This window comes from Bradyrhizobium sp. GW821-FHT12B03 (assembly GCF_058807535.1).
Genome location: NZ_JBXAQU010000009.1, coordinates 171654 through 228365, shown reverse-complemented (window position 1 = coordinate 228365; position 56712 = coordinate 171654). Strand labels below are relative to the sequence as shown.

Annotated in this window: 52 protein-coding genes, 1 tRNA gene and 2 pseudogenes (2 of these 55 running past the window's edge); 21 read left to right on the top strand and 34 right to left on the bottom strand. The window is 61.9% G+C overall.

The genetic code is table 11. The features are described from left to right. The 3 genes from AC1RUR_RS19550 to AC1RUR_RS19540 form a co-directional block, all read left to right on the top strand. Window positions 1-339: the 3' end of a bifunctional diguanylate cyclase/phosphodiesterase gene (locus tag AC1RUR_RS19550; RefSeq protein WP_492846871.1), read on the top strand. It extends 2784 nt beyond the left edge of the window; only the last 339 of its 3123 coding nucleotides appear in the window; its start codon lies beyond the left edge, outside the window; it ends in the stop codon at window positions 337-339. A gap of 1 nt (window position 340) precedes the next feature. Further along, a complete protein-coding gene (locus AC1RUR_RS19545) occupies window positions 341-1390 on the top strand; it encodes a sensor domain-containing diguanylate cyclase (protein ID WP_492846870.1) in 1050 nt (349 codons plus the stop codon). Between the two features lie 156 nt (window positions 1391-1546). After that, window positions 1547-1623: transfer RNA gene (locus AC1RUR_RS19540), tRNA-Arg, on the top strand. Window positions 1624-1810: 187 nt separating this feature from the next. Here the strand turns inward: AC1RUR_RS19540 and AC1RUR_RS19535 are convergent. The 3 genes from AC1RUR_RS19535 to AC1RUR_RS19525 all read right to left on the bottom strand — a co-directional run bounded on the left by AC1RUR_RS19535 (window position 1811) and on the right by AC1RUR_RS19525 (window position 10264). After that, window positions 1811-8251: an AAA family ATPase gene (locus AC1RUR_RS19535; protein ID WP_492846868.1), complete on the bottom strand. Its 6441-nt coding sequence runs from the start codon at window positions 8249-8251 to the stop codon at window positions 1811-1813. A 160-nt stretch (window positions 8252-8411) separates the two neighbouring features. Next, window positions 8412-8780 (bottom strand): response regulator transcription factor, encoded by a 369-nt coding sequence (locus AC1RUR_RS19530; RefSeq protein WP_492846866.1) that lies wholly within the window; start codon window positions 8778-8780, stop codon window positions 8412-8414. A gap of 119 nt (window positions 8781-8899) precedes the next feature. Then, complete coding sequence (locus AC1RUR_RS19525; protein WP_492846864.1) at window positions 8900-10264, bottom strand: carbohydrate porin; 1365 nt, start codon at window positions 10262-10264, stop codon at window positions 8900-8902. A 278-nt stretch (window positions 10265-10542) separates the two neighbouring features. On the opposite strand from AC1RUR_RS19525, the gene AC1RUR_RS19520 reads away from it, so the two are divergent. Then, the gene (locus tag AC1RUR_RS19520) at window positions 10543-11271 is read left to right on the top strand and encodes a sensor histidine kinase (protein ID WP_492846862.1); all 729 of its coding nucleotides are present in this window, start codon (window positions 10543-10545) and stop codon (window positions 11269-11271) included. Between the two features lie 138 nt (window positions 11272-11409). Then, on the top strand, window positions 11410-12051 hold the full coding sequence (locus tag AC1RUR_RS19515; RefSeq protein WP_492846860.1) for a response regulator transcription factor: 642 nt from the start codon (window positions 11410-11412) through the stop codon (window positions 12049-12051). A 44-nt stretch (window positions 12052-12095) separates the two neighbouring features. On the opposite strand, the gene msrA is transcribed toward AC1RUR_RS19515, so the two are convergent. Genes msrA through AC1RUR_RS19460 form a run of 11 tightly spaced genes read right to left on the bottom strand, consistent with a single transcriptional unit; the run spans window position 12096 to window position 22983 of the window. Beyond that, a complete protein-coding gene (gene msrA, locus AC1RUR_RS19510; protein WP_492846858.1) occupies window positions 12096-12599 on the bottom strand; it encodes a peptide-methionine (S)-S-oxide reductase MsrA in 504 nt (167 codons plus the stop codon). Continuing rightward, window positions 12596-13057 carry a peptide-methionine (R)-S-oxide reductase MsrB gene (msrB, locus tag AC1RUR_RS19505; RefSeq protein WP_492846856.1) on the bottom strand — a complete coding sequence of 154 codons (462 nt, stop codon included), beginning with the start codon at window positions 13055-13057 and terminating at the stop codon, window positions 12596-12598. Before msrB ends, msrA begins: the two co-directional genes overlap by 4 nt. A gap of 18 nt (window positions 13058-13075) precedes the next feature. Next, window positions 13076-14872: a succinate dehydrogenase flavoprotein subunit gene (gene sdhA, locus AC1RUR_RS19500; RefSeq protein ID WP_492846854.1), complete on the bottom strand. Its 1797-nt coding sequence runs from the start codon at window positions 14870-14872 to the stop codon at window positions 13076-13078. A 4-nt stretch (window positions 14873-14876) separates the two neighbouring features. Next, entirely contained in the window at window positions 14877-15977 is a 1101-nt protein-coding gene (locus tag AC1RUR_RS19495) for a mandelate racemase/muconate lactonizing enzyme family protein (protein WP_492846852.1), read from the bottom strand. Window positions 15978-16032: 55 nt separating this feature from the next. Continuing rightward, on the bottom strand, window positions 16033-16461 hold the full coding sequence (locus AC1RUR_RS19490; RefSeq protein WP_492846850.1) for a cupin domain-containing protein: 429 nt from the start codon (window positions 16459-16461) through the stop codon (window positions 16033-16035). A 34-nt stretch (window positions 16462-16495) separates the two neighbouring features. Beyond that, the gene (locus AC1RUR_RS19485) at window positions 16496-16921 is read right to left on the bottom strand and encodes an OsmC family protein (RefSeq protein ID WP_492846848.1); all 426 of its coding nucleotides are present in this window, start codon (window positions 16919-16921) and stop codon (window positions 16496-16498) included. 26 nt (window positions 16922-16947) lie between these two features. Beyond that, window positions 16948-19125 carry a xanthine dehydrogenase family protein molybdopterin-binding subunit gene (locus AC1RUR_RS19480; RefSeq protein WP_492846846.1) on the bottom strand — a complete coding sequence of 726 codons (2178 nt, stop codon included), beginning with the start codon at window positions 19123-19125 and terminating at the stop codon, window positions 16948-16950. Window positions 19126-19127: 2 nt separating this feature from the next. Beyond that, entirely contained in the window at window positions 19128-19598 is a 471-nt protein-coding gene (locus tag AC1RUR_RS19475) for a (2Fe-2S)-binding protein (RefSeq protein WP_492846844.1), read from the bottom strand. A 48-nt stretch (window positions 19599-19646) separates the two neighbouring features. After that, window positions 19647-20495, bottom strand: coding sequence for an enoyl-CoA hydratase/isomerase family protein (locus AC1RUR_RS19470; protein ID WP_492846842.1), 849 nt, complete (start codon window positions 20493-20495; stop codon window positions 19647-19649). Between the two features lie 59 nt (window positions 20496-20554). Next, window positions 20555-21898 carry an epoxide hydrolase family protein gene (locus AC1RUR_RS19465; RefSeq protein WP_492846840.1) on the bottom strand — a complete coding sequence of 448 codons (1344 nt, stop codon included), beginning with the start codon at window positions 21896-21898 and terminating at the stop codon, window positions 20555-20557. A 29-nt stretch (window positions 21899-21927) separates the two neighbouring features. Next, a complete protein-coding gene (locus AC1RUR_RS19460) occupies window positions 21928-22983 on the bottom strand; it encodes an alpha/beta fold hydrolase (protein ID WP_492846838.1) in 1056 nt (351 codons plus the stop codon). Window positions 22984-23268: 285 nt separating this feature from the next. On the opposite strand from AC1RUR_RS19460, the gene AC1RUR_RS19455 reads away from it, so the two are divergent. The 5 genes from AC1RUR_RS19455 to AC1RUR_RS19435 all read left to right on the top strand — a co-directional run bounded on the left by AC1RUR_RS19455 (window position 23269) and on the right by AC1RUR_RS19435 (window position 27300). Next, the gene (locus AC1RUR_RS19455; RefSeq protein WP_492846836.1) at window positions 23269-23973 is read left to right on the top strand and encodes a type 1 glutamine amidotransferase domain-containing protein; all 705 of its coding nucleotides are present in this window, start codon (window positions 23269-23271) and stop codon (window positions 23971-23973) included. A gap of 109 nt (window positions 23974-24082) precedes the next feature. Continuing rightward, complete coding sequence (locus AC1RUR_RS19450; protein ID WP_492846834.1) at window positions 24083-25138, top strand: DUF4331 family protein; 1056 nt, start codon at window positions 24083-24085, stop codon at window positions 25136-25138. Between the two features lie 40 nt (window positions 25139-25178). Beyond that, a complete protein-coding gene (locus AC1RUR_RS19445) occupies window positions 25179-25601 on the top strand; it encodes a GlcG/HbpS family heme-binding protein (protein WP_492846832.1) in 423 nt (140 codons plus the stop codon). Between the two features lie 59 nt (window positions 25602-25660). Next, complete coding sequence (locus AC1RUR_RS19440) at window positions 25661-26236, top strand: VOC family protein (RefSeq protein WP_492846830.1); 576 nt, start codon at window positions 25661-25663, stop codon at window positions 26234-26236. 56 nt (window positions 26237-26292) lie between these two features. Further along, a complete protein-coding gene (locus AC1RUR_RS19435; RefSeq protein WP_492846829.1) occupies window positions 26293-27300 on the top strand; it encodes an alpha/beta fold hydrolase in 1008 nt (335 codons plus the stop codon). A gap of 18 nt (window positions 27301-27318) precedes the next feature. Here the strand turns inward: AC1RUR_RS19435 and AC1RUR_RS19430 are convergent, their stop codons facing one another. Then, complete coding sequence (locus tag AC1RUR_RS19430; RefSeq protein WP_492846827.1) at window positions 27319-28383, bottom strand: site-specific integrase; 1065 nt, start codon at window positions 28381-28383, stop codon at window positions 27319-27321. Between the two features lie 796 nt (window positions 28384-29179). On the opposite strand from AC1RUR_RS19430, the gene AC1RUR_RS19425 reads away from it, so the two are divergent. After that, window positions 29180-31828: a bifunctional diguanylate cyclase/phosphodiesterase gene (locus AC1RUR_RS19425; protein ID WP_492846825.1), complete on the top strand. Its 2649-nt coding sequence runs from the start codon at window positions 29180-29182 to the stop codon at window positions 31826-31828. A gap of 62 nt (window positions 31829-31890) precedes the next feature. Further along, complete coding sequence (locus AC1RUR_RS19420; RefSeq protein WP_492846823.1) at window positions 31891-32814, top strand: amino acid ABC transporter substrate-binding protein; 924 nt, start codon at window positions 31891-31893, stop codon at window positions 32812-32814. 156 nt (window positions 32815-32970) lie between these two features. Here the strand turns inward: AC1RUR_RS19420 and AC1RUR_RS19415 are convergent, their stop codons facing one another. From AC1RUR_RS19415 to AC1RUR_RS19405, 3 genes are all read right to left on the bottom strand, one after another. Further along, window positions 32971-33264 carry a hypothetical protein gene (locus AC1RUR_RS19415; RefSeq protein WP_492846820.1) on the bottom strand — a complete coding sequence of 98 codons (294 nt, stop codon included), beginning with the start codon at window positions 33262-33264 and terminating at the stop codon, window positions 32971-32973. 237 nt (window positions 33265-33501) lie between these two features. Then, on the bottom strand, window positions 33502-34230 hold the full coding sequence (locus AC1RUR_RS19410) for an SDR family oxidoreductase (RefSeq protein WP_492846818.1): 729 nt from the start codon (window positions 34228-34230) through the stop codon (window positions 33502-33504). A gap of 49 nt (window positions 34231-34279) precedes the next feature. Continuing rightward, window positions 34280-34966 (bottom strand): DNA-3-methyladenine glycosylase I, encoded by a 687-nt coding sequence (locus AC1RUR_RS19405; protein WP_492846817.1) that lies wholly within the window; start codon window positions 34964-34966, stop codon window positions 34280-34282. Between the two features lie 204 nt (window positions 34967-35170). Here AC1RUR_RS19405 and AC1RUR_RS19400 point away from each other — a divergent pair, with 204 nt between their 5' ends. After that, window positions 35171-35998, top strand: a complete 828-nt coding sequence (locus tag AC1RUR_RS19400) for a metallophosphoesterase family protein (protein WP_492846815.1) — start codon at window positions 35171-35173, stop codon at window positions 35996-35998. Here AC1RUR_RS19400 and AC1RUR_RS19395 read toward each other — a convergent pair. The 5 genes from AC1RUR_RS19395 to AC1RUR_RS19375 all read right to left on the bottom strand — a co-directional run bounded on the left by AC1RUR_RS19395 (window position 35937) and on the right by AC1RUR_RS19375 (window position 38911). Next, on the bottom strand, window positions 35937-36422 hold the full coding sequence (locus AC1RUR_RS19395; RefSeq protein ID WP_492846813.1) for a Crp/Fnr family transcriptional regulator: 486 nt from the start codon (window positions 36420-36422) through the stop codon (window positions 35937-35939). The genes AC1RUR_RS19400 and AC1RUR_RS19395 overlap by 62 nt on opposite strands. A gap of 82 nt (window positions 36423-36504) precedes the next feature. Then, window positions 36505-37041 carry a GNAT family N-acetyltransferase gene (locus AC1RUR_RS19390; RefSeq protein ID WP_492846811.1) on the bottom strand — a complete coding sequence of 179 codons (537 nt, stop codon included), beginning with the start codon at window positions 37039-37041 and terminating at the stop codon, window positions 36505-36507. A 120-nt stretch (window positions 37042-37161) separates the two neighbouring features. Further along, window positions 37162-37902, bottom strand: coding sequence for a di-trans,poly-cis-decaprenylcistransferase (locus AC1RUR_RS19385; RefSeq protein WP_492846809.1), 741 nt, complete (start codon window positions 37900-37902; stop codon window positions 37162-37164). Between the two features lie 30 nt (window positions 37903-37932). Then, on the bottom strand, window positions 37933-38307 hold the full coding sequence (locus AC1RUR_RS19380) for a transcriptional regulator (protein ID WP_492846807.1): 375 nt from the start codon (window positions 38305-38307) through the stop codon (window positions 37933-37935). Next, entirely contained in the window at window positions 38294-38911 is a 618-nt protein-coding gene (locus AC1RUR_RS19375; protein ID WP_492846805.1) for a hypothetical protein, read from the bottom strand. Before AC1RUR_RS19375 ends, AC1RUR_RS19380 begins: the two co-directional genes overlap by 14 nt. A gap of 196 nt (window positions 38912-39107) precedes the next feature. Between AC1RUR_RS19375 and AC1RUR_RS19370 the strand changes: the two genes are divergently transcribed. Then, complete coding sequence (locus AC1RUR_RS19370) at window positions 39108-40355, top strand: S1C family serine protease (RefSeq protein WP_492846970.1); 1248 nt, start codon at window positions 39108-39110, stop codon at window positions 40353-40355. 195 nt (window positions 40356-40550) lie between these two features. Here the strand turns inward: AC1RUR_RS19370 and AC1RUR_RS19365 are convergent, their stop codons facing one another. The 5 genes and pseudogenes from AC1RUR_RS19365 to AC1RUR_RS19345 form a co-directional block, all read right to left on the bottom strand. Further along, entirely contained in the window at window positions 40551-41288 is a 738-nt protein-coding gene (locus tag AC1RUR_RS19365) for a DUF899 domain-containing protein (protein WP_492846803.1), read from the bottom strand. A 19-nt stretch (window positions 41289-41307) separates the two neighbouring features. Further along, window positions 41308-41640 (bottom strand): annotated as a pseudogene (locus tag AC1RUR_RS19360) (SRPBCC family protein); the annotation flags it as partial. Between the two features lie 11 nt (window positions 41641-41651). Then, the gene (locus AC1RUR_RS19355; protein ID WP_492846801.1) at window positions 41652-42116 is read right to left on the bottom strand and encodes an ArsR/SmtB family transcription factor; all 465 of its coding nucleotides are present in this window, start codon (window positions 42114-42116) and stop codon (window positions 41652-41654) included. 114 nt (window positions 42117-42230) lie between these two features. Next, complete coding sequence (locus AC1RUR_RS19350) at window positions 42231-42509, bottom strand: DUF3551 domain-containing protein (RefSeq protein ID WP_492846799.1); 279 nt, start codon at window positions 42507-42509, stop codon at window positions 42231-42233. A 150-nt stretch (window positions 42510-42659) separates the two neighbouring features. After that, on the bottom strand, window positions 42660-43634 hold the full coding sequence (locus AC1RUR_RS19345) for a Bug family tripartite tricarboxylate transporter substrate binding protein (RefSeq protein ID WP_492846796.1): 975 nt from the start codon (window positions 43632-43634) through the stop codon (window positions 42660-42662). A gap of 142 nt (window positions 43635-43776) precedes the next feature. Between AC1RUR_RS19345 and AC1RUR_RS19340 the strand changes: the two genes are divergently transcribed. Beyond that, window positions 43777-44196, top strand: coding sequence for a VOC family protein (locus tag AC1RUR_RS19340; RefSeq protein WP_492846794.1), 420 nt, complete (start codon window positions 43777-43779; stop codon window positions 44194-44196). A 117-nt stretch (window positions 44197-44313) separates the two neighbouring features. After that, window positions 44314-45894, top strand: a complete 1581-nt coding sequence (locus AC1RUR_RS19335; RefSeq protein ID WP_492846792.1) for an ATP-dependent acyl-CoA ligase — start codon at window positions 44314-44316, stop codon at window positions 45892-45894. Between the two features lie 157 nt (window positions 45895-46051). Here the strand turns inward: AC1RUR_RS19335 and AC1RUR_RS19330 are convergent, their stop codons facing one another. The 3 genes from AC1RUR_RS19330 to AC1RUR_RS19320 all read right to left on the bottom strand — a co-directional run bounded on the left by AC1RUR_RS19330 (window position 46052) and on the right by AC1RUR_RS19320 (window position 50303). Beyond that, entirely contained in the window at window positions 46052-47146 is a 1095-nt protein-coding gene (locus tag AC1RUR_RS19330) for an HD-GYP domain-containing protein (protein ID WP_492846791.1), read from the bottom strand. Window positions 47147-47523: 377 nt separating this feature from the next. Then, complete coding sequence (locus AC1RUR_RS19325; protein ID WP_492846789.1) at window positions 47524-49815, bottom strand: xanthine dehydrogenase family protein molybdopterin-binding subunit; 2292 nt, start codon at window positions 49813-49815, stop codon at window positions 47524-47526. After that, window positions 49812-50303 (bottom strand): (2Fe-2S)-binding protein, encoded by a 492-nt coding sequence (locus tag AC1RUR_RS19320; RefSeq protein WP_492846787.1) that lies wholly within the window; start codon window positions 50301-50303, stop codon window positions 49812-49814. Before AC1RUR_RS19320 ends, AC1RUR_RS19325 begins: the two co-directional genes overlap by 4 nt. Window positions 50304-50800: 497 nt before the next feature. Between AC1RUR_RS19320 and AC1RUR_RS19315 the strand changes: the two genes are divergently transcribed. After that, window positions 50801-51589 (top strand): alpha/beta fold hydrolase, encoded by a 789-nt coding sequence (locus tag AC1RUR_RS19315; RefSeq protein ID WP_492846785.1) that lies wholly within the window; start codon window positions 50801-50803, stop codon window positions 51587-51589. A 225-nt stretch (window positions 51590-51814) separates the two neighbouring features. On the opposite strand, the gene AC1RUR_RS19310 is transcribed toward AC1RUR_RS19315, so the two are convergent. Both AC1RUR_RS19310 and AC1RUR_RS19305 read right to left on the bottom strand, forming a co-directional pair. Further along, window positions 51815-52732: a DUF3800 domain-containing protein gene (locus tag AC1RUR_RS19310; protein WP_492846784.1), complete on the bottom strand. Its 918-nt coding sequence runs from the start codon at window positions 52730-52732 to the stop codon at window positions 51815-51817. Between the two features lie 12 nt (window positions 52733-52744). Then, the gene (locus AC1RUR_RS19305) at window positions 52745-53932 is read right to left on the bottom strand and encodes a hypothetical protein (RefSeq protein WP_492846782.1); all 1188 of its coding nucleotides are present in this window, start codon (window positions 53930-53932) and stop codon (window positions 52745-52747) included. 85 nt (window positions 53933-54017) lie between these two features. Between AC1RUR_RS19305 and AC1RUR_RS19300 the strand changes: the two genes are divergently transcribed. From AC1RUR_RS19300 to AC1RUR_RS19285, 4 genes and pseudogenes are all read left to right on the top strand, one after another. Beyond that, entirely contained in the window at window positions 54018-54737 is a 720-nt protein-coding gene (locus tag AC1RUR_RS19300) for a hypothetical protein (protein ID WP_492846780.1), read from the top strand. Window positions 54738-54752: 15 nt separating this feature from the next. Then, window positions 54753-55265, top strand: a pseudogene (locus AC1RUR_RS19295) (alpha/beta fold hydrolase); the annotation flags it as partial. 24 nt (window positions 55266-55289) lie between these two features. Continuing rightward, complete coding sequence (locus tag AC1RUR_RS19290) at window positions 55290-55631, top strand: hypothetical protein (RefSeq protein WP_492846778.1); 342 nt, start codon at window positions 55290-55292, stop codon at window positions 55629-55631. Window positions 55632-55783: 152 nt separating this feature from the next. After that, a complete protein-coding gene (locus AC1RUR_RS19285; RefSeq protein ID WP_492846776.1) occupies window positions 55784-56455 on the top strand; it encodes a dienelactone hydrolase family protein in 672 nt (223 codons plus the stop codon). 139 nt (window positions 56456-56594) lie between these two features. Here AC1RUR_RS19285 and AC1RUR_RS19280 read toward each other — a convergent pair whose 3' ends face one another. Beyond that, window positions 56595-56712, bottom strand: the 3' end of a protein-coding gene (locus AC1RUR_RS19280) for a polysaccharide biosynthesis/export family protein (RefSeq protein ID WP_492846774.1). Its footprint extends 629 nt past the window's final position; only the last 118 of its 747 coding nucleotides appear in the window; its start codon lies beyond the right edge, outside the window; the stop codon is at window positions 56595-56597.

The following is a 56712-nucleotide window of genomic DNA, read 5'->3' as shown; positions in this document are numbered from 1 at the left end:
CTCGACGATTTCGGCACGGGCTATTCCTCGCTGAGCTATCTGAAGCGCTTCCCGTTCGACAAGATCAAGATCGACCGCTGCTTCGTCGCCGACATCGCGGAGACCAGCGGCGCGCCCGTCATCGTGCAGGCGGTGGTGAACATCGCCGCCGCGAGCCACATGACCACGGTCGCCGAGGGCGTCGAGACCGAAGCGCAGCGCGAGCTGCTGCGCACGCTCGGCTGCACCGAGATGCAGGGCTACCTGTTCAGTGCACCGAAGCCGGCCAGCGAGGTGCGAAAACTGTTCGGCACGGGCGACGCCGCGTCCAAGGCGTTGCCGGTGGCGGCGGTGGCCTGAGATGCCGAAGCCAGGGAAAACGCCAGGCAAGGCCGTCGACGTTGCGGATTCCTATGCCGTGCGGCTGATGCAGCATCTGGTGGTGCCGACCTTCGTGATCGACCCGAAGCGCCGCGTCGTGATCTGGAACAGGGCCTGCGAGCGGCTGACCGGCGTCGCCGCCTCCGAGGTGATCGGCACCAACAAGCACTGGCAGGCGTTCTACGAGACGAAGCGCCCGTGCCTCGCCGATTTGGTCGCGCTCGATCGCCCGGAGGAGCTGCCGGAATATTATTCGGAATATGCGGCGCGCGGCCATAACGGGCTCGGCTTCTCCGCGGAGAACTGGTGCGTGATGCCGAAGCTCGGCAGCCAGCTCTATCTCGCCATCGACGCCGGCCCGATCCACGACGAGGCCGGCCATCTGATCGCGGTAGTGGAGACGCTGCGCGACCTCACCGACCAGAAGCGCGCCGAGACGGCGCTGAAGGAGCTCGCCACCAAGGACGGGCTGACCGGGCTGTCGAACCGCCGCTCCTTCGACCAGATGCTGATGAGCGAATGGGGCCGCGCCCACCGCACGCAGAAGCCGATGGCGCTGCTGTTCGTCGATGTCGATCATTTCAAGCTGTTCAACGACCGGCACGGCCACCAGAGCGGCGACGAATGCCTGCGCGCGGTTGCCGCCGTCGTCAGCCGCCATGCCGTGCGCCCGCTCGACCTTGCCAGCCGCTATGGCGGCGAGGAGTTCGCACTGATCCTGCCGGACATGGATTGCGAGTCCGCCTGCGCCATCGCCGACGAGATCCGCATCGCCGTCCTGGCCTTGCGAATCGCCCATGGCGCGACGGGGGCCGGCGACCACGTCACCCTCAGTGTCGGCGTCGCCAGCCACATCCCCGGCGAGGCTGACGGCACCCCCGATCGGCTGCTGGGCCTGGCCGACCAGGCGCTTTATGCGGCAAAACGGCTTGGCCGCAACCGCGTCATCTGCGCCGAACGGCTGCTCGCCGAATTCGCCGGGCTCGGCCGCGACCCGGTTCCTGCCCCTTTCCGGCGCAAAACGGCCTAACGCCGTCCCGATGCAATCGGTGCGGGGCTCCGGATTCTCGTTTTGACGCGTTTTCCTCGCGCGAACCGGTCCCCCCTTCGCTCGAAAACGCTGCTGCGCGATACGGCGAGAAGCAGTTGCCCGCCCCCCGCCAATCGGCTAAATGAACCTCGACTAGCACCCGTAGCTCAGCTGGATAGAGCGTTGCCCTCCGAAGGCAAAGGTCACACGTTCGAATCGTGTCGGGTGCGCCAGATTGCCTTTTCTTTACAGCGTGATCTGCAAACACTTTCATGCAGGATGCTGCTGCTCAAGTAAGCAGTCCACAGAAGAAATCACGCCAATCTGCTCGACGTGATCGCATTGCAGCAGCTGCTTCATTGCTTGGCATGGACGGGCAAACGAGTGCCGCAAACTTGCGAAATTCGGAGACCTAAATCTCTAGTCGACCGATGTCTGAGCTACAGGCAATTCGACAACGAACCTCGCTCCACCCAAGACAGACTCGTTGTCGGCTCGAATGCGCCCATTGTGCGCCTCGATGATCGAATGAGCGATCGGCAAGCCCAAGCCCATGCCGGTCTCCTTGGTTGTAAAGAAGCTGTCAAACAGGTGCGGCAGGTGATCCTCATCGATGCCATTTCCGCTATCTTCAATGATGCAGCACAACTTCTTCGCATCAAGCTGACGCGTTCGAATAGCGATGCTCTTCTGCGCGACTCCGGAACCCGTCAAAGCCTGGATTGCGTTAATCGTCAGGTTCACGATGACCTGTTGCAACTGGGTCCGATCGCCGACGACCTTGGGAAGGTCGGGCGCCAAATCGAGCGAAATTGACACCCCCCGTCCTTGAAGTTCGTGCTGCAAAAATGCCATGGACTCCGTCACGATCTCAGCGAGCCCAATCAATGATTGTTTGGCGCTCCCTCGACTTGCCATACCACGAATTCGATCAATGATTTCGGCCGCACGTCGCGCGTCACCAAGGACGCGCCTCAAGATGTCCTGGCCCTTTACCAAATTGGGCTCGGGTCGATCTAACCAGCGCAATCCGGTCTCAGCATTCGTAACAATGGAAGCAAGTGGTTGATTGATTTCGTGCGCAATCGACGCAGTTAGCGTTCCCAGACTTTCCACTCTGCTTACATGCGCGAGCTCAGACCGGAGCCTTTCGTGGGCTTGTTCGGCAAGTCGCCGTTGCGTAATGTCCTGAACTGCGCCCACGCACTCCAGACGCCCATCTTCATGCGCGATCGTTCGCCCGAATACCCTTACATACTTGATACGTCCGTCCGGCATTCGAAGCCGAATCTCATATTCAGCGTTGTCTTCACCGGACTGCACCTGCGCAATCTTCTCGGTCAGCATTGGAAGATCGTCCGGATGGACGCGTTCGGTCATGTTCTCTATGGTTACAAATGTAGTGGGATCGAATTCAAAGATGCGGTGAAGTTCATCAGAAAAGATTCGTTCGTCGGTATTGACCTTCCATAAAAATGAGCCTGTCGAACTAAGCCGCTGCCCCTCTCTAAGAAACGTTTCGCTCCGCTTCAGAGCGGCAACTGCTTGCGAACGTTCGATCGCGATGCTCGCGAGGTCTGCAACATGCGCGATGACGTCCTTCTGATGAGGAGACGGCCTGCCTGGTTTCGTTTGGTAGACACAGATTGTGCCGATCACGGCCCCTCCTCGGGAACGGAGCGGCGTGCTCCAAACGGCCCTCAAGCCGTGTTGAAGCACGTGAAGGCGACACGGAGCCTCGAGCCACCGAAAGTCCGATGCGATGTCCTCTGCGACCACCTGGGCATTTTCACTGATGGACTGACCACGCGGCGAAACGTCGGAGTTAACTAACATTCCCTCGATCGGATCGGTGTAACTCGACGGAAGAGAAGGCGCGACGCCGTACTGGAACGCCTTGCCCTCATCATCGATCGGGTAGATGCCGCAGCAGCAATCCGGCGCGGCGCTCTCAAATAATCTGCACAAGGCAACAAGAATGTCGCGCAGCGGGCGCCCCGATGCGATCAATTCGAGCACCTGTTTTTCACCGGCAAGATGAACTTCCGCGCGCTTGCGGTCTTCGATGTCGGTGTTAATGCCGTACCACTTGACGATCTCTCCACCGCCATCCTGGACAGGATTCCAACGAACCAAAAACCAACGATATTCGCCATCCGCACGGCGGAGCCTCCCTTCGGATTCTCCTGCTTTGCCGGATGCCACGGTGGCCTGCCAAGCCTCCCACAGCCCGCTTAGATCATCGGGATGTACGATCGCTTGCCACCCCAACTGTTGCAGTTGGTGCACCGGCAGCCCCGCATAATCGATATAGTGTTGGTTGAAGAACTCGCCAGTCCCATCGCTACGTGCCGACCAGGCCTGCCCTGGAATGGTGTCGATAATCGATCTGAGATCACGCTCGCTTGCCGACAGCGCTCTCTCGGCTTGTGCGAGATCATCGTAAAGTCGAGCATTCTCAAGCGAAATCGCGGCTTGCAACGTCAGTAGTTTCAATACTGCTGCTTGATTTGGTGTGAATGCGCCGGCAGCGAGATTGTTCTCGAGGTAGAGCACTCCTGTGAGCTTGGCCTCGTTGACTAGCGGCAAGCAAAGAACGGACCTTACCTTGCGAGCAAGCACGTCCGATTGGGCGGAATACACTGGATGGCTCGAGATATCATCGAGTATCAGTATCTCGCGGGACCGCAGGACATGTTGAACGATCATTTCGGCAGCCGCTGCCAGCGGCTCGCCTTCTCGACGGATCTTTATGCCTTGGCCGTCGGTGAACGCCTCCGCCTCGTGCCGCAGCCCCGCCCCGTCCAACAAAAGCAACACACCTCGTTCGGCGCCTGCATATTCTATAGCCAATCGCATGAGCGTGTCGATCAGCCTCTCGCGAACCATCTCGCCCGACAATGCCTGCGATACCTTCACCACGGTCGCGAAATCAAGCTGCTCGAGCTGGGTCGTGATCGTCACGGCCGGGCCGGAAGACGGCGAGTCCATACTCAGCAGATCGGGATAAAGAGCCTCCAGCTGATGCACCTTGCCCTCAGCCCCCCAACGTCGATAGCAGGACCGAGCCTCGCGCAGATAAGCGTTCGCCATCGTCTCAAAGCCGCGAGACGAGTGAAAACGTGCAGCAAGTTCGTTAGCGAGCGCCTCGTTGTTTAGAAAACCGTTTGAGCGTGCAGAATTGATTGCCCGTTCATATAAATGTTCAGCGTCACTCTCTCGCCCTTCTATGCGCGCGACTTCTGCGCCTACGAGAGCGGCCCGATTTTCGAACGTCTCAGGGCATTGCCGCGCCCAAGTCGCGATCTGATCGTAATGCGATTTCAGCGCATCGACATGTTGACGTCGATCCTCGGCCCCCAACACGCCAACAACAGCAGCGTGGCTCAACGCAGCATAGAAATGATATTCGGAAACTTCTACACAATCTATGCTTTCATGCAGGCGCTGCAAGGCGACTGGAATCGAAAGTAATCGTTTAGCCCCGATCGACGCATCCAGGGCAGCAGAGTAGTCACCCGCATAAAATCGCGCCTGGAGCTTCCTGATTCGATAGAAGCACTCAGCCACCAACTTTCGTTGATCGCTTGCCAAATGCCGCTCAAACATGGACTCACCAAACTGCTCGGAGTCAAAGGAGCCAAACTTTGACGTCAAACCGCGCAAGTTACGAATATACTCGAGGCGCGGAACCATGAGATCGATTACAAACTCGAACTGGATCGCACTGACAAACTCAAGGCCTGTCTCGGTCTCGCGCTGGACTTCGGCAAGTGGCTGTCCAGAGACCATGAGGAACCGGCTCAAAGCCTCTGTGCTGTACGCCGCGTAGTTGACATCACCAACCCTCTTCGAAGATTCAAACGCGCGTCGAAGCAGATCACGTCCGATCCGAATGTGCTCATTCCAAAATGAAATACTTTCCGCAAATACGCGATAAGTCCTTCCCTGAAAACGCGTTAGGTCCTTCTTCTCCATTAGCTCGAGCCCGAGACGCCCGAATCTCATTCCATCGTCGTGGTTACCAAAGAGCGTATGAGACACCATGCCGTACCACACGTAAGCGAGGCATGATCCGTGGCTATTACCGTACTGCAAACTAAGATTCGCCATACGGCAGACCACAAGGCTGAGAAGATAGCCATCGGCCAACAGCGTTGGCGCTATGGCTTTGGTCAAAACGTCAAGGGTCGCCAGCGCGTCGGCGTCACTCATCAAAGGCAACTCAACGAGTTCTTCGATCGAGCGCCCTCTGAGTCGCGTGCGCACCTCCTCGTATTCGCGCCTTACGCGTTCGATCGCCGGCCTGAACGACCATTCGATCCCTTGCTTCTTGAGGTAATCCAGAACGAGATTGATCGCCCTTTCCGGCGGATAACGAGTGAGGAACAAGTCGATGCGCAGACACTCCAAAGCCGACTGTTCAACCGTACTCTCCGCTCGATCCGATAGGACCGATAGTCGCCGCTCCGCTGCATCCAGATCGCCTGTAAGAAATTCACACTCCGCTCGAAATAGCTCCAACTGAAAAGCGAGATTGCGTCTGGTTTGCCAAGCTTCCTCGCTCAAGAGGGTTGCAGCCGCCGTGAAATATCTCAATGCTGAAGGATACGCCGCAGAGGCTTTTGCGCGCTTGCCGGCCATCATGTTGAGTTCTGCAACTTCCGCCAGTTCGACGCTGGAAGTCACCAGCTGAGTTCCCCGCTCAAACTGAGCAACGATCTCGAAGATCGATTCTTCGCGTTTCTCCCTCGTGACACGTTCTAGGAGGAGCCTTCCGATTTTGAGATGGGCCGCGGCTCGCGCATCTTCCGACATTAACGAGTATACCGCCTCCTGAATGCGATCGTGAGCGAACTTATAGAAACCCTCCGAACGCACAACCAGTTCAGCCAGTCGAGCCTCCCAAAGGCGCGCATGAACCTCCTCTTCAGTCGTCCCGTTTAGCAGCGAAAGAAATTCTATTCCCGCGCTATCGCCCAGGCATGCAAGGTCCTCGAGTATCGGTTGGGTTTCCAACGGGAGGCGACTTAGCCTCCCGACCATGAGCTCCACTACGTTATCCGTATAGCCCTTGTCTTCTATGCGATTTAGATCCCAGAACCAGCGCTCCTTGACGTGATCGAAATCGATAAGTGTCTCGTCACACAGGGCCGTGAGAAACTGAATGACAAAAAATGGATTTCCGGCGGTTTTCTCCCATATCAAGCGCGCTAGCGGTTCCGACCGATCCGCATCACAACGAAATGTATCCTGCACAAGTAGCGAGAGATCGTGTGTCCGAAGGGGGGTAAGGGTGATCTGTGTAGCAGTCCCGCCACCGTTGCGGATGGCCTCTAGTTTGCGGATGAGTGGATGGTCGGGACCCGTTTCGTTGTCGCGATAGGCCCCAATAATAAGCAAATGCCGCACATCCAACTGTGTCAATAAGCTCTCGATCAGGTCGAGCGTAGCGGCATCGAGCCATTGCAGGTCGTCGAGGAACAGTGCCAGTGGATGCTCGCGCCGCGCGAAAACGTTGATGAACCGGCCGATTACGAGTTGAAACCGGGCCCTCGCTTCTTGCGGCGGCAATTCCACGAGCGCAGGCTGTTCGCCGATGATGGCTTTCAGGTCCGGCACGAGATCGGTAATGAGCGATCCATTCGCGCCCAAGGCCTGAACGAGATCTTCGCGCCACTGGCTTAGCTCAGCATCGGATTGACCGAGGAGTTCGCGGATAACGCTCTGGAAGGCCTGCACCACGGTCGCGTAGGGAATATCGCGCTTGTATTGGTCGAACTTGCCCGTTGCAAACAGGCCACGCGGCAGGACCAGAACCTTATGAAGTTCGTTGACAACGGTAGATTTTCCGATGCCGGAATACCCGGCGACCAATACTAGTTCCGGCGTGCCGTTCGCCAAGACTCTATCGAACGCCGCAAGAAGTCGATCGATATCACGGTCGCGCCCATAGAGCTTCTCGGGTATCAGCAACCGCGCACGAATATCGTGTTCGCCAAGGGGGAACGGATCAATGCGGCGGAGCGTCCGCCACTCCGCCAGACAACGTCGAAGGTCTTTTTCCAGTCCGGTTGCCGTTTGGTATCGATCTTCTGCCGCTTTCGCGAGCAGCTTGCCAACGATCGCAGATATCGGGTCTGGAACGCCCGGCACCAAGCTCGCTGGCGACGCGGGTAGTCGAGCGATATGGCAATGGACCCATTCAACTGCATCTGCGGCATTGAAAGGCAAAGTCCCCGTCAGCATTTGATAGAATGTGACGCCCAAGGCATAGAGATCGCTGCGGGAATCGATAGACCGGTTCATCCGGCCCGTTTGCTCGGGGGCCATGTAGGCAAGCGTTCCGGCGATAAATTTGGGGGGCTCGGGCGGTTGTCGTTCGCGTGGGATGCGTGACGCGATCCCGAAGCCCGTGAGTCGGATCTGTCCATTTCGGCTCACGAAAATGTGGGCCGGCTTGATATCCTTGTGAACCAGGCCTCGCTGGTGCATTTTGCCGACGGCCACAGTGATTCCGATAGCGACATGCAGGAAGCTGTCAACTTCCATAGGTGTGTCCAGAAGCTGACTGAGCAGCTCGCCCCCAGGGTCCTCGCGTGTTAGAATAATTTGGCCGCTCTCCTGGACGAGGTCGAGCGGCTGGAGCGCCCACTCGGCGTCAAGGTAGTTAGCCAGTTCATGTTCGCGAGCAAGTCCGTTGCCGGTGCTGGAGCCTAGATGCTCTGAAGCGGCAAGAACAGTAGACGATCTGCTCGGACCGCCGTCGGCAGCCCGGTGCAGGATCCTACGCAGAAGCGTATCGCCTTCCTGCGATAGAACTTGAACTGCACCGCTATCATCGGCTGCGTTAGTCCGCACCGTATCGCTCGCTCGTATTCAGAATTCGATCTTTGCCGTTGGCTAGCGTTTACAGCAAGATTTCACGACAACTCCGTCAACATGGAAATTGCCACAAGACGTGTCCGCAGAACGCTAGATAGATCGAACATCCGGGAACCGCAACGCCTGAATGTAACGCTTAGCCTCTTAAAGCTCCTTCGATACAATTGATCAGGTCGTTTATTTCGAAAGGCTTTCTCAGCAGGCAAGCCGCGCCAGCGGCAGCCGCCTTGGCCGCTAGGTTCGTATCTGAACGTGCCGTTATCAACACCACAGGAATCGTCGAGCCCTCAGCAGCGAGCCGCTGCATCAGATCGAGCCCGCTCATACCCGGCATATGAATGTCGGTCACGACGCAATTGAAGGATCTGCCACTAGTCGAAGCAATATAGTCCTCAGCGGAGGCATATCCGTCAGCTCCATATCCGAGAGAAGACAGCGACTCTACGAGGGCAGCCCGGAATGACTCGTCATCATCGATAACTGCAATTTCGAGATCTCGTGTCACTCAGCATCCTTGCCCCGATTCAACCGGGGAAACGAGGGGAAGATGATGATTGCATCTGCTTGCGGTGCCCAGGAATTATACAAGAGTGTTATAGGCCGGCTTCAGCGCGTTTGGCACGCTCAGAAATTGGCCACCGTCTTCAGGCCAAACACGAGCGCGTTCCTGTTCTGGCTCGTACCGCCGGGATTGATGATGTATTGGATGTTCGGACGAAGCTCCAACCCATTGCTCGGTCGGTATGTGTAGTACGCCTCAAGGGCGTACTCGCCCGCTTGGATCGGTACCGGGCGCAGCCCTGCCAAATTTTGAAGCATTTCCGACCAGGCGACGCGGCTGTTCACATGCGTCGTTCCGATGGCGAGTCCGACATCGTCATCCGGTCGGGACCCGAGCGGGCCGGTGTAAATTAGGCCCACCGCCATCTGAGCGTCGATGAATGACGTACGGCGGTCGACTAGCGTCGCGTTGAAAAAAAGACTCAAACCGCCGCGGGCATTGGTCGCCGAATTGCGCGTGGCCTGTTGGAGGAAATTGACATAGCCGCCATAGCGGCCCCGGCCTTGGGCGAATGGCAAGCCGCTGACCGCCGCCGGCATTCCGTTGACATCGCGGACCACGTCGGGCGCTAAAGAGGTGTCGTACCAGCCGCCAAACTTGTAGCTGCCCTGCAGACCCCCAAAGTTCGGCAGCCAAGCGAGTTCGGCCGGCACAAGAACCCCTGTCGAGCCGGTGAAGATCGCCGGAAGCAGCGCCTGCTGCAAGCCGAGATATCTCGGATTTTGATCAAACGTCGCAAACTGGAAATAGCCAAAGCCTGCTAAGTTGATCTTCCATCGGGACGCCCATTGGCTAATCGGCCAGTTGTAGATGGTGTTGGGGACGATATTGCCGGCTGGCGTCCCACAGAAGGTGAGGTTCTGGAAGTCACACGAGAACGCCGAAAAGTCTTCACTGAACGGCATACGACCGATTTTCCATTCGAGGAGGCCGTTCGCGAATTTCTGATTGTACCAGAAGCGCGTCAGGCGCGCGGTCCGGCCGCGCCCGTAGATCTCCTGATTCTCCTGAAGCGTATCAAGGCCCGCGTCGTCGCTTAGATTACGCCCGTTGCGGTCGGTGATCGTCACCTGGACCGTACCGCCTTCCAACGTAACGAGTCGACCAAGGTCCAACGTTACACCGGCGGCCCATTGGTCTGCATAAGCTGCCTCACGGCGAAGTCCGCCGGTTGCGTTGCCGGCAACTTCGCCGACATAGCCCAATTGAAAATGCACGCCAACGTCTCTAAGCCGAGTCCGCACGCCATCCCAATCACCAAGGAGCCAAGGAATGGAGGCCGCTTTTTGGCTTCCTGGATTGGTCAAGTCCGAGGCAAGCGCGGGAACGCTCAGGATGTAAATCACCGCTGCAAGCGCAGCGAGCAGATCGATCCACTCCCCGATGGCCGTCCCGGTCGAACCGTTGTTGAATTGCAACGTCTTCACCACGCGTCTCCCGCCGACATTCCTCCAGGTCAGCCCGTGACCCCAGGCAGGCTGCTCGGAATGTCCGCGAGAGAGAATCAGACACTGGAGTTGGGCGAGTCATACGGAAGGGTCATTGGCGGTCTCTCTGGCCGCTTCACCGCGACGCTCGCGCCGCGCACGCGATACATGATCATACGATCGGCTGATCAAGACACCGAAACGTGCGATGGCTGCTTGCGGACGAGAGGGGTTTCATCGCGGTGTGGAATTCAAGGCCGAAAGGAGACACCGTGAGAATGATCGAAGGCTTCGCCGTTGCACCGATCCTACAGGATCAAAAGCCGAACGTCCTTGCAGCGCACGAACTACAAACGACGCTCGTGGGCATGATCGGGCACGATCTCCGCCAATCGCTGCACGTCATTCAAGGAACCTACGCGCTGCTGCGTTCGCGCGTGGATGACTTGCCGCAACAGGCATGGCTCGACCGAGGCGAGCGTGCGGTCGCGAGGCTCACGGAACAACTTAATTGCCTGGTGGATGCCTTTTACCTGGCCGAACGCACCAATGCACCGGAGATATCTTTTATCGGACTTGGCCCGCTGTTCTGGCGGTTGCGACACGAGAATGAAGATGCAGCTCTTCAAAGGGGTATCGACCTTCGATCGGTATCAACGAACGCCTCCGTGGCAAGCAACCCGATTCTGCTCGGCTGCATCCTCCGCAATCTCTTGACCAACGCCATCAAGTACACTGAGCCTGGAGGACGCATTCTGATCGGCTGCCGGCGCAAAGGGTCCGAGATCAGGATCGATGTCTATGACACCGGCATCGGCATTCCGGAAAGTCAATTGCCCCGAATCTTCGATACGTTCACGCGCCTTACGCCTGAACGCGGCGCCGGTCTGGGCATCGGGCTCTCTATCGTACGCCGGGCACTCGAAGCGCTCGGACACCGTATCGAAGTCCGATCGGCTGTCGGGGAAGGATCACTGTTCTCGATCTACGCGCCCACCGAGAGCTGAAGTTCGGTTTAACTCACAGTCACGACTAGATTTTTCTCTGGAACCGGGGAGGCCGGCTCACCTATACACAGGTGTGATCCCCGCCCCCGCCTCGTTCATGTTAGACATTCCCGCGAAAATACGGTGTGTGTCTAAGGCATGCGGTCCGCCAACAACGAAAAACCCCTCGTACACGTCGTCGACGACGACGCTTCCATGCGTACTGCATTGGAGGGGCTTTTTGATTCGGTCGGGCTTCAGACAGAAACCTATGCGACGGCGGAGGATTTCCTTTCGACGAAGCTCACCGACAGACCTGGCTGCATCGTCCTGGATATCAGACTGCCGGGTGTCAATGGTCTTGAATTTCAGGGCCGGTTGACTCAGATAGGTGTCGGGATTCCGGTGGTGATGATGACCGGGTTCGGAGACATTCCGATGTCGGTACACGCCATGAAGCACGGCGCCGTGGACTTCCTTCCTAAGCCATTTCGCGATCAGGACATGCTCGATGCCGTCATGGCTGCGATCGAGCGCGATCGACAACGACGCGTCTTCGAAGATGACGTTTCGCAACTTAGAAAGCGTTTCGAGACACTTTCGCCGCGCGAGCAGGAGGTGATGTTGCACGTCACGGCCGGCAAAATGAACAAGCAGGTTGCTGGTGATCTCGGGATCAGCGAGATCACGGTCAAGATCCATCGTGGCGCGGCGATGCACAAGATGGGCGCGCGCACTTACGCCGAGCTGGTTCGAATGGCCGACGCTCTCAATCCAAGCCTTCGGAAGCTCGGCCGGTAGCCCGGCTCCATAGTCGTTTTGAACAGCGGCACTCAGACCATCGACTAAGCTGCGCGCTTTGGCAGTTTCCAGCCTGGGCGCACGAAGTGACAGGTGTATCCATCCGGATAACGCTCCAGATAGTCCTGGTGCTCGGGCTCGGCCTCCCAGAAGTCGCCGACAGGAGTGATCTCCGTAACCACCTTGCCGGGCCAAAGACGCGAAGCTTCGACATCCGCGATCGTGTCTTCGGCGATCTTTCTTTGCTCCTCCGTCGTATAGAAGATCGCGGAGCGATAGCTCGTGCCCAAATCGTTGCCCTGACGATTGATGGTGGTGGGATCATGGATTTGGAAGAAGAACTCCAGCATGGTCCGATAGTCGGTCTTGGCCGGATCAAAGATGATCTCGATCGCTTCGGCGTGGCCTTCGTGATTGCGATAGGTGGCGTTCTTCACCCTTCCGCCCGTGTAGCCGACGCGGGTCGAGATCACGCCCGGCTGTTTTCGGATCAGGTCCTGCATCCCCCAGAAGCAGCCTCCGGCCAGGACAGCACGTTCCGTTGTCATTCGATGTCCTCCACTTGATCGAGGTAGGCTCCATAGCCTTCGGCCTCCATTCGATCGCGCGGGACGAAACGCAAGGACGCCGAATTGATGCAGTAGCGTAACCCGCCGCGATCCTCCGGGCCATCGTCAAAAACATGGCCGAGATGGCTATCGCCATGGGCTGAGCGCACCTCGGTGCGGATCATGCCGTGCGAGACGTCTCGAAGCTCCCGGACGTTGACCGGCTCGATTGGTTTGGTGAAACTAGGCCAGCCACAGCCTGACTCGTACTTGTCCGATGACGCAAACAAGGGCTCGCCGGATACGGTGTCGACGTAGATGCCCGGTGCCTTGTTGTGTAAATACTCGCCCGTGCCAGGGCGTTCAGTGCCGCTTTGCTGGGTTACTCGAAACTGCTCGGGCGTCAGGCCCGCAATGGCTTCCGCCGTCTTGCCGTACGCGCGTGGCTTAGTTTCCATGGCTGTCATCCTTGGAGATTAATACACCCGTTCCTTTGGCGGAATTGTCGCCACCTCATTCGTCAACGGCTGCAAATGCACCGGCCGATAGTCGAGCCTAACGCGGCCGTCATCGTCAAGCCATGAGAGCGTGTGCTTGAGCCAAATCTCGTCATCGCGTTTTGGAAAGTCCTCGCGCGCATGGGCGCCGCGGCTTTCAGTGCGGCCGATTGCCGAGTGCAGGCTCACGTTGGCCTGCGCGAGCATGTTGTCGAGTTCGAGCGCCTCGGTAAGGTCGGTGTTGAACATCATCGAACGGTCGGAAACCGTGAGATCGTCGTGCATCGTCGCGAGCACGTCGTCGAGCTTGACCGCGCCTTCGTCGAGCAACGCTCCGGTGCGGAACACCGCGCAATGCTTCTGCATGGTTCGCTGCATCGCAAGCCGGATGTCACCGGCGAGGGTCTTGCCCTCCGACCAGCGGATGCGGTCAAGCCGCGCGATTGCCCGCTCGGTTGCAGTCTGCGGCGCTGATGGATGGCCTTCGCCAACGCGCAGCATTTCGGTCGCCCGTTGTGCTGCAGCGCGGCCGAACACCACGATGTCGAGCAACGAGTTGGAACCGAGGCGGTTGGCACCATGCACGGACACGCAGGCGGCCTCCCCGATCGCCATCAATCCCGGCACGACGGCGTCCGGATCACCGTTGCGCTTAGTGATGACCTCCCCGTGCAGATTGGTGGGTATCCCGCCCATGTTGTAATGCACCGTCGGCAAGACCGGGATCGGCTGGCGGGTGACGTCGACGCCGGCGAAGATCCGCGCGGTCTCGCTGATGCCGGGCAGGCGCTCATGCAGAATGTCGGCGCCGAGATGCTCCAGATGCAGCTCGATGTAGTCCTTGCGCGGCCCGCAGCCGCGGCCTTCATTGATCTCGATCGTCATGGCGCGACAGACGACGTCGCGCCCGGCAAGGTCCTTGGCGCTCGGCGCATAGCGCTCCATGAAGCGTTCGCCTTCCGAATTGGTGAAGTAACCGCCCTCGCCGCGCGCACCTTCCGTGATCAGGCAGCCTGAACCATAGATACCGCTTGGGTGAAACTGGGTGAACTCCATGTCCTCGAGCGGCAGCCCCGCACGCAGCACCATGGCATTTCCATCGCCAGTGCAAGTGTGCGCAGCGGTACAGGAGAAATAAACACGGCCATAACCGCCGGTCGCCAGCACGGTCCGGTGCGCGCGGAAGCGGTGCAGCGTTCCGTCTTCCAGATTCCAGGCCAGCAGACCTCGACAGGTACCATCGTCGTCCATTAACAGGTCGAGCGCAAAATACTCGACGAAGAACTCGGTGTTGTGCTTCACGCACTGCTGATAGAGCGTGTGCAGGATCGCATGACCAGTACGGTCGGCCGCGGCGCAGGTGCGCTGCGCCATCTGCTTGCCAAAGCCGATGGTCTGCCCGCCGAACGGACGCTGATAGATCGTGCCATCATCCGTGCGGGAGAATGGCACACCGTAATGTTCGAGCTCCAGCACCGCGGGCACCGCTTCGCGGCACATATATTCGATCGCGTCCTGATCGCCGAGCCAGTCGGAGCCCTTTACCGTGTCGTACATATGAAAGCGCCAATTGTCGCCGTCGCCCATGTTGCCAAGGGACGCGGCCATGCCGCCTTGGGCCGCCACCGTGTGGCTGCGGGTCGGAAACACTTTTGTGACGCAGGCCGTTTTCAATCCGGACGCGGCCATGCCGAGCGCCGCGCGAAGGCCGGCGCCGCCGGCACCGACAATGACGACGTCGTAGCTGTGCTCCACGATATCGTAAGCACCGGTCATCGGCCTACTTCCAGCGGTAAATTCGGATCACATCGGCATCCGGGTCAATCCCAAGACCAGGCTCTTGTGGCACGGATATCCGGCCCTGCGTTGGTTGCAGGGCATCGCCGTAAATTGTGGCCTCGAGATCGAACCAACGCCACTCGATCAGGGAATCCGTCGTTCCCAGCGTGGAAGTCGCATGGATCGCCGCTAGCAGGCCTGGGCCGTCATAGAAAGAGTGCGGCATAACGGGAGTATTATGGACCGCCGCAAGCGGAAAGACTTTGCGAAGCTCGCTGATGCCACCCATCTTGGCGACACTCGGCTGGACGAAGTCGACTGCGCCGGCGGTCAGCAGACGCTCGAAATCCATCAAGGTGTAGATGTTTTCACCGGCTGCGATCGGGACGCCGCTCGTCTTTCTCAACGCAGCGAGACCGCCAAAGTTTTCCGGGGGCCAGAGTGGTTCCTCCAGCCATTTCAAGCCGATCCCCTTGAGCTCTTCCGTCATTTGTCGCGCCTCGTGGAGCGTCCACGGACAATTCACGTCGAGTGTCAGGTCGATGTCGGGACCGGCTTCCTCGCGGGCGGCTTGAATGGCTGGAAGCTCTATCTCGTGAAGTTTGAGCGTGCGAAACCCTGCGTCGATCGCCTGCCGAACGGCGGCGCGGACAAACGAAGGTTCCGAATAGCGGACCAGGCTTGCATAGCAGTCGAGCTCGGCCGCTCCGCCCCCGAGCAGTCGGCACAGCGGGGCATTGGCGGCCTTGCCCGCGATATCCCAAAGCGCGATGTCGACCGCCGACATGGCAAAGGCCAGAGCCCCTCCCCGTCCAAACACGTGCAGCTTTCTCTGAACGTCCAGCATCAGCGGATCGATCAGGGTTGCATCCTTGCCGATACAGAGCGGCGCAATCAGTTGATCAACCGCGAGCCGGGCGGAAGCAACTGCGCGAAACCCAAAAGCCTCGCCCCACCCTATCAGCCCCTGATCAGTCGTCACCTTGACGAGCAGCGAGTCGGCCGCCGGCAAGTTGCTGTCGCCCCAGACGGAAGAGGCCGATTTGGTTCCGGCCCTGAACGGAATGCGCAGCGGAATGGTCTCGATGGCAGCGATGATCATGTCACAGACCTCAAGCATGCGGCCCAACGCCCGGCTTATTGGATTTGAGATCGGCCTATGCGTGTTGATGCCGCGGATCGTCGTGCGGATTGTGATATTCAAGGCCGAGCGGGCCGATTGCGGTTACCTGCGTGACGTATTCGCCGGATTTCGCCCAGTGAAAATGCCAGGTCTCGCCAGGCAGAACGATGACGCTTCCCGGCGGATAGGCCTTCACCTTGTCGCCGTCGAATGTTTCGCCAAGCCCGATGTAGAACACGCCGGACAACACGGTGTAGATACGATCTTCCGGATGCTTGTGCGGCATCAGTTTCGTGCCATCCGGCACCTTGACCCTCACCACGTAAGGACCTGCCTGGGTGGGATGGCCGACGACTACCGCCAGACGCGCTCCGGAGGGAAACGCCGGAAATGGCTTCCAGTCGATATCTTCGGGCAAGATCGCCCGAAACACGGACTGGTCGGGCTGATGTGTTCGAGGCATGATCGCTCTCCCTGGATCTGGGCGGCAAACGCGTTCACGCGATCAGCTTCGCGTCGAGCGAGATCGCGGCGTTAAGAACCTTGGATACCGGACAGTTCTTTTCCGCCTCGGCGGCAAGGCGGCTAAAGCCCGCTTCATCAATATTCGGCACCTTGCCGCGCAAGGTGAGCGCGGACTTGCTGATGCGAAATCCCTGCCCCTCCGGCTCCAGAGTGACAGCGGCCTCGGTCGAAAGCTCGGTCGGGCTAAAACCCGCTGCCTGCAAGCCGAAGGCAAGTGACATCGTGAAACAGCCGGCGTGGGCTGCGGCGATCAACTCCTCCGGATTGGTACCCTTCTCATTCTCGAAGCGGGTCTTGAACGAATACGGCGTTTCGGCGAGCACGCCGGAATCGCTGGAGAGATTTCCGTTTCCCGCCCTGCCGGTGCCGTGCCAACGCGCCCTTGCCTTACGGATCATATCTTTCCTCCCGTTCCTCGATGGCCTCACGCCGGTTGCTTCAATTGATTGACGTCGATCGGCATCCTGCGCAGACGTTTTCCGGTTGCCGCGTATATCGCGTTGGCGATAGCGGGAACGATCGCCGACGTACCGGTCTCGCCCATGCCGCCTGGCGGCTCCAAGCTGTTGATGAGATGCACATCAACGGTCGGCGCCTCGTTCATGCGCAGGATCTGATAGGTGTCGAAATTGGTCTGCTCGACACGACCGTTCTTGAGCGTGATCTCGCCGTAGAGTGCTGCCGTCACGCCGTACATGATCCCGCTCTGAAGCTGCGCCTGCACGGTGTTCGGATTGACCACGGTCCCGCAGTCCATCGCGCATGTGACGCGGTGGACGCGAACGGAGCCATCCTTTGCCACCTCGACCTCGGCGACCTGGGCCAAGAGGCTGCCGAAGGCATTTTGCAGCGAAATGCCGCGACCGCGTCCTTTCGGCAGAGGCTGGCTCCAGCCGGCTTTCTCGGCGGCAAGGTCAAGCACCGCCCGGGCGCGCGGATTGTGGTCGAGCAGCGCGCGCCGAAAGGCGACCGCGTCCTGCCTGACGGCGGCCGCCAGCTCGTCGACAAAGCTCTCGGTGACGAAGACGTTGTGCGATGGACCGACGCTGCGCCAGAACCCGGTTGGAATGCCGGGTGGCTCCACACGGACATATTCGACATGGAAGTTCGGGAATTTGTAGACGAGGTCGATCGCTCCCTCGGTCGAGTCCGGGTCAAGACCGTTGGCGAAAGCGGGCGGCAACCAGCGTGCAATCACCGAGGAGCCCGCAAAGCGATGGTTCCATGCAATCGGCTTGCCGTCATTGTCGAGGCCGGCCGTGATGCGGTCGAACCAATACGGGCGGTACAGGTCGTGCTGGATGTCTTCCTCGCGCGTCCATATGACCTTGACCGGGCCGTCGACCTGCTTGGCGATCTCGACCGCGCGCACCGCGCCATCAGCTTCCAGCCGCCGGCCGAAGCCGCCGCCGAGCAGGTGGTTGTGGACGATAACCTTCTCCGGCGACAGACCCGCAGCCTTCGCCGCCATCGCCTGCACTCGCGCGATGGCCTGGGTGCCGATCCATATCTCGCATTCGTTACCCCGAAAGTGAACCGTGCAATTCATCGGCTCCATGGTGGCGTGCGCTAAGAATGGAACCTGATATATCGCCTCCACCTTGGTAACCGCGCTCGCCATGGCCTTGTCGGCATCACCGACATTTTGTGCAACAGCGCCAGTCTTGAGGGTCGCCTGCTCCAGCTCGCGAGCGATGTCTTGCGTGCTGAGCGCGGCATGCTCGCCGCCATCCCATTCGATCTTGAGCGCCTCGAGCCCCTTCTTCGCGGCACCCATATGATCGGCAACCACGGCAACGGCATCCGCGAGACGGACGATCTGGCGCACGCCTTTGACGGCCCTCGCCGACGTGTCGTCAACGCTCTTCAGCTTTCCGCCGAAGACAGGAGACTGCGCCAGGGTTGCGATCTTAACGCCGGCTGGGCGGACATCAATGCCGTAGATGACCGTGCCATTGACCTTGCCGGCGGCATCGAGCCGTTTCGCCGGCGTACCGATCAGTTTGAACTCATCCGGTTGTTTCAGCCCGACGTCCTTTGGCACCGGCATTTGGGCAGCCTCGACGGCAAGCTCGCCATACTTCAGGCGCCGCCCGCTCGCCGCATGAGATACTTCGCCGTCCTGCGCCCGGCATGATTTAGCGTCGACGCCCCAGCGCTTGGCAGCGGCTGCGATCAGCATCGCCTTTGCCGTGGCTCCTGCCTGGCGCAGCGGCTTCCAACCGCCGCGCAAGGCATTCGAATTGCCGGTTGCCTGCACGCCGAGCATTGGATTGGCATAAAGCCTTTCGTTTGGTGGCGCATGTTCGAGGCGAACCTGGTTCAGGTCGACATCGAGTTCCTCGGCGATCAGCATCGGGATGGAGGTATAGGTGCCCTGTCCCATCTCGACGTAGGGCATGGTCAGCACGACCTGTCCATCGCTTCCGATGCGGATGAAGGCGTTCGGCGCGAAATCCTCGGCGACCGCACCTTCGCTGCGGCCGACCGGCAAGCTCAGGCTCAGCAACAGACCGCCACCAACCGCGACGCTGCTGGCCAGGAAGTTGCGACGGGAAAGACCGGCGACGGAAGCGCGCGAGATGGTGCGATCGATGCTCATGACTAGCCCGCCTTTCCGTTGCTCTGCGCGGCGAGCTTGATCGCTTCGCGGATGCGAACGTAGGTGCCGCAGCGGCAGATATTGCCGCTCATGGCGTCGTCGATATCAGCATCGGTCGGATACGGATTGCTCGCGAGGAGCGCCGAGGCCGACATGACCTGGCCGGACTGGCAGTAGCCGCACTGAACCACCTCACAGTCGAGCCAGGCCTTCTGGATCTTCGCGCCCGCTGGGATGGCACCGATTGCCTCGATCGTCGTGACCTTCGAGTCGCCCAAACCGTCGATCGTCGTGATGCAGGAACGGGTAGCTGTGCCGTCGACATGCACCGTACACGCGCCGCATAGTGCCATTCCGCATCCGAACTTTGTCCCGGTCATGCCGAGCACATCGCGCAATACCCAAAGCAGCGGCGTATCGCCGTCGACGTCGACGATCCGTGTCATTCCGTTGATGTTGATGGTAAAGGCCATATGCCTCTCCTTCGCTGTCGCAAATCGCGTGGCGTGACGGCCGAGCGGTCAGTCCCCAAGCTGACCGACGTGGAAGCCGAGACGGTTTTCGACGTCGCCAGGACGATGGAAGCCGCGCTGCATCAACGCCTTGATCCGCTTTTGGCTGGCTGGCCGTCCGAGCGCCGCGATGAATGCGTCCCACTCAGGCTTGATTTCCACGTCGGGCGGCAGGCTCGCGACATCGACCAGGCGCTTGGTATCGGCAATGGCCTGCTTGTCGAAGGAGGCGATCCGCATGGCGAGCGCATCGACAAAACCGTCGAGCTCGGCGTCCGGAACGGAGCGATTGACGTAGCCGTAGCGCTCGGCGAGGTCGCCGTTGATATCATCGGCGCTCAGCAGGACCTCCAGAGCGCGGCCCCTTCCCATCAACCGCGGCAGCCGGGCCATGGGCCCTCCGCCTGGCACCAAGCCCGCCCCGACTTCCCACTGCGACAGAATCGCCCTCTCGCGGCTGGCGAACCGCATGTCGCTTGCGAGCGCGAGCTCGCTCCCGACGCCGGTTGCACGGCCGCGAATGGAGGCAATGGACACGACCGGAGCGCGGCTGAGGCGCACCAGCATGTCCGGCAGCGCCTGCAGACCCGTCGGTCCGGGCGGGATCTTGGCCGATTCTTCAAGCGGCGCCAGGAAGTCGTAATGCGTGATGAAGAAGCCGTCGACGGCACTGTCGAAGACAACGACCTTGACCTGCTCATCCATCTCGATTGCCGTGATGATCTCGTTAAGTCGCAAAGTCTCTTTCGGCCCAAAGATATTGACTGGCGGAAGATCGAACGTGACCCGCCAGTATGACGGCAACCGCCGCTCGAGACGGATTTCCTGAGGCGCAAAGGTTCTTTCGGGACGGTTCATGACGGACTCCTTTGTTTTTTTGGAACGATGTACGCGCCACCCGGCCGCGCTGGTCGATCTCAGATCGATTGACGGAGCGATCGGAATGCAGCTCGCATCTCGGACGAAAACAGCATCGGTTGTTCCCAGGCGGCGAAATGGCCGCCCTTTTCGAGCTTGTTGTAATGGATGAGTTTTGGGTACGCCCGCTCTGCCCAGCTGCGTGGAGCCGCATAGATTTCGTCGGGGAAAGCGCTCACCGCGACCGGAATCGTGACGCTTCTGACGTCGAAGAATCCTCCTCCCGTCGAGACCTGCGTGGTGTCCCAATATAGGCGCGCTGACGATATCGCGGTGTTCGTCAACCAATAGAGCGTGACGTTGTCGAGAACGTCGTCGCGAGTTAGTCCCTCCGTCTTTCCATCAAAGACGCGCGAGATCATACGGTAACTGCGGATGTCGTGATCCAGCATCCAGGCGGCGAGACCGACTGGCGAGTCCGCGATACCGTAAAGCGTCTGCGGCCGGTTCGACATTTCCTGGGCGTAGGCGAGGCCGTGCCTGTAGAAATCATCGAGTTGGTCCCACGCATGCTTTTCATCGGCTGAGAGGCCGGTGGGCGGCGGGCCGCCGGCCGATAGAGCCTTCGAAACATCAGCCGGAACGGTGGCCGCCATGTTGGTGTGAATGCCGAGCAATCCGGGCGGCTGGTGCAACGCCATCACCTCCGAGACGGCGTTCCCCCAATCCCCACCCTGCGCTACGTACCGCGTATAGCCCAGACGTTGCATCAGCGTCGCCCACGCACGAGCAATGGCAACGGGTGTCCAGCCCGGGGCAGACGGCTTTCCCGAAAAGCCGTGGCCCGGCAGCGACGGAATTACGAGATCGAACGCGTCGGATGCAGTCCCGCCATGGGCTGTGGGATTGGTCAATGGATCGATGATCTTCAGTTGCTCGATGATCGAGCCGGGCCAACCATGTGTCACGATCATCGGCAATGCATTCTCGTGTTTCGAGCGAACATGAATGAAATGAATGTCGAGCCCATCGATGGTGGTGATGAATTGCGGTAAAGCGTTGAGCCGCGCCGCGACCTTCCGCCAGTCGTAATCCGTGCCCCAGTACCGGGCGAGCTGCTGGATGGTCGTCAGTTGTACGCCCTGGGACGCATCGGCCACCGTTTCGCGATCCGGCCAGCGAGTCGCCATCACGCGCTTGCGCAAATCGACCAACTCTTCTTCAGGGAAATTGACGTGAAAAGGACGAATGCCATCGTCCTTCTTTGCCGAGGTTGAGCGCATCGGCAGCAGACTCGCCGCACTTGCTGACGCCAGCCCAATCGCAGCGGTGCCGAGGAACTGGCGGCGATCCCGCAGGGTCTCGAAAGTCGTTAGCAGTGACTGGTCGACGAAGTTTTTCATTTGTTGCTCCCTTTATGGACGCGCTTGTCTCAAAGCTTGCTGACATCGATGACGGCTTGGGAGAACGCTTCCGGAGCTTCCTGAGGCAAATTATGGCCAATGCCGCCCGTAACGAGGCGATGTACGTATTTGCCGGAAAACTTGTTCGCGTAAGCCGACGGATCGGGGTGCGGCGCGCCATTCTCATCGCCTTCGAGGGTGATCGCGGGCACGTTCACCTGCGGGGCGGCGGCCAGCTTCGCCTCCAAGTCATTGAGCCCGGGATCTCCCTGGGCCAGCCCAAGCCGCCACCGATAGTTATGGATCACAATGTCGACGTGATCCGGATTATCGAAAGCTGCTGCGCTGCGAGCAAATGTTGCGTTGTCGAACTGCCAACCGGGCGACGCGAGCTTCCAGATCAGCTCCGCAAATTCGCGCCGATACTTCGTGTATCCCTCGCGACCGCGCTCCGTCGCAAAATAGTATTGATACCACCACTGAAGTTCGGCCTTCGGCGGCAAGGGTCTCTTTCCGGCCTGCTGGCTGCCGATGAGATAGCCACTCACCGAGACAATGCCCCTGACGCGATCCGGCCATAGTGCGGCAACGATATCGGCCGTGCGGGCACCCCAGTCGAAGCCGGCGATCGTCGCCTGCTTGATGTTGAGCGCGTCCATCAACGCGATCGTGTCCACCGCCAATGCGGACAGCTGGCCTGTTCTAGGCGTCTCATTCGAGAGGAAGTTCGTCGAGCCATAGCCGCGCGCATATGGGGCAATGACGCGAAATCCCGCAGATGCCAGGCGCGGCGTGACTTCGTCGAAACTGTGAATGTCGTAAGGCCAGCCGTGCAAGAGGACCGCCGTCGGTCCGTCGGTCGGGCCCGCTTCCACATATCCGACGTTGAGCACACCAGCCTCGATCTGCTTCATGGATAAATACGAGCCTGACACTTCCAATTGAGCCAGCTTTATGGAGCTGTCCAGGACAAGTCCCGCATGAGCAACTTGACCCGGCGCGAGTTGCGTGGTCGCCAGCGCTCCGGCGGCAACCTCAAGGAATCGTCGCCGGCCGAGGGCTTGTCCGTAGTCGCTTCCGGTCATGCGCATCACCAGTCATTTGCCAGCTCTCACGCCGGAGAGGCATCGCGAGCTGGGCGGATACTGTCTGCTCACCCGAAACCAAACCATCGGACGTTGGGAAGAGTTCGCTAACATCAACGTATGAGTGATCGGACGCTCAATGTGTGAGTGAATGCCGAACGATCCGCCGGCTAATAACCGCATTGCTCGCCTTACAACGAACTGCAAGGCGATGAGATCGTGCCGACGCATCCCTGTTGTGATGCGAGGCGTCGCTTCATTCAACGACCGACAAAGGAGACAGTCATGAAGGTGCTGATGGTTCTCACGTCCCACGACCGATTAGGCAACACCGGGCGAAAGACGGGCTTCTGGCTCGAGGAGCTCGCCGCTCCCTACTACGTCTTCAAAGACGCCGGCGTTGAGATCACGCTGGCGTCGCCGAAGGGCGGACGGCCGCCGCTGGATCCCAAGAGCAACGAGCCCGAATCCCGGACTGACCTCACGCTCCGCTTCGAGAAGGACGCAGCCGCGGAAGCCCAGCTCGACAAGACCCTTCGGCTCGACAGCGTCAAGCAGGACGACTTCGACACCCTCTTCTATCCAGGCGGCCACGGCCCGATGTGGGATCTCGCCGAGGACAAGCATTCCATCAAGCTGATCGAGTCCTTCATTGCTGCCGGCAAGACAATCGCTCTCGTCTGTCACGCCCCAGGCGCACTGCGCCACGTGAAGGCGCCGGACGGGAGGCTCCTGGTTCAGGGCAAGGAGGTCACCGGCTTCACCAATGGCGAGGAGGAGGAGGTCGGCCTCACCCACGTGGTGCCCTTCCTCGTCGAAGACGAATTGATGAAGCTGGGCGCGGTCTTCTCCAAGGTCGCGAACTGGGGCGTCCACGTCGTCAGTGATGGCCAGTTGATCACGGGGCAGAACCCGCACTCGTCGGGCCCGGCCGCGAAGACTCTGATGGCGGCGCTGAAACAAAAGGGTGTCACCGCCCAGGCTTCATAGGGGCTCATTATTCCAGCGCCTGGAGAAACTCTGAGAGATGCGGGCGGGTCCCCGTACAGCGCCCGCCCCGCGAAGATCATTGCCGATATCTGGTGAGGAAATTTCATCGATGTCACACCACTATTCGGGACCTGATGCCAGTTTTCCTCGAGGGGATGCCCGCCTGGATCTGACTGACCTCTACGTCTTCGCAAAGCCGGGAAACGCGACCAGGTCAACGCTGATCATGAATGTGCATCCCGCCTTCAGCCTCAACCCGTCGACACCCACCACGGCCGAGCCCTTCTCAGCCGATGCGATCTACGAGTTCAGGATTGACACCAATGGCGATGCCGTCGCCGACATTGCGTATCGGATACGGTTTTCGTCGTTTGTGGACGGGAAACAGACGGCGACTCTTCGCCGGGCGGAAGGAGCGGCCGCCGCGGGGCTCGACGATGATGGGCAGATCATCATTGAGAACGCGTCAGTCTCGGTCGATCGAGAAGCAATAGTGACAGACGCCAATAGTTACCGCTTCTTCGCAGGCTGGCGGAGCGATCCGTTCTTCTTTGATGTGATGGGCGCACTGAACGGCTTTCACTTCACCGGCGAGGACTATTTCGCCGATAAGGACATATGCAGCATCGTCCTTGAACTGCCGAACTCGGCGCTCGGAGCGGGGCAACTGGGTGTATGGGCGCGCACGATCGCTCTCGTTGGAAGAACCTGGGTTCAAGCGGACCGCGGCGCCAGGCCGTCGCAAGCGGTTTTTCTGCCGGGAGACGCAAGGGAGGCCTACCTGTCCGCGGAGCCGGCGGACGACAGCCATTTCATTACCGCATTCGCACATTCGCTCGAGCACACAGGAGGCTACGCTCCACTCGAAGCGAGGCGAATAGCGGCAACCCTGCTGCCCGATATCATGCCGTTCGAGCCAGCCCGTCCTGCCTCATATCCCAACAACGGACGAACGCTCACGGACGATGCCCTCGACCATTTCGTCGCCATCCTCACCAATGGGAGGGTCAAGAGCGATGGTGTGGATGCTCATCCGGATCTGCTCGCCGAATTTCCATACCTGGGCCCGCCACATATGCCGGCCTGCGAACGGTCTCAACAGAAACTAACCGCGGAGACCCGAGCCCTTGTGCCTGAAAACAAACCCTCGCGGAATGCGAGCTGAATTCCAACTCCTGCAATGCTGATCAGAAAGGCCGCCAGCCATGGACTTGCTTGCATTCGCTAAAAATATCGCTGACCGCGTTGAAGCGCAATCGGTTCGCGCAAAGATACCGGTTGCCGTTTGCGTGGTAGACATCCATGGCAACATCGTTCTCAAGCACCGCATGAACGGCGCGCCAGCATTCGCTCCCGAAATCTCGGAGCGGAAAGCTTACACCTCCGCGCTGGTGGGGCTTCGGACCGCTGACATCTCTCCCCTCGTGCAGCCTGGGCAGGAGCTTTTCGCTCTGATGGGCCTCTCCGGCGGACGGTTTTGTTCGATGGGCGGCGGAGCACCGCTCACAAGCGAGGGCCAGTTGGTAGCAGGCGTCGGTGTCAGTGGCGGCACCGTTGAGCAGGACGTCGCCGTCCTCGAATCAGCGCTCGATGAGGCTGATGCACCGGCCCTCGCCGCAGCATCGTGAAGGCAAGGAATCCTGTCTCTGGTAACGAACGATAACCATCATTTCCCGAGGAGCAAGACATGAGCGTCACTGAAGTGCAGAAAGAAAGCGCAGCCAAAGCTGTTGGAGCAGGTAAGATCGATATGAAGCTCGAGGTCGTCGTGATCCCCGTTTCCGACGTCGATCGCGCCAAACGCTTCTACAGCGATCTCGGCTGGAGACTCGATATCGACTTCGTTGACGGCGATGCCTACCGGGTGATCCAGTTCACGCCGCCCGGCTCCGGCTGCTCGGTAATTTTCGGCAGAAACGTCACGGCGGCCTTGCCGGGCTCGGTGCAGGGGCTACATCTTATCGTCTCCGATATCGAGGCTGTCCGCGCCGACCTGATCCGCCGCGGCATCGCGATCAGCGAGCCCTTCCATGACACGGGCGGCATTTTCCACCACGCCAACGGCAAGCGCATCGCCTCCGGTCCCAATCCGGAACGGAAGAGCTACGCCTCGTACGCCTCGTTCAGCGACCCCGACGGCAATGGCTGGGTATTCCAGGAGGTTACTGCGCGGCTAACTGGGTATCTCGAACCTGGTGAGACCCCGTTCACGCCCGAGATCACTGACCTGGTCCGGCGTACGCAGGCCAGCAAGCATCTTTGAATGGTGAGGCAATCGCATTGATGACCCGATCGTTTCCTGAGGATTTGAAGACTCCCATGATCCATTTTTCATGTTCCTCCGGACGGCCAGCGGTCGCCGGGAATCAAGGCTCACTCGGCGCTACGCGACGTGCGGTGCTGGCAGGCAGCGTGACGGCCGTTGGTTTGGGCACGGCCTTGCCGGCGCAGGCGTCGGCGCCGGAGGCCGCGACCGGGACACGACACAAATGGGTCCGTGCCGATGGCATCGACGTTTTCTATCGTGAAGCCGGTCCTGCCGACGCGCCCACCCTGCTGCTGTTACACGGTTTTGCGAATTCCTCCTTCTACTTTCGTCACCTGATGCCGAAGCTCGCGGATCGATTCCGGCTGATCGCGCCGGATTTGCCCTCGTTCGGCTTCACGCAAATCCCGGCAGATCGGAACTACGTTTACGACTTTGACTCGCTGTCCCGTACCATAGCCGCGTTCGTCGATGCCCTGGAGCTCAAGCGCTACGTGCTGTACGTCTTCGATTACGGCGCGCCGGTCGGCTGGGATCTGGCGCTGGCGTATCCAGACCGAGTCGTCGGGATCATCAGCCAGAACGGCAATGCATATGTCGAGGGCTTAAGACCGGAGGCCTGGGACCCGTTGCGCGCCTATTGGGTGAGCCCGAGCTCCGACAAGCGCGAACCGATCCGCGCGCGCATGACACTCGATGGGGTAAAGGCAGCTTATTTCCATGGCGTAGCCGATCCATCGCGAATCGAGCCGGAGGCCTACACGCTCGATGCGGCGATCCTGGCGCGGTCCGGGAATGCCGAGTTGCAGATCGATCTCAAGCTAGATTACAAGCGCAACATCGCCCGCTATCCACTTTATCAGGCCTACTTTCGCCAGCGGCAGCCCAAGTTTCTGGCCGTCTGGGGAAAGAACGACCCATTCTTTGCTCCTCCGGGGGCTGAGGCGTTTCGGCGAGACATTCCCGCTGCACGCATCGTTCTTCTAGATACCGGCCACTTTGCGCTGGAGACAGAGGGCGACACGGTCGCTGACGAGACGCGACGATTCTTGTTGGATTAATCGAGGGTGTTGCTCGGACTATGCGGCTAAACGGCGACCCAATTCGTCCTCCTCTGGGTCGCCGCTAGAAGCCCTTCTTAGGAACCGGGCGAGCGCGGCTTTTCTCGAATCGCGGTCCAGTGCATAGGCGGTTTGCTTGAACTCAATACCGTCAAGGAGCCCCTGGATGTAGCCCGAGATCGTGTCGGCAGCCATGATGAGCGCAGTGTCAAGCGTGTGGATGTACTTGCTTGTCACCGAACCCTTGGCATGGCCGACCAGCGCCGCGATGGTCACTTCGGTGAACCCAAGATCGTTGGCGATGCTCGCGAAGCTGTGACGGAGGACGTGCGGCGTCACGTCGGATAGCGGGGAGTCCTGGAAGATATACTTCCAATGGTTCGGGAAGCTGCCAAACGCGTTGTCCTCACCCTGCCCCGGGAAGACGTATGTGCCGACATCGTCGGTGTGCCGTCGTTCGAGATACTCGACGACAGATAACCCGATGGGACGGATGGATTCACCCTCCTTGCTGTCTTCCAACCGCAAGCAACTCGCCTCGGTGTCCGCCTCTGTCCATTTCAAGCCGATTATCTCGCTTCGCCGGGAGCCGGTCAGCGCAACTTGGCGAATAATGTCAACGATCGTGGTGTATTTCTCCTGCTTGGCGGCCTCGCGGAGTATCCCACCCAAAATTCGATACTCCGCCTCCGACAGTCGACGCTTTCGCACGTTGTCCTTTGGCTTGCGGATGCCACGTACCGGGTTGCTCTCGATGATCCCTGCCTCGACGGCGTAGGTAAGAATGCCGCCAAGAAGACCGACGGTACGCGTGGCCGTTCCAGCGCCGCCTCGGACGATGGCCTTTCCGCGCAGTTTCTTGGTCTTGACCGAAACTCGCGTCTTTCCGGCCATGATGTCCTTGAGGACCTTATTGATGTCGGTCTTGGTGAGATCCTTGACCCGGCGATACTGGATGACGTAACTGCGCTTGCCGGAACTAAAGACCCGGACTCCGAAGCCCGGCAGTTCGTCATCCCAGATTAGGTAGTCCTTCTCTAGGGCTTCCAATGCCTCGACAACTCTTTTTGTAATCTTGACCATGACGCTCCTTCGTTCCGGGTGCGATCTCCCAAGTAAGTAACGCGTAAGCAGGCGGGAGAAAGTCGGTGCGGGGTTTCGGATAGGAACGTCGCTGTTGTTGTGGAGAATATCCAGTTTCTTCAGCCCGATAGCGTAGAATAGCGTGCCCTATCGCACTCTTCGGATAGGTACGTTATCTTGCTCCGAAGGCAAAGGTCACACGTTCGAATCGTGTCGGGTGCGCCAGTTCCTTGCAAGCCTGCTCCGCCGTACAAGCCTGCGACCATCAGGGATCGCGCTCCCGTCACCGACGATGGCTCGGCGGCGAAGCTTCGGCAGGGCTGATGCGATCCAGCGGGTCTCGGCGCGGTCTCTCCGCTTCGCGCGGTCGATCTGCTGATTTTCCGCAGTCTACTCCACGACTGAATGCCTCGCCGATCGAGATGCCGAGCTTCGACGTCGCGCGGTGCGCCGATGTCTCCCCGAAGCGACAATCGATTGATCACGCAGGACGGCGGCGCATTCGAGGCGTCGCGTGCGCGTTCTCACGGCGCGTAAAAATTACGCAGACCCCGGTAGAACTACCGGGAAACATGCCTGGCGAGCCGGTATTTCCCCGCATCATGACCTGCGACGTAACACGCACGTAACCGTAATCGACATTGTGGCAGCGGCCATGCGTCGGCTTTAACGAAATGCCAAATGGCCATGGCTAGGTTTTTCCGAAAGACCGACCGCCGCAGGAACGACGTTGCCGTCCGCTCGCACACTCACAGGACCGTTGGCAAGGTTCGCGCAGGAGGGTCGACCGCCTCCGATGCGCCGGACCGGCTCGACGCGTCCGGTCGTCGTCCTGATGCTGTGCGGCGCCTTCCTGATCGCGCTCGTCATATGCACCATCGCCCTGATCCTGTCCAACCTGCGCGACCACGCGATCGAGGAGGGCAAACAGCAGCTGTTGGCCACCGCCACCGTGCTGGCCAATCAGGCGGCGCGTGATTTCGACGCCGCCAATTTGATCGAGGCGAGCCTGATCGAGCACATGCAGACGCTCGCGGTCGTGTCCGACGATGTCTACGCACGTGCCATGGCGAGCCGCGATATCCACCTCATGCTGGACGACAAGATCGGCGGCTTCCCGCATATCGAGGCCGTCATGCTGGTCGGCGCCGACGGCAGGGTGATCAATTCGTCGGTGGCGTGGCCCACCCCGCCCCTCAATGTCGCGGATCGGGACTATTTCCAGGCGCTCAAGGCCGATCCGGCGTTGAGCTCAAGGCTTGGTCAGCTGGAAAAGGATCCGCGAACCGGCGCCTGGACGATCCCGCTTGCCCGGAAATTCATGGGATCGGACGGCGAATTCCTTGGCCTGGTGGTCGGCACCATCAGGTCGCAATATTTCGAGGAGCTCTATCGGACGCTGGTCCGCGGCCCCGGTGAATCGATTGCGCTGCTTCGGCAGGACGGTGCGCTGCTGGCGAGCCATCCGCATGTCGATGCGTCGATCGGCAAATCCCTGTCCGGGGGACGCCTAAACGAAATCGCGCGATCCGGCAGCGGCGTCGTCCGTTGGCACGACGATGTCGATGGCTCCGACCGGCTGATCGCGGCAGCGCGCGTTGCCGGCTTTCCGGTCCACCTGACCACCAGCACCGCGGTCTCCGCCGCGCTCGCCGGATGGTGGACGGAGGCATTGTTCCTGGTCGGACTCACGATCGTGCTCGTGGTCGCCATCGGCGGCACCGGAGCCGTCGTCGTGCAATATTTCCGGAAGCAGAGCATCCAGCTCGACGCAACGCTGAACAATCAGTCGCAAGGCGTCTGCATGTATGACGCCCATCACCGCCTGATCGTGTGCAACGACCGCTACGCGGAGATGTTTCACCTGCCCGGCGAGCTCACCAGACCCGGCACCACGCTGGTGCAGGTCTTCGACCATCAGATTTCGCAGGGCCTCTATCCCGAGAGCAGCGCCGACGGCCACGTCCGCGGGCTGATGGCCATGGTGACGGCCAACAAGCCGGCGAGCATCGTATCGGAGCTGCGCGACGGACGAGCCGTGGTGGTCGTGTTCCGGCCGATACCGGGCGGCGGCTTCGTGATGACGGTGGAGGATATCACCGAGCAGAGGCGCGCGGAGAAGCGGATCGCGCATATTGCACATCACGATGCGCTGACGGGCCTGCACAACCGCGCCTCGTTCTCCGACTATCTTGCCACGACGGTCGACGCGGCGATCCGCGCGGGCAGAACCTTCGCGATTCTCTGCCTCGATCTCGACCGCTTCAAGGAGATCAACGACCTGCATGGCCACCTCGTTGGCGATGCCTTGCTGTGCGAGGTGGCGCGGCGCCTGCAGGAGGTTGCGGGCGACGCCTTCCTGGCGCGGGTCGGCGGCGACGAATTCATCGTGGTCCTGCTCGACGAGGCGCAGGCCGCAGCCGCCGGCCAGGTGGCCGAGCAGCTGCGGACGGCCCTGGTCGGCGACATCGAACTTGCCGGCCGGCAGGTGCGTATCGGATTGAGCGTCGGCATTGCGCGCGCGCCGGCCGATGGAAACGACCCGACCACGCTGCTGGCCAATGCCGACATCGCGCTCTACCGCGCCAAAGCGGAAGGGCGCAACGCGATCCGCTTCTTCGAGCCGGAGATGGGCGCGCTGCTGCGCGAGCGCCGTGAGTTGCAGCACGATCTGCAGTCCGCCGTGGCCAATGGCGAGCTGCGGCTCGATTACCAGCCGCTGGTGCGGATCGGCGACGAGATCGTCGGCTTCGAAGCACTGGTCCGCTGGCAGCATCCGCGTCGCGGCCTGATAGCCCCCGGCATCTTCATCCCGCTCGCCGAGGAGAACGGGCTGATCGTGGCGATGGGGGAATGGATTCTGCGCGAGGCTTGCCGCGAGGCTGCGTCATGGCCGACCGAGCTGAAGATCTCCGTCAACCTGTCGCCGGTGCAGTGCCGCAACGACGACATCGTGCGGCTCGTCCACGAGACCCTGATCGCCAGCGGATTGCGCCCGGACCGGCTCGAGCTCGAGATCACGGAGGGCGTTCTGATAGACGACTTCAACGGCGCGGTCTCGATCCTGCGCAGGCTCAAGGCGCTCGGAGTGCGCATCGCGCTCGACGATTTCGGCACCGGCTATTCGTCGATGTCCTATCTCCAGGCATTCCCCTTCGACATGATCAAGATCGACCGCAGCTTCATCTCGAATCTCGATCGCCCGCAATCGAAGGCAATCCTGCGCGGCGTCATCGGGCTGGCGCGCGGGCTCGAGCTTGCGGTCACCGCGGAGGGCGTGGAGACGCAGGCTCAGCTCGAGGTTCTCTCTCATGCAGGCTGTGATTTCGCGCAAGGCTTCCTGATCGGACGGCCGGCCGCGATCAACCAATACGCGCAGATCGTGGGCCGGCCGGATCGCTTCGATCGGCCCAGCGCATCGGCGGGCCTTGCATCCATTGCTTGAGCGGACGAGATGATCGACCCGCTCCAGATACGATTTGTCGACCTCCAACAAGGAGCTGGAACATGACCATCAGGATGATCCTGGCCGCGGCGGCACTGAGCATCGCGAGCCAGGCGGCGGCCGCCGAGGAGCTGACCGGCACGCTGGAAAAGATACGGCGCACCGGCACCATCACGCTCGGACACCGCGAATCGTCGATCCCGTTCTCGTACTACGACAACAACGAAAAAGTCGTGGGCTACGCCATGGACCTCTGCTACCTCGCCGTCGATGCGGTGAAGGCGCGGCTCGGCCTGCCGAAGCTCGACGTCAAGCTCGTGCCCGTCACCCCGTCGGGCCGCATTCCGTCGATCCTGAGCGGAGCGATCGATCTCGAATGCGGAACGACCACCAACAACCTCGAGCGGCAGAAGGTGGTGTCGTTCTCGACGACCTATTTCGTCGCCGCGAACCGTTTCGCGGCCAGAGCGACCGCCAAACTGCGCACGCTGGACGACCTCAAGGGCAAGATCGTCGTATCCACCATCGGCTCCACCAACATCAAGCAGATCAGCGAGCTCAACGGGCGATATCACCTCGATTTCACCATCCTTGCCGCCAAGGACAATGGCGAGGCATTCCGGATGCTGGAATCCAACCGCGCCGACGCGTTCGTGATGGACGATATCCTGCTGTACAGCCGGGTGGCCGATTCGGCGGCACCCGCCGACTACACCGTGTCCGACGAGGCGCTGTCGCTCGAACCATACGGCATCATGATGCGCCGCGACGATCCGGCGTTCAAGAAGGTGGTCGATGACGCAATGGCGGCGGTCTATCGCAGCGGGGAGATCGAGCAGATCTATGCCAAATGGTTCCTGGCTCCGACCCTGCCGAAGAACATCAACCTCAACGTTCCGATGAGTGCGCCACTCAGGCGCGCGATCTCGCATCTGATCGACAGCGGCGACCCCGACGCGTATCGAACGGGCAACAACACGCAGTGAGGACAACGAGGACGAGCCGCCGCGCACGACCTCGGATAGGTCGGCGGCGCCACGGCCCGGTTGGCGCTGCCCGTCAATGAACTGCGCCTCCAGCGGAGATCGATGTCTTCGGGATCGCCGCTCATGACGGGCCGCTTCCAAGCCGGGCGAATGGCTTCAATGCTTCATGTGCTCGAACACGACGATCACACCCGTCGGCTCGGGCTCGTGCGCCATCAGGCGCGTCAGATCCGCATCGCTCCAGTCGGCGAGACTGACGACCTCGCCGGTCTGGCGTTCTGCACCTTGCGACGGTGTGGGCTCGAGGACCTTCAGTCCCGTCTCGTCGACGAAGAAGGTGTGCTCGCCGAACATGCTGTTGAGCTGGGGCATGGCGGGATGCTCGTCGGGCAGCACCTGGGCGCCGAGTTGCGTGATGGTCTGCTTCACCTGCGCGGACGTTAGCTTCATGAGCTGCTCCGTTTCTGTCATGTCCGGTTTCATGGATTTGAGCCATGGCGGGAGTTCCCTGCTCCTGATTTGCCTGGCTCAAGCTCCCGAACGGGTGCAGGGCGCAATTGTTCCGGATCGATGCATTTTGTGATGACGTGCCGCACCTTCCCTGCGTGCGGCACGTGATCGCCACATCATGCACATCATTTTGACGCGGATCGCCGGTCACGCCCGCCGGCGCTTCGTCGGCGCAATCTAGAGATCGAAATTGGTGGGCAGCATGACGACATCGCGAATCGTCATGCCGCGCGGCCGCGTCAGCATGAACATCACGACCTCGGCCACCTCGCTGGCCTCCAGCAGGCTTCCCGAGTCCCTCGCCTCCTGCAGCTTCTCGGGCGGCCAGTCCGCGAGCAGCGCGGTGACGACGGGGCCGGGCGACACCGAGCCGACGCGGATGCCGTGCTTGAACACCTGGCGACGCACCGTCTGGACGAAGCAGTCGATCGCCCATTTGGACGATGCATAGACGGGCTCCCACGGCGTCGGGAAGTGGGCCGCGAGCGAGCTCGTGACGATGATGTCGCCGCTCCGGCGCTCGATCATGTGGGGAAGCACGTCGCGCACATTCTTCATCACGACGTTGATGTTCAGGTTCAGCATCCGATCGATCGCGCCATGATCGGCATCGACGAGATCGCCGCCGACATAGGCACCCGCATTGGCGTGCAGGATATCGAGCCGCCCCGCTCGCTCCAGAACTCGCGGCAGCAGCGTGGCGCAATCCGCGGGATCGAGGAGATCGATGACGAGCGGAATCAGTGCATCGCCATGCTTGTCGTGGAGCGCCTGCAATGCGGCAGCGTCACGGTCGACCGTCACCACGCGCGCGCCTGCGGCCAGCATCGCTTCGGTGCTGGCCAATCCGATGCCCGACGCGGCTCCGGTCACGGCGGCAACTCTGCCTTCGAGTTCGCTTGCCATAGGGTCTTCCTCCCGATCGCACGACACCGAATGACGACGCAGCCTGTCGCTATTCGCTTCTGGCCTCGCCAACCGAAAGCGCACAGATGCGCGACAGATATGCGTAGGGAAGGCCGGTCTCCTCGGCCCAGGCGTTGAACTGCGCCTGCACCTTTGCGAGATCGCCCTTCGACTTCACCTCCTCGGCGATGTCGAGGCCGGCGGCGCGCAGGCAGGCGACGACGTCCCCGGACGTCACAAATCCGTCCCAACCGACGAAGCGCAGCAGCATCTGGCCGGTGTTGCCGCCCAGCCGGCTGCCGCGCCTGGCGAGGAGATCGAGCAGGCCGATTTCGTTGGACGGCGGCCATTTCGCCAGAAATTTGCCGAAGCTGCCGTGCTCTTTCGCGATTTCCTGCACGAAGGCGGCGTTGTCGCGCACCGACATGATCTTGGCGCCGTTGCGCACGATCCGCGCATCGCGCAGCAGGCCGTCCCAATAGTCTTCGGGCTGGAAGGTGAGCTTGGCCGGCTGGAAACGCAGGAAGGCGTCTTCAAAGCCGTCCCATTTCGAATCGATCACGCTCCAGGCAAAGCCCGCGCAAAACACCCGCCGGGTCATCTCGGCGAGGATGCGATCGTCGCCGAGCTTCGCCAGACGCTTGAGGTCGGGCTTGTCGGGCATCAGCTTGTCGAGCGCCTTGGGCCCGCCCTTGCGCTTCTCGGCACGGGCACGAATGGTCTTGAACGGGGTCATGCGGTCACCACGTTGAGGCAGGCCACGTCACCAGAATTCGACGATCCGGTCCAGCCCTGCGACGTCTCGCGGCTTGCATTGTCCGGCGGACCGCAGCATGCTGCCTTCATTGAATTGACGCGACGGAGCGGCCATGCTGGTCTGCTTCTTGCTCTATGCCGTTTTGGAATTCCCTGACATTTCAATCTCGCGAACGGATTTTCGATGCGCTGCCTGGTCGTGGCCGACCTGCATTACTCGCTGCCGCAGTTCGACTGGCTGGTCAGCGCGGCGCCGCAATTCGACCTCGTGATCTTCGCCGGCGACGCGCTCGACATCGGCTCGATGGTGGATTTTCGCGCGCAGATCGTGGTGGTGAAGAAGTACCTCGCGCTGCTTGCCGCCCGGACCAAGGTCATCCTCTGCTCCGGCAATCACGACCTCGACGAGCGCAATGCGGAGGGCGAGAAGATCTCGCGCTGGATCTCGGAGGTACGGGAGCTCGGCATTGCCTGCGACGGCGACAGCCTCACCATCGGCGACACGCTGTTCACGGTGTGCCCTTGGTGGGATGGTCCGCTGGTCAAGCAGCGCATTGCCGACCAGCTCCGCGATGTCGCGGCGAGCCGGCCGCCGCGCTGGATCTGGGCGCATCATGCGCCGCCGGCGGATTCACCGACGAGCTGGGGCGGCAAACGCTTCTTTGGCGATGTCGAGGTGGTGCAGTGGATCATGCAATATCAGCCGTCGATGGTGATCTCGGGCCATGTGCATCAGTCACCGTTCATCACCGATGGTTCATGGTTCGACCGGCTGGGCCAGACCTGGGTGTTCAATGCGGGCCTGCAACCGGGCCGGCCGCCGACGCATATCGTGCTGGATCTCGATGCCGACAAGGCGTTCTGGCTGGCGGCGGGCGAAGCGCAGTGGATCGACCTCGGCGCGCCGCTGAAGCGGCCGGCAGCTTTTATCGAGGCGCCGCCCGACTGGCTTACATTCTTGGATCGGATTGCCGATCCGAGCCTGGCGAGACCTCAAGCGGCGGCAGGTTGATCATGCTCTGGAGCACTTCGCCGACCATGGCCAGATGCGTGCCGTGGCCGGCATATTGCCGCTTGAGATCGGCAAGATAGGTGTTGGCGACGTTGAGCCGCTGCGCCAGCATTTTCGCGATCAGCAGAGCCACCCCCGGCTCCTGCTTCAGGAACGAGGCGGCATCCTCGAACTCGTAGACGATTGCATCGGAGCAGGCCCTGACCGTCGCAGTGTGCGGCTGGCCCAGCAGCACGGACATTTCACCCAGCACCGCGCCGGGCTCGGTGACGGTGGCGACCACCATCTCGCCCTTGAGCACCTCGAGCTTGCCCTGCATCAGCACATAGAGATGCCCGGTGGTGCCGCCCTCGGTGACGACGACCGTACCGGCCGCGACCTGCCGCTCCGTTCCGCCGGTGCAATAATCCAGAACTGCGCGCATCGCCAAAAGCTCCCATCGCTGGGGATACCCGAGGGATACTAGAGCACGATCCGTGCCATGCGGCAAATCAAGCTGCGTTCGCCTATCGCGGCAGGCGCTTTGCGAGATGAACCGACTGCCAGTCTCCGAGCCCGGTATCCCTGAAGCCAGCCTTCTTCGCCAAGCCGCGCATTTCCGCGTTCGTTCGCGCGGTCTCGCCGGCGATCATCTCGTGGCCGAGATCGGTCGCACGCATCTCCATCACCGTCATCATCTGAAGGCCAAGCCCGATGCGCTGGAAGGCATCGGCAACCGAAATGGCAAACTCGCCGTGCCGCGCAGCCGCATCGTAGGCATAGTGCGTTTCGCCGATGATCGTGCGCTGCCCCTCCTGCGTGAACTCGGCGAGCAAGGTGAAGTGACCGGGACGGTCGGCCTTCGCGACGCATTCGGCCGCGACCACGGCGAGGTCGGCGCGCGCGCCCATGAATCGCTTGTTGCGCGATGTCGTGGACAGGCCGGTGAAATAGACCGACAGGTCCTCCGCGTCGGATGCGCTGGCGGTCCTGATGCAGACCATCCCCTTCGCCTCGGCCAGGTCGACCGGCGCGGCGACGGCTCCCGGAAGTAGCTGTAACATGCGTGACGCTCTCGGCGGGTTGCGTGGACCGCACACCTAGCCGAGACCGTGCACGCAGCGCTTGGACATCGCTGCCAATCATGCGGCTGAAAACGAACAGCTCGTTTCCCGTGCCGTATGTCACACACGAGAGAGTGAAGGCACCTCGTCGGGCATGATGGCCTGGAGGCCGCCGAAGCGGCGCTCCCGGCCATGGAAGGTGGCGAGCGCCTCGGCGAGATCGCCGGCGTCGAATTCGGGCCACATCCGCTCGGTGAAGTGCAGCTCGGCATAGGCGCCTTCCCACAGCAGGAAGTCCGACAGCCGCTTCTCGCCGGAGGTGCGGATGATGAGATCGACGTCGCGCAAGCCGGCCTCGCCAGTGACGAGCTGCGAGAACGCTTCGCGGGTGAGGCTGGTCAGCGCCGCCGCCTTCGCCGCCGCATTGAGGATGGCATCGCGCGCCGAATAGTCGACGGCGATGCGCAAATGCAGCGTGCCGCCTTTGGCGGTGGCGTCTTCGGCACGCGCGATCGCATTGGCGATGCCATCCGGCAGACGGTCGCGGCGGCCGATCACGGTGAGACGCACGCCGTTCTTGACGAGGCTCTGCACCTCGTTGGCGAGATAGAAGCGCAGCAAGGTCATCAGCGCGGCGACCTCGGCCTTCGGCCTCCGCCAATTGTCGGTCGAGAATGCATAGAGCGTCAGCGTGCCGATGCCCTGCTTGGGCGCGGCCTCGACGATACGGCGGATCGTCTCGACGCCGGCCTCATGGCCGCGCACGCGCGACAGGCCGCGCCGCGTCGCCCATCGTCCGTTGCCGTCCATGATGATGCCGACGTGAAGCTTCTCGTTGCGGGGCGTGACGTCACTTTGCATTGCAAAGTCTCCGGTCAAAAAATGGGGCGATCAGGTCGAAATGATACCGAGACGGCCGAGCGGCGGCGCCTCGCGGCCGGCGGCCCTGGCGGCGTCGCGCACCAGCCGCTCGAGCACGGCGAGATAATCGAGGAAGCGGCGGCGGCCGGCCTTGGTCAGGCGGCAGGTGGTGTGCGGGCGATTGCCCTCATAGCCCTTGGTCACCTCGACGAGCCCGGCTTCCTGCAGCACGGCGAGATGCCGGCTGAGATTGCCGTCGGTGAGGCCGCAGAGCTGCTTGAGGTCGGCGAACGCCAGCCCCTTCGGATGCGCCATCAGCGAGGTCAGAAGCCCGAGCCTCGCCTTCTCGTGGATGACGCGGTCGAGCCCTTCGTAGGAAAAAGGCGCGCTGTCAGTCTTCGACATCATTGTCTCCGGACGCAAAATACAGAATGCCCGCCATCACCGACTGCCCGATCACGAAAGGCAGGCCCATGGTCCATGGTGACAGCGTGTGGGTTTGGCTCGCCAGCACCACGACCGCGAAGCCCGAAACGAAATACCAGGCGCCGGCGAACGCGACGGTGCGCGGCAGGGAACGGACGGAGGCGAAAATGCCGAGCGACACCAGGATCTGCCACAGACCCGGCAACAGCCACAGCGTCTCGCCCGCGAACTTCCACATCACCACCGCAAGCAGCACGCCGGCAACGCCGGCGGGCAGGAACTGCTCGACCGCCTGGTGGATCATGGCGTCGGCAAGGCCCGAATGATGGCGGCGCGAACGCGCCCGCATCTCGATCCCGATCACCAGGCCGGAGAGCATGGCGGCGATGAACCAGCCGAAGAAGAAGCCGAGCGGCTCGCTCGTGGGATCACCGAGCAGCCAGAATTGCAGGATCGCGGTGAGAAGTGCGACGGCGCCGGTCGCAGCCATCGTCGCCGGGCCATAGCCGCGGAACGCGGTGCCCGCCGCAATCTGGCTGCGGATCGTCACGATATCGGCCAGTGCCTTGTCGAGATCGCGCATCGGCAACGCCAGAACCCCGCTCCACCCACGCTTGTCGGACGTGTTACTTTGTATTGCAAAGTGTATCGCATTGCAAAGTAAGTGCAAGCCGGAAAGTCGCGGCGAGCAGCGCCGACCCGCACGAACAACTGCCGGTTGCACCGCACCTCCTCCCGCGGATAAGATGGTTCCAAGAGCGTTCCCGGGGGGAGGAAGTATGTGGCTCAAGTCATTTGTCGTTGCGTCTCTGTTGCAGGTGAGCGTCGCCGGGCTCGTCCATGCGGCTGGGCCATTCGGCACCATCCATGCCGGCAACTGGAACGGCGGCGCCTATTCCAATGATTCGACCGGCGCATTCTCACACTGCGCTGCAAGCACACCTTACGCCAACGGCGTCACTTTGCTTGTTGGCCAGGATGCGAACAACTCGTGGCTGCTCGGCTTTGCCAATCCGGCATTTCGCTTCAAGAAGGGCGAGAACCTGGCGATCGACGTAACCTTCGACGGCCAGACCGAGGCAAGGCTCTTCGGGACGGCGTTTTCCGAGGTGATGGTTTCCGCAGTTCTACCCACCAACGTCGCTCGCGCTCTCCAGAAGGCGAGCCTGATGGTGGCAGTGGCGAGGGGCACACCGTTTCAATTCAGCCTGACATCAACTGCGCCCCTGGTGGCCGCGGTTACCAATTGTGTGACCAGAGTCAAAGCCGACGGACTGGACAAGGCCGGCGATTTTACGAAGATTGCGGCCAAACCGCAGGTCGCGCCGGACAAGCAGACATCTCCGGCCACCGGCAGCAAGTCTGCGCGAGCCAAGAGCGGCACCGGCTTCGTGGTCAGCGCGAACGGCCACATCGTCACCAACAACCATGTGATCGACGGCTGCGTGGGAGACATCAAGGGCAATCTCACCGGCGAGGCGGCAATGGTGCTGCGCGTCGTGTCGAGCGATGCCAACAACGATCTCGCTCTCTTGCAGGCGCCGTCGACGACGACATTCAAGGACTTTGCGCGGATTCGCGACCGTTCGATCCGCTCCGGCGATGCCGTCATCGCAATCGGCTTTCCCTTCCATGGCCTTCTAAGCTCGGATTTCACCGTGACCACCGGCATCGTCAGCTCGCTCAGCGGCATGCGCAACGATTCGCGTTTCCTGCAAATCAGTGCACCCATACAGCCCGGCAACAGCGGCGGGCCGCTGTTCGATACCACCGGTCAGATCGTGGGCGTGGTCACCGGAAAGATCCCGGCATTGCGTATCGCCGCTGCGACCGGCAACATCCCGGAGAACATCAACTTCGCCATCAAGACCGGCGTGCTGCGCGACTTCCTCGACAACTCCGTGGTGCCCTATCAGACCGCGGAGCCGAAGAGTGAGCTCAAGACCACCGACATCGCCGGCAACGCGCGTCCCTATACGATGCTGATCTCGTGCAATGCGACGGAGCAGGCCGACGCGAAGCGGTAGGTGGGACGGACACAGTGAACCCCGTCATCCTGAGGTGCGAGCCATGCGGCGCAGAGCGACGCGTGGAGAGGCTCGAAGGATGAATCGGCCGAGATGCAGCCGGGCCGTCGCCCTTCGAGGGCCGCTGAAGAAGCGGCCACCTCAGGGTGACGGTGATGGTTCAGAGCGCGCGGCAAATGTTGGCCGCCTCGTCCCTCACCCGTGACAGCACGCCCCCTTCGCCGCCTGCGGCTCGTACTGATCGCGCAGGCGCACCCAGTCCATCGGATAGGGCAGGCCCTCCTCATGACGGCCGAGCGGAGTGAGGTCGAGGTACTGGTAGGCGGTGTTCATCATGTCGAGGCCGCGGGCAAAGCAGGAATAGGTGTGGAAGACCTCACCGGCCTCGTTGCGATAGAACACGCTGATACCGGGCAGCTCGGGCCCGTAGATCGGCGTAGTGCCGAAATTGTACATCGGCTTGCCCGTGGCGATCTCCTCCGGCGAGAACGTCACGCCGTAATCCTGGTTGAAGCCGTTACTCCCTGAGGAGACCCAGTCGAAGGTCCAGCCCATCCGCGTCTTGAAGGCCTCGAGCCTGGCGACGGGCGCCAGGGACACCGCGACCATGGCGGTGTCCCGCGCAGCCAGATGCGGCAGCATGCGCTCGAACCCATCGGCCCAGAACGAGCAGCTCTTGCAGGCCGCCTCCCAGTCGGGCGCGAACATCACGTGCTGGACCACCAGTTGCGGGCGGCCCTTGAAGAGGTCGCCGAGCGTCACCTTGCCGTTCGGACCCTCGAACACGTAATCCTTGTCGACCCTCACCCAGGGCAATGCGCGGCGCTCCTCGGCGAGACGCTCGCGGGCCGCCGTGAGCTCCTTCTCGTGCGCCAGATGGGCCTTGCGAGCCGCGATCCACTGCTCGCGCGAAACGATCTGATGGTTCTGCATGGCATTCTCCTCTGAGAAATCAGGCGACGAAGGCATCGAGCTTGTCGAAGAACGAGGTCCAGCCGCGCTGGTGGTTTTCGCGTGCCGTCTCGTCGGCGAACTGGGCATGATGGAAAACCATCAAGGTGCCGGCGCTATCGGGCTTGAACGAGATCGTGACCAGCGATTCGCGCTCCGGCGTCGAGTGCCAGGCCCAGGTGAAGACCAGGAGCTCGTTCGGCGCGACCTCGCGATAGGTGCCGCCGGCCTCGAAATATTCGCCGTCGTCGCGGACGAAGCTGATGCGGTAGCGGCCGCCGGTGCGGACGTCGAGTTCGGCTTGAAGCGTCGCCGGCCTCATGTTCGGCGGCCCGAACCATTGCGCTAGCTGCGCGGCTTGCGTCCAGGCAGCGTAGACTTTTTCCGGCCGCGCGCGGAGCCGGCGCGTGAGCGTGAGGCTCGGACGTTCACTTGGACGTTCAGCGCTGCGGGAATCGGCGTTGACGGCTGTGTTGGCCATGTCTCTTCCTCCACGAAGGCGGCAAGACGATCGAGATTGTCGGACCAGAACTGGGCGTAGCGATTGAGCCAGTTCATCGCCTGCTCCATCGGCTGCGCGGTGAGCCGGCACGAGACCGTGCGACCGGTCTTCTCCCGCACGATCAGGCCTGCATCCGTGAGCACGTCGAGATGCTTCATGATCGCCGGCAGCGAGACCGGAAACGGCGCGGCCAGCTCGCTGACCGACAGGCCGTCCTGTTCGCCGAGGCGGGCGAGAAGCGCACGCCGCGTCGGGTCGGATAGCGCCGCAAAGGTCCGGTCCAGCGCCTCGTCCTGATACTTAACCATGTGGTTTAGTATAGGTGCGAACGCCGAACGGTCAAGCGGGAACCCGCCTGCGCGGACCTGCACGTCTACGTGATCGGGAACAGGCTCAACCGTCGGAACGGCGCAAGCGCGCGGCTAGTTCGGCGCGACGGGCCGCGTGCGCCGGGGCGGCCTTGGTTGCGGCTGGGGCACCTGCCCATCGGCGACGAGCGGATTGGGGCCGCAGAACAGCAGGCGACCGGAGACGCTGGCCTGACATTGTTCATAGGTGCTGTAGGCGCATTCTCCGGGATATTCGTATTCGCCGCCCTGGGCGCACCAGGGATAGCCGCGTGCCGCCGCAGGCGTGACGTCGGCGAAGCCGGCAAGGACCGTCACGCCCAGCGTCAGCAGCGCCAATTGCGTCTTGCGCATGATCCCAACTCCTCTTTGCACGGCGCGAGATACGGCGCCCTCCATCATCAGGTTTCGCCGCCCCGTTTTATTCCAGGTCAACGCGACAACGCACGCAAGAAAAGAGCCCTGCCGAACGGCAGGGCTCCATTTCCGACCATCACAGGATCGCTACTCGACCTTCAGGCCGGCGAACTCGACGACCTTCTTCCACTTCTCGGTCTCGGCCTTGATCTCCTCGCCGAACGCCTCGGGGGTCTGCACCCGCGGCTCGCCGCCGAGCTCGACCAGACGCTTGGTCATGTCGGGCTCCTTCATCAGCGTGTTGATCTCGTCGTTGAGCTTGGCGATGATTTCCTTCGGCGTGTTCTTCGGCGCACCCATGCCGAACAGCGCGCTCGCCTCGTAGTCCTTCACGGTCTCGCCGATCGCCGGCACGTCCGGCAATTGCGCCGAGCGCTGCGCGGTGGTGACGCCGATCGCACGCAGGCTGCCCGAACGGATGTGCTGGATGATCGAGGGCATGTTGTCGAAGATCACCTGCACCTGGCCGCCGAGCATGTCGGTGATCGCGGGCGCCGCGCCACGATAGGGCACGTGCTGCATCTTGCAGCCGGTCATCGCCATGAACATCTCGCCAGACAGATGCACCGAGGTGCCGTTGCCCGACGAGGCCATGTTGACCTTGCCGGGATTGGCCTTCACGTACTCGATGAACTCGGCGACGGTCTTGGCCGGCACGTCCTTGTTGACGGTCATCACGTTCGGCACGCGCTGGAACGAGGCGACCGGCGCGATGTCGCGCACGAAGTTGAACTTCAGATTGGTGTAGAGCGAGGCGTTGATGTAGTTGGCCGGATTGACCAGCTGCAGCGTGTAGCCGTCGGGCTCGGCATTGATCACGGATTCGGTGGCGATATTGTTGCCGGCGCCCGGCTTGTTCTCGATCACGAATTGCTGGCCGAGCTTCTCCGACAGCCGCTGGCCGATCAGCCGCGCCAGGATATCGGTGGCGCCGCCCGGCGGATAGCCGACCACCCATTTCACCGGGCGAGCCGGATAATCGGCGGCGAAGGCTTTCGACAACGGGCTGGCTGCAAGAGGAGTGGCGGCAAGCAGGCCCAGCGCGGTACGGCGAGTGATCATCTCAAGGGTTCTCCCAGGTGTTGTTCTTCAAAGAGCGTTGTTCTTGAAAGCCAGATATCTTGAAGGCGTCGTCAGCGGCGTTGTAACAAAGCCCGAAGCACGCGGAAAGTGCGCAACGCACATGGCGACGAAAGGATAAGGCATGCCGGTCAAGGTCGAAGCCCTCGATCATCTCGTGATCAACGTCGCCGACGTCGCGGTGACCGCGGAGTGGTACCGGAAGATTCTCGGCATGGAAGTCAAGGTGTTCGACCCCGGCGGCGGCAAAGCGCCGCGGACTTCCCTTCAATTCGGTAACCAGAAGATCAACGTCCGGCCGCGCGACGCCGACAAGGTGGAGTGGTTCACCGCCAACCACCAGACCGCAGGCAGCGAGGATCTGTGCTTCCTCACCTCCGCCGCGCCCGACGAGGTGGTGGCGCATTTGAAGGCACATGGCGTCGCGATCGAGGAAGGCCCGGTTCCCAAGCAGGGCGCCCGCGGCACGCTGCGCTCGGTCTATTGCAGGGATCCGGACGGCAGCCTGATCGAGATTTCGTCGTACGAAGACGATAGCCGGTAGGGCCACCGCTGCCCGCCCCAACCACTCCCTGATTTGCTCCCCGCGCCATCCGGTGGCAGGAAGACGCAATAAACCAGAAGCGGCCGCCAGCAAGATGCAGGCTGCACGGGAGGATGCATGTCCATTCAACAGACCGCAGCCGGAATCGTGGGTCCGTTCGACGGGCTCGACGTGCCCTGGCTGCTGAAAATGCGCGCCGAGATGCGCGGCTCACATCCATTCCTGATCTGGGCGCCGTTCGACGCGCCGGGGCGGCACTGGAGTTATGGCGAATTCCACGAGCGGGTCGGCGCGCTCGCGGCGGGGCTGGCCAAGCGCGGCGTGAAGCCGGGCGAGTACGTGCTCATCCACCTGGACAATTGCATCGAGGCGCTGCTGGCCTGGTTTGCCTGCGTCGAGCTTGGCGCCATCGCCGTCACCACCAACACGCGCTCGGCGCCGGCCGAGATGGAATATTTCGCCGACCATTGCGGCGCGGTTGCCGCCATCACGCAGCCGGCCTATGCCGAGATCATCGCAGAGCACTGCCGCAACATCCGCTGGATGGTGGTGACCTCGCACGATGCGGGCGCGGCGCCGGCACGGCCCGTCGCACGCGGCGACAGTTTCGAGGCGCTGTTCGCCGACAGCGCCGACCGTCCCAGGCGCGCCACCGATCCGCTCGCGCCGTGCAGCGTGCAATACACCTCCGGCACGACGTCGCGGCCGAAGGCGGTGCTGTGGACCCACGCCAATGCGCTGTGGGGCGCCAAGATCAACGCCGCGCATGAGGACCTGCACGCAAGCGACGTGCACCAGGCCTATCTGCCGCTGTTTCACACCAATGCGCTGGCCTACTCCATGCTGGCGACGCTGTGGGTCGGGGCGACTTGCGTGATCCAGCCGCGCTTCTCCGCCAGCCGGTTCTGGCAGGTCGCGCGCGAGCACGGCGCGACCTGGACCTCGACCATTCCTTTCTGCATGAAGGCGCTGCTCGAGCAGGAGATCCCGAAGGACCACAAATTCCGCTTGTGGGGCAGCGCGATCAACGCGCCGCCGGCCTTTGCCGCGTTCGGCGTCACGATCATCGGCTGGTGGGGCATGACCGAGACCATCACGCACGGCATCGTCGGCGAGGTCGATCAACCCAACATCCCGATGTCGATCGGCCGCGCCGCGCCTGAATACCAGATCCGGATCACCGACGACGACGGACGGCCGACCGAGGTCGGCGACACCGGCAATCTCTCGATCAAGGGGATTCCCGGCCTATCGCTGTTCGCCGAATATCTGCACAACGCGAAAGCCACGCGCGAAAGCTTCGACGAGCACGGCTTCTTCCTCACCGGCGACCGCGTCGAGCGGCTGGAGAACGGCTTCATCAAGTTCGGGGACCGCGCCAAGGACATGCTGAAGGTCGGCGGCGAGAACGTCGCGGCGTCCGAGATCGAGCAGGTGGTCGCCCTCGTCCCCGGCGTGCGCGAGGCGGCGGTGGTGGCGAAGAAGCATCCCATGCTGGACGAGGTGCCGGTCGTCTTCATCATCCCGCACGGCGGCGTCGCGGGCGCGCCGCCGGATCTGCACGACAGCGTGCTGGCCGCCTGCCGCAAGGGCCTCGCCGACTTCAAGGTGCCGCGCGAGATCAGGCTGGTCGACGACATGCCGCGCTCGACGCTGGAGAAGGTGGCGAAGGCGGAGCTGCGGAAGATGGTGGGGTGAGACGCGGCTGCACGGCGCGCCGCCGTAGGGTAGGCAAAGCGACTTGTCCGCCGTAGCTCGTAGAGCGAAGGTGGAAGCGTGCCCACCATTCTGAGTGTGATCGGAGAAAGCTCGTGGGCACGGCGCTGTGCGCCTTTGCCCACCCTACGGCACCGAGCTAGAACGACCCCAGCGCGACGGGGCGGAACGCCTGCAGCAGCTGCTGGTCGAGCTTGCTGCCCATGCCTTCCATCATCGTGAAGGCGCGGGAGTGGGTGAAGGGCATGCGGTAGGCGCGCTTCTCCACCAGGGCGGCGTAGATGTCGACGATCGTCGTGAGGCGCACGATGTCGCTGATCTGGTTCGACGACAGGGCGTTCGGATAGCCTGAGCCGTCGAGGAATTCGTGGTGGTGCAGCACCACATCGAGCATCTCCGGCGGGAAGCCGCCTTGCGCGGCGAGCGCGTCATAGCCGCGGCGCGGGTGCTGGCGGACTTCGGCCATTTCCTCGTCGGTGAGCTTGCCTGGCTTGTCGAGCAGCACGGAGGGGACGAAGGCCTTGCCGACGTCGTGCAGCAGCGCGGCACGGGTCAGGCGGCGCTGGTCGTCCTCGCGCATGCCGAGATGCTGCGCGAAGGCGACGGCAAAGCCGGTGACGAACAGGCAGTGGCGATAGCTGCCAACATGGTGGCAGCCGACCGTGGTGAGCCACTCGCGCAGCGAGGAGTGCTTCATCGCCTTCAGGATCTTGCTCTCGGCGGCGATGACGTCGTCGAAGGTCAGGGGCACGCCGAGCGGCAGCTTCTCGAACATCTTGGCGAGCACCGCATGCGCCGCCTCGACGCCGCGGTTGAGCGTCTTGCCGCGATCGGTCGCGTCGTAGGTGGCGGTGTCGGGAAACGCGGCGCGGATGCGCTGCAGAATCGCGTCGGGCTGGAGCGGCCGCGAGATCGTGTCGGTGGCGCCCAGCGCCCAGGCCTGCATGGTGCCGTGATGCAGGGCGTCCGCGAGCACGAACAGGCGCGGCATCGAACGATAGGCATCGCCGCGCAGCTTGTTGCGCACCCGCTGCACGCTCTCGGGCGAGCGCAGATTGATGTCGACCACGAGGCCGGAGAGATCCCGCGAGGGCTGCTCGGGAATCTCCTGCGTCGTCACCGTCGAGACGTCGCCGACCGCCTTCAGGATGCTGGCAAGCTCGGTGCTCTCGTCGCTCCGGTCAGAGGCGAGAAGGAGCCGGCGTTTGGCGGCGGGTTTGACTGAGGCGTTCATGGCTTCCCCAACAGCACGGGCGTGTTTCGGGCGAAAGCCTAAGCCGGATCAGGTTCTCCGGCCCTTAAGAGGCGTGCTCAATGGAGCCTTCCGGAATTGCGCGCAATTTTAGCGATTTCGGGTTCCATGACCGGAACAGCCAAACGTCGAAAACAACCCCATGCACAGTAGAATGGGTATTGATGGGAAAGGGGAATTTTCTCCGTCATGGCCGGGCTTGTCCCGGCCGTCCACGGCCTTGGCCGGGGGCGCGAAGAACGTGGATGCCCGGGACAAGCCCGGGCATGACGGTGAGTGTGGGATGCAGAGGATCTCAAAACAAATCCGCCGGAGGTTGGCCTCCGGCGGATCCTCTCATCTCACGATCGCAGCCAGCCTTACGCCTTCATCGCCCCCTTCACGGCCTCGGCCGTGATCGGCAGGGCCCGCACGCGGGCACCGCTGGCGTTGAAGATCGCGTTGCCGATGGCCGGGGCGACCACCGTCACCGCGGGCTCGCCGACGCCGGTGGCCTTCTCGCCATTGGCGATCACGGCGACCGCGACCTCGGGGGTCTGGCTCATGCGCAAGGGCGTGTAGCTGTCGAAATTGGTCTGCTCGATGCCACCGTCCTTGAGCGTCGCCTTCTCGTACATCGCCAGCGACAGCCCCCACAGCGCCGCGCCCTCGACCTGGGCGCGGATGTTGTCGGGATGCACCTGCGTGCCGACATCGGTTGCGACCGTGAGCTTCTTCACGGTCACGGCCCCCGATGGCGCCACCGCGACATGGGCGACGCAAGCCGTCCAGCTCGCGGTCGCGCGTTCCTGCGACGAGACGCAGGCGACGCCCATGCCCTCGCCTTTCGGCAATTGCCTGGTGCCGTAGCCGGACAGCCCCATCGCCGCGAGCAGCGTGTTGCGCAGCCGCTGCGCGCCGCCGTCGTTCTTGCCGGCGCCGTCGAGCAGCGAGATGCGGAACTGCGCCGGATCCTTGCCGGTCGCCGCCGCGATCTCGTCGATCATGCTTTCGACCGCCCAGAAGGTCCAGCCGGGCGCCACCGAGCGGAGCTGCCCGGACGGCGTCGCGTTATGCGCAAGCTCGTTCTTGATCGCACGCACATAATGGTTGGGCACGGTGTAGAAGAAGTCGGCTCCGTTCACCGTGAAGGAGTCGAGCGGGCCCTTCTTGTCGACCGAGGGCGTCAGGAAATCGGGGATTCCCCAGCGTGCGGTCGGCCAGGCCGAGACCACGTCGTGGCTGAGCGCGACGAGCTTGCCGTCGCCGTCCACGCCGGCCTTGACCTTTTGGTAGGTGAGTGGGCGCGAGAAATCCATCGTCATGTCGTTCTCGCGCGAATAGATCACCTTCACCGGCTTGCCGACCGCCTTTGCCGCCTGCACGGCGGGAATCATCATGTCGGCATCGAGACGCCGGCCGAAGCCGCCGCCCAGCCAATGCTGGTGCATCACCACGAACTTCGGATCGATCCCGGCCGCGCCCGCGGCGATCGCGCCGGAGCGCGTCGCGAACTGGTTGCCGGAATAGATGTGCAGGATGTCGCCCTTGAACTCCGCGGTGGCGTTCATCGGCTCCAGCGGCGCGTGGATGTTGATGCTGGTGGTGTACTCGGCCTCCACCACCTTGGCCGCCGAGCCAAAGGCTGCAACGGGATCGCCGTCCTTGACGAAAAACTGGCCGGAATCCTCCAGCTTCTGCAGCCGCATGGCTTCATCCAGCAGCGACTGGCTCGACAGTTTTGCGTTCGGACCGCCGTCATAGGCGATCTTCAGCGCGTCCGCCGCCTTGCGCGCATTGGCGTAGGTGCCGGCGACCGCGACCACCCAGCCCGAGGTGGTTCCGGTCTTGTCGTCGAGGATGACGGCCTTGATGAAGCCGGGCACCTTCTTCGCTTCGCTGTCGTCGACCGATTTCACCGTGGCGCCGAAACGCACCGGCGGGGTCACCACCTTGCCGTAGGCCATGCCCGGCAGCATCACGTCGATGCCGTACTTCGCCGTGCCGTTGGTCTTGGAGGGGATGTCGAGCTGCGGCACCGACACGCCGATCATGGTGTATTGATCCGGCGTCTTCAGCTTGATCGTCTTGAGCTCGTCCGGGGTGAAGGTCTTGGTCGCCTTGCCGCTCTTGACGATGTCGGCGAACGACATCTGCTTCTTCGATTTCGGATGCGAGACCATGGAGTCGCGCACGATCAGCTGATCCTTGAAGTAGGGCGGCAGGCCCATGGCTGCGGCTGCGGCCTCCGTCAGCGCGATGCGGCCGGCAGCGCCGGCGCGGCTCATCGCCTCGAAGTTCATCATGGTCGACCAGCTGCCGCCGGTGATCTGCGCACCCAGCGTCGGATCGTTGAACTTCGGATCGTTGGAGGCGAGCTGCACGCGCATGTCGCTCCATTTCGCCCCCAATTCCTCGCAGACGATCTGCGCCATGGTGGAGGCGATGTGCTGGCCCATGTCGGCCTTGCCGCAGGTCACGGTGACCAGACCGTCCGGCGAGATCGCATACCAGACGCTCGGCTCGAAGTTCGAAGGCGCAGCGACGGCCTCACCGATTCCCGGCACGCCGGCATAGCCGAGCACGAGGCCGGTCGCGGCGGTGCCGACGAGGAAGGAGCGGCGGCTGAGATCGGTCGTCTCGGGTGTCGCGTTCTTGATGTGCTTGTTCATGTGGGCCTCCGTTCGTTGCCGGAGGCGGATGCGGTGCGCATCTCGGATGCAGCGCGCATGATCGCCTTCTGGATCCGCGAATAGGTCATGCAACGGCAGAGATTGCCGTCCATATGCGCGACGACTTCCTCCTTGGTCGGATTGGGATTCTTCGCGAGCAGCGAGGCCGCCTGCATGATCTGCCCGGACTGGCAGTAGCCGCATTGCGGAACCTGCTCGGCGATCCATGCCTTCTGGAGCGGATGGTCGCCCTTGGTGGAGAGGCCTTCGATGGTGGTGATCTTCTTGCCGGCGACGTCGCCGACCATGGTCTGGCACGAGCGCACGGCTTCGCCGTTGACGTGCACGGTGCAGGCACCGCACAGCCCGGCGCCACAGCCGAACTTGGTGCCGGTCATCTGCAATTGCTCGCGGATCGCCCAGAGGAGCGGCGTGTCGTTCGCCGCATCCACGGACAGACTCCGCCCGTTGATGGTGAGAGTTGGCATAGGCGTCTTCCCCTGCCGGTGCATGAAGCCGCTTACGGCGGCAACTTGTGTTGGCAGACGCCCACCGGGCCGGCGTCAGCCTTGACGGCAAGAATGATCGCGTTCAGCCGCAGAGGCAAATGCAATTTGGAATCGATCGAAACTATCGCGGCGCCTGCATGTTGTGCGTTGCGACAACGGAACTGGCGCAGCCACTGGACGCAACCAGACGGAGCGTCCTGCATGCATGCCATCACGTTCAGGTAGTTTCTTCCAGGTAACTTGGCGAGCTAAAGTGTTCCCCCGACAGAGGTACCCCTTCTCCCCTTGTGGGAGAAGGTGGCGCGCAGCGCCGGATGAGGGGTATCTCTCCGCACGAAAATTGAGAGAGACTCATTCGCGGAGAGATACCCCTCACCCGTCTCGCCGCTGACGCGGCGAGCCACCCTCTCCCACAAGGGGAGAGGGTGCAGCGTCATCGCGGCTAGAGTGAACAGGAAACAAAGAAGGCGGAAACAATGCCACGGATCGATCGGGACGGCGTCGGGATCCACTACGAGGTCCATGGCGAGGGGCCGCCGCTGCTGCTCACGCACGGCTACTCCTCGACCTCGGCGATGTGGCACGGACAGGTCGATGCGCTCGCGAAGGACCACAAGCTGATCCTGTGGGACATGCGCGGCCACGGCCAGTCCGACTACCCTGACGACCCCAACGCCTACAGCGAAGCGCTGACCGTCGGCGACATCGCGGCGATCCTCGATGCTGTCGGTGCCGAACAGTCCATCATCGGCGGTCTCTCGCTCGGCGGCTACATGTCACTCGCCTTCTACCGCGCGCATCCGCAACGCGCCCGCGCACTTCTGATCATCGACACCGGCCCCGGCTTCAAGAAGGACGACGCGCGCGAGGCCTGGAATGCACGGGCGTTCGCCACTGCCGACAGGCTCGATCGCGAGGGCCTCGACGTGCTGAAGTCCGCGACGCGCGAGCGCGCCACCGCGAGCCATCGCAACGCCAAGGGGCTGGCGCTTGCCGCGCGCGGCATGCTGACCCAGCGCGATGCGAAGGTGATCGAGCTATTGCCCGACATCAAGGTGCCCAGCCTGATCGTGGTCGGCGCCGACGACACCCCGTTCCTCGCCGCGTCGGACTACATGGCGGCAAAAATCCCCGGCGCACAAAAAATCGTGATCCCCGCCGCCGGACATGCCGTCAACATCGATCAGCCCAAGGCTTTTATTGACGCGGTGCTGCCTTTCCTGAAGAACTTGCCGGGCGAGGCTGTTCCTTCTTCTACGTCCTAACACTGCAAAGTTAAGCCAAATCCTCGCCGCCAGAGCGAAGCGGTGTCGCCGGACGAGATGGCACTCAATTTCGGGGCAGTGATGGCGACGCCGGCATGAAATGACGGCGGGACCCGAAAGGGAGTCCAGTCGCGCGACGGGCGATGATAGCGGTGTTGCGGAGTGTCAGCCCTCCGCGCGAGGACCTCCGGCGAGCGACACCGCATGGCCCGCCAAAAAGCCACTTCATAGCCGCCTGGATATCCGTCGCCTCACCCAGTCGATCGCGCGGGCGAGAGCAGGTGCCCCCTCGGGATAGTAAATGCCGGGTCCCTTGATTTTAGAAAGATCAATTCCTGCGTCGATCAGCCTCTTGTGTTCGGCCTTGAAGGCTTTCCATTGTGGTTTCGACTGAAGCAGCAGCACGCCGGGCAGCGTGGCGTGGAGGCTGGCCCAACGGCGCAGCACGTCATCAGGGATTTCCTGCACAAGATGGCCGTCGTCGCTAATGAGGCTGTTTGTCCTGGCGAGCTTCTCCCCCGTTTCGTGCTCACGCCGCAAATGCCACGCCAGCAAATCGGCAGCCTGCAGGGGAGCGTACGACTGCTCCTTCTCGTTCTTGAACATGGGGAGCCCTTCGACCAGGTTTCTGGCTTCGGCCGGTAAGGCCTTCACCATTTCGGGGAAGGACATTTGAACATCGGCATCAACGCCCTGCTGCTCGTCGAATACAAACTGGATAGGCGCGCGCAGGGGACTCTCTGCTGCGAACCGAGCTACGCCCGAGACCACTGCAAAGCACATCGTGAATTGCATTTTTCCGAAACCGTAAGGCGAGACAGGCTTTAGCTCATCTTCGAACAGCCGGCCGTTTATGGAGAACTCGTATGAGACCGGCTGGTAGTGAGAGATGATCGCCGCCAGCTTCGCGAGCTTGGCGTCCCGCATTCTCTCATCCCACTGGCTATGATGAAATTGCCCGCTGAGATGATGAGCCTCGGAAGCCTTCAGGTATTCAATCGCGGGCCACGCCTTCAGCTCATCGCTCCAGGCTTTAGAAAATGAGGCCCACACATCGGCCCGATGCAGGTAGCCCGCTAGGAACAGCCGCTTGTCGCCGGTCTGGGCCGCTGAGTCGTCAGTGAACGCTTGCAGACGATCCACGGCCTTCCTCCTTCAGGTATAAAAGGCCAGTTGGTCGAGCGTCAGAAGAGCCTGCAATGCACGGACCATTGTGTAGGTCTCCGCTGCCGCATGACCGTGGCCGACAGCGTGGCGTGACCCTGCCGATCCGGTTGACGTAGAGGGATCGAAGTTGGCGAAAGTATATTGTTCAAGATATTTGGCGAAGGCTGTCGAAAACAAGAGGGTGTCGGGCCGCCCGGCCTTCGCCTCGGCCGATGACACGGCGAATGCAAGCAGGGCCTTGAGCTTGGCTGACTGGCCGTGAACCTTCCGGTACGCCTCGTTGAGAATACCTTCGATCTCGGTCAGCACGATTTTCAGGACCGGAACGGCATCACCGCCGATGAATGAATAGATGGCAGACCGCAATAGCATTTCTTTGCCCGCAAAATGCGGCTTGGCCATCCAGCGCTTGAACATGCGCTCAAGCCGCTCGGAATCGAATTTTGCAAGGAGCTTCGCTTCTTCATCGTCCAGCTCAAATCCTGCTTCGCAGGAATTGGCAAGGGTCCGGAACTCGGCACCTAATATTTCAACAAATGGAAACCACCCTGAGGTCAGCAGCCCGGAAAAGACCGTTTGATCCGCGATGGCATCATACAGATCGCGATGCGCCAGCCGTCGATACAGGGTGCCAAGATCGTGCTGCATGTCCGGAATGCAAAGCTTGCCGTCCGGGTTGAAGTCGAAGAAGAGCCCAAAACGCCAGCCTTCGCGGAAGATGCAGACAATGCGATCTTTTTCGCCGATGTCGACGCGGGGAAAGGACATTCCTAGTACATCGGCAATGTCGTTATCGAAGAGAACTGTCCCGGCGGACATGTCCCGTTTCGGCATAATCCGCAACGCGACCGCCGCAGCATCCACCCAGAGCTCGCCGGTATTGTCTGGGTGCACGACAAGCAGGATATATCCTGCATTCTTGAGATTGACAAAGTGGTTGGACTGCCGCGCGACGTGCTCAATGGCGCTACTCAAGCCTTCGGCCACACGGTGAAAAAATCGATCATCTGAAGTCAGCGCAAGGCGTGTCCAGACTTTGATAGAGTCGCCGGCGCGACCCGCTTCTGCGGAAACGCCATCCAATTGCAAGCCGGACAGTTTGATCGGCTTGCCTGCGTTGCCCAGCAGGATGCCAGGCTCTTCTGTTTCTTTGTTTGGGGGTTCAGACTCAGTCATAACCGAATTCTATCACATCGCCGTCGAAGCTGCGTAACGAGCCTAAGGCGCTTGTGCTAGGCTGATCCCGGCAAGGGGATTTGCTATGAAAAAGCTGACGAGCAAGATAGGGAAGCAGTTTGGCGGGTACGCCCTCATCAAAACCGATCTGGAATTCTCCGGTTACGCATTCGCGCGTGCTGCCGAGCTTTCTGAAACGACCGAACCACCGGCCGGTGAGTTGTTTCCGAACTTCGCGAAGGACTGGATGGCGGTTCATCCTCTTCTTCGGGCCGGGGGAACCGCAACGCTGGAGAGTGTGAAGACGCCGCCTCTAGAGTTTGACAAGCGGGCTTACTTCGAATCCGGAATCGTCGCCTATGCAAAGTGCTTCAACTCGAACCTGCGGACGCGCCTGTCTGAAGGCATCTTCAAGGGCGCGCTCGCTCCTCAGAAGGACCTGCATCTGTGGTGTATGGAACTGCGAAATAGTCATGTCGCGCATGCCGACCTGAAGCAGGAGCGGTCCTACGCTGGCATCAACTTGATCGAAGACCCTTTGTTCGGCAAGCGTCCGAGCGGGGTCCTGGCGGCTATGCAGGTGCGGCGCAATGTTCCCAATCGTGAGACCCTGACCGAGTTGTCACAGCATTGCGCCGCTATCATCGAGCATTACCTCGGGCCGCAGCTGAACAAGACGGCAAGGGAAATCCGAGAACAAATGCTCAAGCTGCCCAAGGAGCAGTTCGACGCGCTCCCTGACTACGTGCTCGAAGACCCGCAGAAGGAATTCCCAAGCGATCCGCGATGGCCGAAGAAGAGTTGATCAAGGGCCCAGAGCGGCGCGAAGCGCGCCATCATCGGCGGGCTGTCGCTCGGCGGCTACATGTCGCTCGCGTTCTACCGTGCTCATCCAGAGCGCGCCCGCGCGCTGCTGATCATCGACACCGGTCCCGGCTTCAAGAAGGACGACGCGCGCGAGGCCTGGAATGCACGGGCGTTCGCCACTGCCGACAGGCTCGATCGCGAGGGCCTCGACGTGCTGAAGTCCGCGACGCGCGAGCGCGCCACCGCGAGCCATCGCAACGCCAAGGGGCTGGCGCTTGCCGCGCGCGGCATGCTGACCCAGCGCGATGCGAAGGTGATCGAGCTATTGCCCGACATCAAGGTGCCCAGCCTGATCGTGGTCGGCGCCGACGACACCCCGTTCCTCGCCGCGTCGGACTACATGGCGGCAAAAATCCCCGGCGCACAAAAAATCGTGATCCCCGCCGCCGGACATGCCGTCAACATCGATCAGCCCAAGGCTTTTGTTGACGCGGTGGTGCCTTTCCTGAAGAACTTGCCGCGATAGGCCGACCAGACGAGGACTTGAGCGATGAAGCGAGCGATGTTGGCTGCGGGCGCGGTGTTGCTATCGATGTCTGCGTCCGTGCAGGCAGAGCCGTTCGGCAACATGCCGCCACGCCAGCCCTTCGTCACGACCTTGTCGAACAACACCCCGCTCGCCTTCGGCATGGATGCCGATCAGACCGCGCGCGCCCTGGGGCAGCCGCTGCAATATGTGCGGGGGCGTCCCGGCCACGAGATCTACCTCGCGCTGCGCAACCTCGGCGGCAGCGGGCTGGTCCCCTACCGCCACCGCCTGTTCCTGCAATTCCGCCACGGACGGCTGGCGGGATGGAAGGAGGACTACGGCGAGAACTGGATGTGGGAGTGAGCCTCATGGTGAGGAGGCGCGAAGCGCCGTCTCGAACCATGCAGGCCCCGGCTGCCACTGGCCTCTATCCTTCGAGACGCGCGCGAAGGGCGCGCTCCTCAGGATGAGGGGTGAGAGCTGAAATTGGATCATCAACAAGAAGGACAACCCGCGTGGGACAAGACATCAAGCTGACGGCCTCCGACAATTTCCAGCTCGGCGGCTATCGCGCCGACCCCGCAGGCAGCCCGAAGGGCGCCGTGGTGGTGATTCAGGAGATCTTCGGGGTCAATCATCACATCCGCTCGGTCTGCGATCGTCTCGCGAGCGAAGGCTATGTCGCGATCGCGCCGTCGATCTTCGACCGGACGTCGCCGAACTTCCAATCGGGCTATACGCCCGACGAGATCGCGGAGGCCCGCAAGTTCGTGGCCAATCCCGACTGGAGCGCGATGATGCGCGACACGCAAGCCGCGATCGACGCGGTGAAGAGCGTCGGCCCGGTCGGCGTCGTCGGCTTCTGTCTCGGCGGCAGCATCGCCTTCGTCGCAGCGACGCGGCTGTCGGGCCTGAAGGCCGCGATCGGCTATTATGGCGGCGCCGTCGTGCGCTTTGCCGACGAGACGCCGAAGGTTCCGACCCAGCTGCATTTCGGCGAGAAGGATTCCGGCATCCCCCTGACCGACGTCGAGACCGTCAAGGCAAAGCGGCCAGATGTCGAAATCTTCATCTATCCGGGCGCCCAGCACGGCTTCCATTGCGACGAGCGGCCGAGCTACGACAAGGCCAGCGCCGACATCGCCTGGCCGCGCAGCATGGAATTTTTCGCGAAGCATTTGAAATAGCCACCGCTGTCATTCCGGGGGTCGCGGAGCGCGAGCCCGGAATCCATCGTGCGGCAGAGTCGGTGGAGGAATGGATTCTCAGGTGCGCAATTGCGCACCATAGTTCGCGACTTCGTCGCGCCCCGGAATGACGGCGGCGCTAGAACCAGCGCTCGCCGACGAACACGGTGTCGCCGGGGCTCAAGGGGGTGCCGAGCGGCACCACGGCGCGCATGGCGCCGCCGTTCTCGGTGTGCGTGACGGTGACGACGTCGCGC

Bases quoted from the DNA above. Each gene is read 5' to 3' on its own strand.
- AC1RUR_RS19545 (WP_492846870.1), top strand. From the start codon at position 341: ATGCCGAAGCCAGGGAAAACGCCAGGCAAGGCCGTCGACGTTGCGGAT.
- AC1RUR_RS19520 (WP_492846862.1), top strand. From the start codon at position 10,543: ATGATCGAAGGCTTCGCCGTTGCACCGATCCTACAGGATCAAAAGCCG.
- AC1RUR_RS19515 (WP_492846860.1), top strand. From the start codon at position 11,410: ATGCGGTCCGCCAACAACGAAAAACCCCTCGTACACGTCGTCGACGAC.
- msrA (WP_492846858.1), bottom strand. From the start codon at position 12,599: ATGACAACGGAACGTGCTGTCCTGGCCGGAGGCTGCTTCTGGGGGATG.
- msrB (WP_492846856.1), bottom strand. From the start codon at position 13,057: ATGGAAACTAAGCCACGCGCGTACGGCAAGACGGCGGAAGCCATTGCG.
- sdhA (WP_492846854.1), bottom strand. From the start codon at position 14,872: ATGACCGGTGCTTACGATATCGTGGAGCACAGCTACGACGTCGTCATT.
- AC1RUR_RS19495 (WP_492846852.1), bottom strand. From the start codon at position 15,977: ATGATCATCGCTGCCATCGAGACCATTCCGCTGCGCATTCCGTTCAGG.
- AC1RUR_RS19490 (WP_492846850.1), bottom strand. From the start codon at position 16,461: ATGCCTCGAACACATCAGCCCGACCAGTCCGTGTTTCGGGCGATCTTG.
- AC1RUR_RS19485 (WP_492846848.1), bottom strand. From the start codon at position 16,921: ATGATCCGTAAGGCAAGGGCGCGTTGGCACGGCACCGGCAGGGCGGGA.
- AC1RUR_RS19480 (WP_492846846.1), bottom strand. From the start codon at position 19,125: ATGAGCATCGATCGCACCATCTCGCGCGCTTCCGTCGCCGGTCTTTCC.
- AC1RUR_RS19475 (WP_492846844.1), bottom strand. From the start codon at position 19,598: ATGGCCTTTACCATCAACATCAACGGAATGACACGGATCGTCGACGTC.
- AC1RUR_RS19470 (WP_492846842.1), bottom strand. From the start codon at position 20,495: ATGAACCGTCCCGAAAGAACCTTTGCGCCTCAGGAAATCCGTCTCGAG.
- AC1RUR_RS19465 (WP_492846840.1), bottom strand. From the start codon at position 21,898: ATGAAAAACTTCGTCGACCAGTCACTGCTAACGACTTTCGAGACCCTG.
- AC1RUR_RS19460 (WP_492846838.1), bottom strand. From the start codon at position 22,983: ATGACCGGAAGCGACTACGGACAAGCCCTCGGCCGGCGACGATTCCTT.
- AC1RUR_RS19455 (WP_492846836.1), top strand. From the start codon at position 23,269: ATGAAGGTGCTGATGGTTCTCACGTCCCACGACCGATTAGGCAACACC.
- AC1RUR_RS19450 (WP_492846834.1), top strand. From the start codon at position 24,083: ATGTCACACCACTATTCGGGACCTGATGCCAGTTTTCCTCGAGGGGAT.
- AC1RUR_RS19445 (WP_492846832.1), top strand. From the start codon at position 25,179: ATGGACTTGCTTGCATTCGCTAAAAATATCGCTGACCGCGTTGAAGCG.
- AC1RUR_RS19440 (WP_492846830.1), top strand. From the start codon at position 25,661: ATGAGCGTCACTGAAGTGCAGAAAGAAAGCGCAGCCAAAGCTGTTGGA.
- AC1RUR_RS19435 (WP_492846829.1), top strand. From the start codon at position 26,293: ATGATCCATTTTTCATGTTCCTCCGGACGGCCAGCGGTCGCCGGGAAT.
- AC1RUR_RS19430 (WP_492846827.1), bottom strand. From the start codon at position 28,383: ATGGTCAAGATTACAAAAAGAGTTGTCGAGGCATTGGAAGCCCTAGAG.
- AC1RUR_RS19425 (WP_492846825.1), top strand. From the start codon at position 29,180: ATGCGCCGGACCGGCTCGACGCGTCCGGTCGTCGTCCTGATGCTGTGC.
- AC1RUR_RS19420 (WP_492846823.1), top strand. From the start codon at position 31,891: ATGACCATCAGGATGATCCTGGCCGCGGCGGCACTGAGCATCGCGAGC.
- AC1RUR_RS19415 (WP_492846820.1), bottom strand. From the start codon at position 33,264: ATGAAGCTAACGTCCGCGCAGGTGAAGCAGACCATCACGCAACTCGGC.
- AC1RUR_RS19410 (WP_492846818.1), bottom strand. From the start codon at position 34,230: ATGGCAAGCGAACTCGAAGGCAGAGTTGCCGCCGTGACCGGAGCCGCG.
- AC1RUR_RS19405 (WP_492846817.1), bottom strand. From the start codon at position 34,966: ATGACCCCGTTCAAGACCATTCGTGCCCGTGCCGAGAAGCGCAAGGGC.
- AC1RUR_RS19400 (WP_492846815.1), top strand. From the start codon at position 35,171: ATGCGCTGCCTGGTCGTGGCCGACCTGCATTACTCGCTGCCGCAGTTC.
- AC1RUR_RS19395 (WP_492846813.1), bottom strand. From the start codon at position 36,422: ATGCGCGCAGTTCTGGATTATTGCACCGGCGGAACGGAGCGGCAGGTC.
- AC1RUR_RS19390 (WP_492846811.1), bottom strand. From the start codon at position 37,041: ATGTTACAGCTACTTCCGGGAGCCGTCGCCGCGCCGGTCGACCTGGCC.
- AC1RUR_RS19385 (WP_492846809.1), bottom strand. From the start codon at position 37,902: ATGCAAAGTGACGTCACGCCCCGCAACGAGAAGCTTCACGTCGGCATC.
- AC1RUR_RS19380 (WP_492846807.1), bottom strand. From the start codon at position 38,307: ATGTCGAAGACTGACAGCGCGCCTTTTTCCTACGAAGGGCTCGACCGC.
- AC1RUR_RS19375 (WP_492846805.1), bottom strand. From the start codon at position 38,911: ATGCGCGATCTCGACAAGGCACTGGCCGATATCGTGACGATCCGCAGC.
- AC1RUR_RS19370 (WP_492846970.1), top strand. From the start codon at position 39,108: ATGTGGCTCAAGTCATTTGTCGTTGCGTCTCTGTTGCAGGTGAGCGTC.
- AC1RUR_RS19365 (WP_492846803.1), bottom strand. From the start codon at position 41,288: ATGCAGAACCATCAGATCGTTTCGCGCGAGCAGTGGATCGCGGCTCGC.
- AC1RUR_RS19355 (WP_492846801.1), bottom strand. From the start codon at position 42,116: ATGGTTAAGTATCAGGACGAGGCGCTGGACCGGACCTTTGCGGCGCTA.
- AC1RUR_RS19350 (WP_492846799.1), bottom strand. From the start codon at position 42,509: ATGCGCAAGACGCAATTGGCGCTGCTGACGCTGGGCGTGACGGTCCTT.
- AC1RUR_RS19345 (WP_492846796.1), bottom strand. From the start codon at position 43,634: ATGATCACTCGCCGTACCGCGCTGGGCCTGCTTGCCGCCACTCCTCTT.
- AC1RUR_RS19340 (WP_492846794.1), top strand. From the start codon at position 43,777: ATGCCGGTCAAGGTCGAAGCCCTCGATCATCTCGTGATCAACGTCGCC.
- AC1RUR_RS19335 (WP_492846792.1), top strand. From the start codon at position 44,314: ATGTCCATTCAACAGACCGCAGCCGGAATCGTGGGTCCGTTCGACGGG.
- AC1RUR_RS19330 (WP_492846791.1), bottom strand. From the start codon at position 47,146: ATGAACGCCTCAGTCAAACCCGCCGCCAAACGCCGGCTCCTTCTCGCC.
- AC1RUR_RS19325 (WP_492846789.1), bottom strand. From the start codon at position 49,815: ATGAACAAGCACATCAAGAACGCGACACCCGAGACGACCGATCTCAGC.
- AC1RUR_RS19320 (WP_492846787.1), bottom strand. From the start codon at position 50,303: ATGCCAACTCTCACCATCAACGGGCGGAGTCTGTCCGTGGATGCGGCG.
- AC1RUR_RS19315 (WP_492846785.1), top strand. From the start codon at position 50,801: ATGCCACGGATCGATCGGGACGGCGTCGGGATCCACTACGAGGTCCAT.
- AC1RUR_RS19305 (WP_492846782.1), bottom strand. From the start codon at position 53,932: ATGACTGAGTCTGAACCCCCAAACAAAGAAACAGAAGAGCCTGGCATC.
- AC1RUR_RS19300 (WP_492846780.1), top strand. From the start codon at position 54,018: ATGAAAAAGCTGACGAGCAAGATAGGGAAGCAGTTTGGCGGGTACGCC.
- AC1RUR_RS19290 (WP_492846778.1), top strand. From the start codon at position 55,290: ATGAAGCGAGCGATGTTGGCTGCGGGCGCGGTGTTGCTATCGATGTCT.